Origin of the sequence: Arthrobacter sp. MAHUQ-56 (genome assembly GCF_019710585.1) — a bacterium.
Taxonomy (GTDB): Bacteria; Actinomycetota; Actinomycetes; order Actinomycetales; family Micrococcaceae; genus Arthrobacter.
The window spans coordinates 338,755-396,425 of the sequence record NZ_JAIFZQ010000008.1 but is presented as its reverse complement, the minus strand read 5'-3'; the positions used below and the strand labels follow the sequence as shown (position 1 = coordinate 396,425).

The 57,671-nt window shown below is 61.8% G+C and carries 52 protein-coding genes and 2 pseudogenes (2 of these 54 only partly in view); 36 read left to right on the top strand and 18 right to left on the bottom strand.

Annotated features, from left to right (window positions below):
- On the top strand, nt 1–1,335 hold the 3' portion of the coding sequence (locus K4G53_RS06000) for an AbgT family transporter (protein WP_221384569.1). 228 nt of this gene lie to the left of the window's left edge; the window shows 1,335 of its 1,563 coding nt (coding positions 229–1,563); its start codon lies off the left edge, out of view; it ends in the stop codon at nt 1,333–1,335.
- 71 nt (nt 1,336–1,406) lie between these two features.
- Nucleotides 1,407–2,705, top strand: a complete 1,299-nt coding sequence (locus K4G53_RS05995; protein ID WP_221384568.1) for an amidohydrolase family protein — start codon at nt 1,407–1,409, stop codon at nt 2,703–2,705.
- Nucleotides 2,706–2,945: 240 nt separating this feature from the next.
- On the opposite strand, the gene K4G53_RS05990 is transcribed toward K4G53_RS05995, so the two are convergent.
- Entirely contained in the window at nt 2,946–3,980 is a 1,035-nt protein-coding gene (locus K4G53_RS05990; protein WP_221384567.1) for an Lrp/AsnC family transcriptional regulator, read from the bottom strand.
- A 146-nt stretch (nt 3,981–4,126) separates the two neighbouring features.
- Here K4G53_RS05990 and K4G53_RS05985 point away from each other — a divergent pair, with 146 nt between their 5' ends.
- Nucleotides 4,127–5,341, top strand: a complete 1,215-nt coding sequence (locus K4G53_RS05985) for a M20 family metallopeptidase (RefSeq protein ID WP_374200991.1) — start codon at nt 4,127–4,129, stop codon at nt 5,339–5,341.
- Between the two features lie 90 nt (nt 5,342–5,431).
- The gene (locus K4G53_RS05980) at nt 5,432–6,742 is read left to right on the top strand and encodes an MFS transporter (protein WP_260323357.1); all 1,311 of its coding nucleotides are present in this window, start codon (nt 5,432–5,434) and stop codon (nt 6,740–6,742) included.
- A gap of 491 nt (nt 6,743–7,233) precedes the next feature.
- On the opposite strand, the gene K4G53_RS05975 is transcribed toward K4G53_RS05980, so the two are convergent.
- Nucleotides 7,234–7,968: a FadR/GntR family transcriptional regulator gene (locus tag K4G53_RS05975; RefSeq protein WP_221384565.1), complete on the bottom strand. Its 735-nt coding sequence runs from the start codon at nt 7,966–7,968 to the stop codon at nt 7,234–7,236.
- A 72-nt stretch (nt 7,969–8,040) separates the two neighbouring features.
- Nucleotides 8,041–9,783 (bottom strand): L-lactate permease, encoded by a 1,743-nt coding sequence (locus tag K4G53_RS05970; RefSeq protein ID WP_221384564.1) that lies wholly within the window; start codon nt 9,781–9,783, stop codon nt 8,041–8,043.
- Between the two features lie 187 nt (nt 9,784–9,970).
- On the opposite strand from K4G53_RS05970, the gene K4G53_RS05965 reads away from it, so the two are divergent.
- From K4G53_RS05965 to K4G53_RS21255, 5 genes are all read left to right on the top strand, one after another.
- Nucleotides 9,971–10,774, top strand: a complete 804-nt coding sequence (locus K4G53_RS05965; protein WP_221384563.1) for a (Fe-S)-binding protein — start codon at nt 9,971–9,973, stop codon at nt 10,772–10,774.
- Nucleotides 10,771–12,291, top strand: coding sequence for a LutB/LldF family L-lactate oxidation iron-sulfur protein (locus K4G53_RS05960; protein ID WP_221384562.1), 1,521 nt, complete (start codon nt 10,771–10,773; stop codon nt 12,289–12,291). The genes K4G53_RS05965 and K4G53_RS05960 overlap by 4 nt, the downstream gene beginning before the upstream one ends.
- Nucleotides 12,288–12,920 (top strand): LUD domain-containing protein, encoded by a 633-nt coding sequence (locus K4G53_RS05955; protein WP_221384561.1) that lies wholly within the window; start codon nt 12,288–12,290, stop codon nt 12,918–12,920. Before K4G53_RS05960 ends, K4G53_RS05955 begins: the two co-directional genes overlap by 4 nt.
- A gap of 100 nt (nt 12,921–13,020) precedes the next feature.
- The gene (locus K4G53_RS05950; protein WP_221384560.1) at nt 13,021–13,356 is read left to right on the top strand and encodes a hypothetical protein; all 336 of its coding nucleotides are present in this window, start codon (nt 13,021–13,023) and stop codon (nt 13,354–13,356) included.
- The gene (locus K4G53_RS21255; RefSeq protein WP_260323289.1) at nt 13,353–13,484 is read left to right on the top strand and encodes a hypothetical protein; all 132 of its coding nucleotides are present in this window, start codon (nt 13,353–13,355) and stop codon (nt 13,482–13,484) included. Before K4G53_RS05950 ends, K4G53_RS21255 begins: the two co-directional genes overlap by 4 nt.
- A 433-nt stretch (nt 13,485–13,917) precedes the next feature.
- Here K4G53_RS21255 and K4G53_RS05945 read toward each other — a convergent pair whose 3' ends face one another.
- Nucleotides 13,918–14,577: a TetR/AcrR family transcriptional regulator gene (locus K4G53_RS05945; protein WP_260323288.1), complete on the bottom strand. Its 660-nt coding sequence runs from the start codon at nt 14,575–14,577 to the stop codon at nt 13,918–13,920.
- A gap of 121 nt (nt 14,578–14,698) precedes the next feature.
- Between K4G53_RS05945 and K4G53_RS05940 the strand changes: the two genes are divergently transcribed.
- From K4G53_RS05940 to K4G53_RS05895, 10 genes and pseudogenes are all read left to right on the top strand, one after another.
- Nucleotides 14,699–16,039, top strand: coding sequence for an ABC transporter substrate-binding protein (locus K4G53_RS05940; protein ID WP_201435010.1), 1,341 nt, complete (start codon nt 14,699–14,701; stop codon nt 16,037–16,039).
- Complete coding sequence (locus K4G53_RS05935) at nt 16,036–16,989, top strand: carbohydrate ABC transporter permease (RefSeq protein WP_201435009.1); 954 nt, start codon at nt 16,036–16,038, stop codon at nt 16,987–16,989. Before K4G53_RS05940 ends, K4G53_RS05935 begins: the two co-directional genes overlap by 4 nt.
- A complete protein-coding gene (locus tag K4G53_RS05930; protein WP_201435008.1) occupies nt 16,986–17,894 on the top strand; it encodes a carbohydrate ABC transporter permease in 909 nt (302 codons plus the stop codon). Before K4G53_RS05935 ends, K4G53_RS05930 begins: the two co-directional genes overlap by 4 nt.
- Nucleotides 17,891–21,022 (top strand): glycoside hydrolase family 2 TIM barrel-domain containing protein, encoded by a 3,132-nt coding sequence (locus K4G53_RS05925; protein ID WP_221384558.1) that lies wholly within the window; start codon nt 17,891–17,893, stop codon nt 21,020–21,022. Before K4G53_RS05930 ends, K4G53_RS05925 begins: the two co-directional genes overlap by 4 nt.
- 11 nt (nt 21,023–21,033) lie before the next feature.
- Nucleotides 21,034–21,709: pseudogene (locus tag K4G53_RS05920) on the top strand (hypothetical protein).
- A pseudogene (gene galE, locus K4G53_RS05915) lies at nt 21,706–22,720 on the top strand (UDP-glucose 4-epimerase GalE). The pseudogenes K4G53_RS05920 and galE overlap by 4 nt, the downstream one beginning before the upstream one ends.
- Before the next feature lie 356 nt (nt 22,721–23,076).
- Nucleotides 23,077–24,102 carry an ATP-dependent 6-phosphofructokinase gene (locus K4G53_RS05910; protein ID WP_221384557.1) on the top strand — a complete coding sequence of 342 codons (1,026 nt, stop codon included), beginning with the start codon at nt 23,077–23,079 and terminating at the stop codon, nt 24,100–24,102.
- A gap of 69 nt (nt 24,103–24,171) precedes the next feature.
- A complete protein-coding gene (locus K4G53_RS05905; RefSeq protein ID WP_221384556.1) occupies nt 24,172–24,444 on the top strand; it encodes a hypothetical protein in 273 nt (90 codons plus the stop codon).
- Nucleotides 24,445–24,942: 498 nt separating this feature from the next.
- Nucleotides 24,943–25,335, top strand: coding sequence for a hypothetical protein (locus K4G53_RS05900; RefSeq protein WP_221384555.1), 393 nt, complete (start codon nt 24,943–24,945; stop codon nt 25,333–25,335).
- Between the two features lie 3 nt (nt 25,336–25,338).
- A complete protein-coding gene (locus tag K4G53_RS05895) occupies nt 25,339–26,046 on the top strand; it encodes an RES domain-containing protein (RefSeq protein ID WP_221384554.1) in 708 nt (235 codons plus the stop codon).
- A 142-nt stretch (nt 26,047–26,188) separates the two neighbouring features.
- Here the strand turns inward: K4G53_RS05895 and hemC are convergent, their stop codons facing one another.
- The 7 genes from hemC to K4G53_RS05860 form a co-directional block, all read right to left on the bottom strand.
- Nucleotides 26,189–27,133, bottom strand: coding sequence for a hydroxymethylbilane synthase (gene hemC, locus K4G53_RS05890; RefSeq protein WP_260323285.1), 945 nt, complete (start codon nt 27,131–27,133; stop codon nt 26,189–26,191).
- Between the two features lie 7 nt (nt 27,134–27,140).
- Nucleotides 27,141–27,866: a GntR family transcriptional regulator gene (locus tag K4G53_RS05885; RefSeq protein ID WP_260323283.1), complete on the bottom strand. Its 726-nt coding sequence runs from the start codon at nt 27,864–27,866 to the stop codon at nt 27,141–27,143.
- Nucleotides 27,867–28,108: 242 nt separating this feature from the next.
- The gene (locus tag K4G53_RS05880; protein WP_221384552.1) at nt 28,109–28,489 is read right to left on the bottom strand and encodes a RidA family protein; all 381 of its coding nucleotides are present in this window, start codon (nt 28,487–28,489) and stop codon (nt 28,109–28,111) included.
- The gene (locus K4G53_RS05875) at nt 28,482–29,519 is read right to left on the bottom strand and encodes an asparaginase (protein WP_221384551.1); all 1,038 of its coding nucleotides are present in this window, start codon (nt 29,517–29,519) and stop codon (nt 28,482–28,484) included. The genes K4G53_RS05880 and K4G53_RS05875 overlap by 8 nt, the downstream gene beginning before the upstream one ends.
- Nucleotides 29,520–29,545: 26 nt before the next feature.
- The gene (locus tag K4G53_RS05870; RefSeq protein WP_221384550.1) at nt 29,546–30,736 is read right to left on the bottom strand and encodes a Xaa-Pro peptidase family protein; all 1,191 of its coding nucleotides are present in this window, start codon (nt 30,734–30,736) and stop codon (nt 29,546–29,548) included.
- A gap of 62 nt (nt 30,737–30,798) precedes the next feature.
- Nucleotides 30,799–32,049: an FAD-binding oxidoreductase gene (locus tag K4G53_RS05865; RefSeq protein ID WP_221384549.1), complete on the bottom strand. Its 1,251-nt coding sequence runs from the start codon at nt 32,047–32,049 to the stop codon at nt 30,799–30,801.
- 44 nt (nt 32,050–32,093) lie between these two features.
- The gene (locus K4G53_RS05860; protein ID WP_221384548.1) at nt 32,094–32,873 is read right to left on the bottom strand and encodes a hypothetical protein; all 780 of its coding nucleotides are present in this window, start codon (nt 32,871–32,873) and stop codon (nt 32,094–32,096) included.
- A gap of 622 nt (nt 32,874–33,495) precedes the next feature.
- On the opposite strand from K4G53_RS05860, the gene K4G53_RS05855 reads away from it, so the two are divergent.
- The 5 genes from K4G53_RS05855 to K4G53_RS05835 all read left to right on the top strand — a co-directional run bounded on the left by K4G53_RS05855 (nt 33,496) and on the right by K4G53_RS05835 (nt 39,195).
- A complete protein-coding gene (locus tag K4G53_RS05855) occupies nt 33,496–34,830 on the top strand; it encodes an MFS transporter (protein ID WP_221384547.1) in 1,335 nt (444 codons plus the stop codon).
- A 408-nt stretch (nt 34,831–35,238) separates the two neighbouring features.
- A complete protein-coding gene (locus tag K4G53_RS05850) occupies nt 35,239–36,927 on the top strand; it encodes a thiamine pyrophosphate-dependent enzyme (RefSeq protein WP_221384546.1) in 1,689 nt (562 codons plus the stop codon).
- A gap of 87 nt (nt 36,928–37,014) precedes the next feature.
- Complete coding sequence (locus K4G53_RS05845) at nt 37,015–38,502, top strand: NAD-dependent succinate-semialdehyde dehydrogenase (RefSeq protein ID WP_221384545.1); 1,488 nt, start codon at nt 37,015–37,017, stop codon at nt 38,500–38,502.
- 155 nt (nt 38,503–38,657) lie between these two features.
- Nucleotides 38,658–38,861 carry a hypothetical protein gene (locus K4G53_RS05840; RefSeq protein WP_221384544.1) on the top strand — a complete coding sequence of 68 codons (204 nt, stop codon included), beginning with the start codon at nt 38,658–38,660 and terminating at the stop codon, nt 38,859–38,861.
- An 82-nt stretch (nt 38,862–38,943) separates the two neighbouring features.
- Complete coding sequence (locus tag K4G53_RS05835; RefSeq protein WP_221384543.1) at nt 38,944–39,195, top strand: hypothetical protein; 252 nt, start codon at nt 38,944–38,946, stop codon at nt 39,193–39,195.
- Between the two features lie 368 nt (nt 39,196–39,563).
- On the opposite strand, the gene K4G53_RS05830 is transcribed toward K4G53_RS05835, so the two are convergent.
- Nucleotides 39,564–39,887, bottom strand: a complete 324-nt coding sequence (locus K4G53_RS05830) for a hypothetical protein (RefSeq protein WP_221384542.1) — start codon at nt 39,885–39,887, stop codon at nt 39,564–39,566.
- A 619-nt stretch (nt 39,888–40,506) separates the two neighbouring features.
- Entirely contained in the window at nt 40,507–40,989 is a 483-nt protein-coding gene (locus tag K4G53_RS21250) for a hypothetical protein (RefSeq protein WP_260323280.1), read from the bottom strand.
- Nucleotides 40,990–41,692: 703 nt separating this feature from the next.
- Here K4G53_RS21250 and K4G53_RS05820 point away from each other — a divergent pair.
- From K4G53_RS05820 to K4G53_RS05810, 3 genes are all read left to right on the top strand, one after another.
- The gene (locus K4G53_RS05820; protein WP_221384541.1) at nt 41,693–42,277 is read left to right on the top strand and encodes a hypothetical protein; all 585 of its coding nucleotides are present in this window, start codon (nt 41,693–41,695) and stop codon (nt 42,275–42,277) included.
- 313 nt (nt 42,278–42,590) lie between these two features.
- The gene (locus K4G53_RS05815) at nt 42,591–43,244 is read left to right on the top strand and encodes a hypothetical protein (protein ID WP_221384540.1); all 654 of its coding nucleotides are present in this window, start codon (nt 42,591–42,593) and stop codon (nt 43,242–43,244) included.
- Nucleotides 43,238–43,774 carry a hypothetical protein gene (locus tag K4G53_RS05810; RefSeq protein WP_221384539.1) on the top strand — a complete coding sequence of 179 codons (537 nt, stop codon included), beginning with the start codon at nt 43,238–43,240 and terminating at the stop codon, nt 43,772–43,774. Before K4G53_RS05815 ends, K4G53_RS05810 begins: the two co-directional genes overlap by 7 nt.
- Before the next feature lie 92 nt (nt 43,775–43,866).
- On the opposite strand, the gene K4G53_RS05805 is transcribed toward K4G53_RS05810, so the two are convergent.
- Nucleotides 43,867–44,079 carry a hypothetical protein gene (locus tag K4G53_RS05805; RefSeq protein WP_221384802.1) on the bottom strand — a complete coding sequence of 71 codons (213 nt, stop codon included), beginning with the start codon at nt 44,077–44,079 and terminating at the stop codon, nt 43,867–43,869.
- Nucleotides 44,080–45,020: 941 nt separating this feature from the next.
- Here K4G53_RS05805 and K4G53_RS05800 point away from each other — a divergent pair.
- The 4 genes from K4G53_RS05800 (at nt 45,021) to K4G53_RS05785 (ending at nt 48,939) form a co-directional block, all read left to right on the top strand.
- A complete protein-coding gene (locus tag K4G53_RS05800; RefSeq protein WP_221384538.1) occupies nt 45,021–45,971 on the top strand; it encodes a hypothetical protein in 951 nt (316 codons plus the stop codon).
- 54 nt (nt 45,972–46,025) lie between these two features.
- Nucleotides 46,026–46,310: a hypothetical protein gene (locus K4G53_RS05795; RefSeq protein WP_221384537.1), complete on the top strand. Its 285-nt coding sequence runs from the start codon at nt 46,026–46,028 to the stop codon at nt 46,308–46,310.
- 550 nt (nt 46,311–46,860) lie between these two features.
- Nucleotides 46,861–47,094, top strand: coding sequence for an Lsr2 family protein (locus K4G53_RS05790; protein WP_221384536.1), 234 nt, complete (start codon nt 46,861–46,863; stop codon nt 47,092–47,094).
- Between the two features lie 1,191 nt (nt 47,095–48,285).
- Nucleotides 48,286–48,939 carry a hypothetical protein gene (locus K4G53_RS05785; protein ID WP_221384535.1) on the top strand — a complete coding sequence of 218 codons (654 nt, stop codon included), beginning with the start codon at nt 48,286–48,288 and terminating at the stop codon, nt 48,937–48,939.
- 308 nt (nt 48,940–49,247) lie between these two features.
- Here the strand turns inward: K4G53_RS05785 and K4G53_RS05780 are convergent, their stop codons facing one another.
- Together K4G53_RS05780 and K4G53_RS05775 are read right to left on the bottom strand one after the other, a co-directional pair.
- Entirely contained in the window at nt 49,248–49,679 is a 432-nt protein-coding gene (locus K4G53_RS05780) for an ester cyclase (protein ID WP_221384534.1), read from the bottom strand.
- A 473-nt stretch (nt 49,680–50,152) separates the two neighbouring features.
- Entirely contained in the window at nt 50,153–50,908 is a 756-nt protein-coding gene (locus tag K4G53_RS05775) for a response regulator transcription factor (protein ID WP_221384533.1), read from the bottom strand.
- A gap of 140 nt (nt 50,909–51,048) precedes the next feature.
- Here K4G53_RS05775 and K4G53_RS21440 point away from each other — a divergent pair, with 140 nt between their 5' ends.
- Both K4G53_RS21440 and K4G53_RS05765 read left to right on the top strand, forming a co-directional pair.
- Nucleotides 51,049–52,764: a cell wall metabolism sensor histidine kinase WalK gene (locus K4G53_RS21440; protein WP_221384532.1), complete on the top strand. Its 1,716-nt coding sequence runs from the start codon at nt 51,049–51,051 to the stop codon at nt 52,762–52,764.
- Nucleotides 52,765–53,177: 413 nt separating this feature from the next.
- Nucleotides 53,178–53,972 carry a response regulator transcription factor gene (locus K4G53_RS05765; RefSeq protein WP_221384531.1) on the top strand — a complete coding sequence of 265 codons (795 nt, stop codon included), beginning with the start codon at nt 53,178–53,180 and terminating at the stop codon, nt 53,970–53,972.
- On the opposite strand, the gene K4G53_RS05760 is transcribed toward K4G53_RS05765, so the two are convergent.
- Nucleotides 53,967–54,308, bottom strand: a complete 342-nt coding sequence (locus K4G53_RS05760) for an Hpt domain-containing protein (RefSeq protein WP_221384530.1) — start codon at nt 54,306–54,308, stop codon at nt 53,967–53,969. The two genes, K4G53_RS05765 and K4G53_RS05760, sit on opposite strands and share 6 nt — an antisense overlap.
- A 178-nt stretch (nt 54,309–54,486) precedes the next feature.
- Nucleotides 54,487–54,723 carry a hypothetical protein gene (locus tag K4G53_RS05755; RefSeq protein ID WP_221384529.1) on the bottom strand — a complete coding sequence of 79 codons (237 nt, stop codon included), beginning with the start codon at nt 54,721–54,723 and terminating at the stop codon, nt 54,487–54,489.
- 124 nt (nt 54,724–54,847) lie between these two features.
- On the opposite strand from K4G53_RS05755, the gene K4G53_RS05750 reads away from it, so the two are divergent.
- The 3 genes from K4G53_RS05750 to K4G53_RS05740 form a co-directional block, all read left to right on the top strand.
- Nucleotides 54,848–55,240 (top strand): hypothetical protein, encoded by a 393-nt coding sequence (locus K4G53_RS05750; protein WP_221384528.1) that lies wholly within the window; start codon nt 54,848–54,850, stop codon nt 55,238–55,240.
- Between the two features lie 68 nt (nt 55,241–55,308).
- Nucleotides 55,309–56,838, top strand: coding sequence for a DUF5305 family protein (locus K4G53_RS05745; RefSeq protein WP_221384527.1), 1,530 nt, complete (start codon nt 55,309–55,311; stop codon nt 56,836–56,838).
- A gap of 59 nt (nt 56,839–56,897) precedes the next feature.
- A protein-coding gene (locus K4G53_RS05740) for an EAL domain-containing protein (RefSeq protein ID WP_221384526.1) crosses the window boundary here: on the top strand, nt 56,898–57,671 show its 5' portion. It continues 606 nt past the right edge of the window; only the first 774 of its 1,380 coding nucleotides appear in the window; the start codon lies at nt 56,898–56,900; its stop codon lies beyond the right edge, outside the window.

Sequence of the window (57,671 nt, the reverse complement as noted above, 5' to 3'; positions counted from 1 at the left end):
GCCTGGCTGATGACCACAGCGGTCGATAACTTCATCTCCTTTCCCCCTCTCGGCGTAGTGGTCACCCTGCTGCTTGCCGTCGGCGTGGCAGAACGCACGGGCCTGCTGCTCACTCTCGTGAAATCGACGCTGGGCCGGGCACCGCGATGGGCCCTGCCGTACGTGATTGCGCTCGTGGCCTTGTGCGCACACATCATGTCTGACGCCTCGATCCTGGTAATTCCGCCGATCGCGGCGCTGGTGTTCAAAGCTGCAGGACGCAACCCGGTCGCCGGGCTGCTGGGATCCTACGCGATCGGCATTGCCGCGTTCAGCTGCACGCCCTTCGTCACGTCGACCGACGCCTTGCTGGCCGGCATCTCGAACGCTGCTGCCGTACCAGTGGCCGGGGCGGTTCTTCCCGTGACGGCGGTGTCCAACCTGGCACTGAACGTGGTGCTATCGGTCGTTCTGACAGTGGCCGGCGGCCTTGTCATCGACAAGATCCTTGAGCCACGCCTGAACCGGATGGGCGTCGGTACCGGCAAGGCAGCCGAACACGACAGAGATGCAGCGGCATCCGCAGCAGTCACCGCACCCGAACGCAGCGCCCTGCGCTGGGCCGGGCTGGCGCTGGTGCTCGTAGTCGCCGGCGTGCTGGCACTGACCCTGCCCGAAGGCTCACCGCTGCGCAACGAGCAAGGCGGGTTCCTGCCGAAATCCCCTCTGCTGAGTTCAGTCATCTTCCTCGTGTTCACCGTCCTGATCGTTCCCTCCATCGTGTACGGGGCCCGATTGCGCAAAATCACTGGGATCCAATCCGTAGTTGAGATGATGGGCCAGTCCGTCAAGGACGCCGTTTCCTTCATCGTGGTGGCCTTCGTCATGGCTCAGTTCCTGGCCCTGTTCACCTGGAGCGGTCTGGCCTCCTGGGTCGCGGTCAACGGCGCCCGAACTCTGCAGGACGTCAACTTCACCGGCTTCGGTGCCGTAATCGCATTCATTGTGGTGGTCTCGTTGCTGAACCTGCTCATCGCGTCGGGTTCCTCGCTGTGGACCCTCATCGCCGCAGTATTCATTCCGATGTTCGCCCTGGTCGGCTATGAAGCCGGGTTTATCCAGGCCGCCTTCCGCGTCGGAGACTCCGCCACCCAGGCCCTCACTCCACTAAACCCCTACCTCGTCATCATCCTCGCCTTCCTCCGAAAATATGAGCCCGACGCCGGCATCGGTTCGATAATCGGCCGGATGCTCCCCTTCACCATCGTGTTCTGGATCCTCTGGGTACTCGTTCTCAGCGCATTCTTCTTCACCGGCACCGGAACCGGGCCGGGCATGGGAATCCTGGTCCGCTGACCGAAACAAAAGACTGCGCCCCTGACGCCAAGAACACCAACCATAATGATGCGACGTAAGGCAGTACTGTGATGCACGAAGCACGACTTCCCCTGACCCCCTCACCCACCGGGGCCGTCCTGAGGCTCACGGGAGCCAGACTCATCGACGGCACCGGCGCAGCACCTGTCGATGACGCAGAAGTAATTATCGACGGTGACCGCATCCTCTATGCCGGCCCACGGCGTGACACCGACGACCATACTGAAGCAACGACCGTGGACCTCAAAGGAAAAACGCTCCTGCCGGGGTTCATCGATACTCACGTCCACCTGTCGCTATCGTTGGAAACGCCCCCGGCACAGCGCGCCGCACGGTTCGAGTCCGAACACGTCCTGGCCGCCGCAGGGATCATCCACGACACCCTCATGGCCGGCATCACCACAGCCAGGGACCTCGGCGGCCTCGACGCCGGCTACCGCAGAGCGATAGCCGGCGGCACCATCCTCGGCCCGCGACTTCATTTGGCGGTTGCTGTGCTCTCCCCCACCGGGGGACACGCCGACACGTGCATGCCCAACGGCGCAAGCAGCATGTCACTGACGGCCTTGATGACCGTAGATTCTGACGACGAAATGCGACGCGCCGTTCGGACGCTGATTCGCTCCGAGGCCGACGTCATCAAGATCTGCACCACAGGCGGCGTCTCCAGCCCTTCGGACACACCCCACGATCTTGGCGTTCCTGAACACCAGATCCGGCTGATAAGGAACGAGACCGCCCGCCGCAGCGGCCAGCCTGTCGCGGCACACGCCCAGGGTGCCGCCGGCATCCTCGAAGCACTGCGTGGAGGGGTTACGAGCATCGAACACGGATATGAGATCGATGCTGAAGCTATCGCGCTCCTGCAGGAGCAGGACGCTTTCCTGGTCCCGACCCTAAGCTCCGCCCTGCGCGTCCCGGACCCCGCGAAGGTCCCGGCCTACCTGTACGAGAAAAAAGTGCTGTGGTCCGGGATCGCCCGCGAACATCTCGGCGCGGCTCTCAAAGCAGGGGTGAAGGTCGCCATGGGCACAGACGCCGGCGTTTGTCCCCACGGCGAGAATTTGAAAGAGCTCGCGTACATGGTTGAACTGGGCCTGTCCCCCATGGATGCCATCGTCGCAGCCACCAAAAACGCGGCGGAACTGATGAGATTGGACGACCACCTTGGCACCCTGCAGGCCGGCAAGCTCGCCGACCTGGTCATAACAGAGATTGACCCGCTAACGGACATCAGCCTGCTCTCAGACCCGACCAACATCGGCGCCATCGTCCAAGGCGGACGATGCGTGAAGGACCTCAAAGGATGGCTCCCCATGCCCGCCGCCTCGACGTTCAACGCCTCCTGAAACTCAGGGAACCACCTCGACGGACTGGACAGGCCCTCATCGAAACACTTATAGACCAACTCCATGGATCGACGACAATCACCGCAGGGACCGGACACCGGGCTCCCACGAGGCGCACTTACTGCGCCCCTCGGCCGGTCACCGGACCGGCCCCGTTACTGGCCGCGGCGGTCTTTGCTGCGGCAAAAACGTCCCGCCACTAGTCGGGGCGGTGCTCCGTCTAATGGTGGGGCCGCGCCCTCAGTGGCGGCGGTGGTCGTGCAGCGGTGGTGCTGGGGGCAGGACCGGGGTGACAATTACTTCGCCGGTGGCGGTGGAATCCTCGTTCAGCATCCATCCCGTACGTTTGTGCGTTCTGACCCCGACGTCGGACTCGATGACTTGCACCGCAGGTGCAGCCTGTTGGAGGCCGGCTTCCACGTCGGCGATGGCACCCGGTGTGCGTAGCCAGAGATAGAACGTCAGATTGGCGTCTCCGGTTGTGGCGGCACAAAGCCTTAAGGTCCGGTAGGAGCGAAGATAACTTACTGCCGCCTCCAGCTGGGCGGGCGGTACGCGCACGTACCATTGGCACCCTATGGGGTAACCGGACCAGTCCTGGGCTAGTTCACAACGCAACGCCAGCAGGCCGGTCTCACATGCCTGGCGCAAGTGTCTTGCAACCGTGGTCGGATGGGTGCCCGTTTCGGCTGCGATCTCGACCGCGGAGGCTCGCCCGTCCCGTGCCAGCACGGTCATTAATTGCGGCAAAGTTGGAGGAGTTGCGCCGGGCGGACGTGTCACGCCGGGATGCAGGGCAGCTATGCGTCGTTGCTGCTCAGGGGACAGCACGTCCAGGCGCCAATTGTTTCCGGCCGAGTAGAGCCTGGTCGCGAGCGTCACTTGGCTGCGCATAATGTCGGGATCGGTGCGCACTATTGGCAGCACGCCCCTGGCCACCTGTTCCCAATTGCGGGTGAGGACGGTCAGCCGGAGGTCCCAGGCCCGGGCCGCTTCCTCCACGGTTCCGATCTCGGGGACAGCGCACAGGCGTTCGAGTACTTCCGCCCGGTGCCCGGAACGGCATTCGAGGCCGATGAAAGTGACACACCCCTGGCCGTCGGCGGTGCCGATATGACCGGTGATCCAGGCCTGTCCTTCCGCGCGGAGCCGTTCCCAGCGGGCGGCAAGGGTTGCCGGATGCCGGCGGAGCACGGATCCGAGCTGGGTCCACGTGGCGCGGGGAGCGAGCTGAAGAGCGTGAATCAGTTCGAGGTCATCAGGAGGAAGCTCCATGCAGGATCCTTCGGTTTTCAGATGGTCGGCTGCAATTTTCTCACGATATCGAGCGTGGGTCAGGGGAAGGCCGTCACACTCAAGGGATCCATTTTCCAGCGAAAGGGCCCGCCGTGGCACGTCCCGCTTCCTCCGCCGACCTGACCATCGCCCTGCGCGATGATGCTGCCGCCCTGGCCGGCGAGATTGCCGACCTTCGCCACCGCCTGCACCGCGAGCCGGAGGTCGGGCTGGACCTTCCGCGCAGCCAGGAAAAAATCCTCGCCGCCCTCGATGGGCTGGGCTATGAGATCACCACGGGCACGGACAGCACGTCTGTGACGGCCGTGCTGCGGGGAGCAGCGGGATCGAACGCCGGAGAATCGGTGCGTCCGGTGGTGTTGCTGCGTGGTGATATGGACGCCTTGCCGGTACAGGAGAAGACAGGTCTTGCGTATGCCTCCGAGGTTCCCGGCGCAATGCACGGCTGTGGCCACGACCTGCACACAGCGATGCTGGTGGGCGCGGCGAACCTGCTCGCGTCCCGGCGGGACCACCTCTCCGGCGACGTCGTCCTGATGTTCCAGCCCGGCGAAGAGGGCTTCGACGGCGCTGGAGTCATGATCCGCGAGGGCGTCCTGGATGCCGCCGGACACCGCCCGGACGCCGCCTACGCACTGCACGTCATGAGCGCCCTCGGCGACAGCGGGGCCTTCCTTTCCCGTCCGGGCCCGGTAATGAGCTCCTCGGACGGGCTGGTCGTGACCGTCCACGGGGCAGGCGGGCACGGCTCGGCACCGTTCGCTGCCAAAGACCCGGTCACGGTCGCCGCCGAAATGGTGCTGGCGCTGCAGTCCATGGTCACCCGCCAGTTCGACGTGTTCGACCCGGTCGTGATTTCCGTCGGCATGCTGCAGGCCGGCACCAAGCGCAATGTCATCCCTGACACGGCCCGCTTCGAAGCCACCATCCGTTCCTTCTCCGCCCAAGCCAAGACACGGCTAAAAACCTCAATTCCGCGGCTGCTGGGAGCCATCGCAGCAGGCCACGGGCTGGAGGTCTCTGTCGACTACATCGAGGAGTACCCGGTGACCCTCAACGACGGAGCCGAGTCCGCCTTCGCGCGACACACTGTCGACGAACTGTTCGGCTCCGAGCGCTACAGCGAGCTGGCCCACCCGCTGGCAGGTTCCGAGGACTTCTCCCGCGTCCTGGCCGAAGTGCCGGGCGCATTCCTGTTCCTCTCCGCCGTCCCCGACGGCACCGACGCCGCCACAGCGGCCTACAATCACTCACCGTTTGCCGTCTTCGACGACGCCGTACTTGCCGACGGAGCCGCACTTTACGCACGTCTTGCCCTCGATCGCCTCGCCTCCGCCTGAGCCTGGCTTACCTTCCCCGCCCCTTCCCAGGAGACTTCCATGTCCACTCCCCGCCCCAAGATGGCCACGCAGGCCGATGGGTCCACCCGCATGAGCCCGCCCCAGCGGTCCCGAATCCTCAAGACGCTGATTGGCACCGGCGCCGGGAACGCCGTCGAATGGTACGACTGGGCCATCTACGCCACGTTCGCCTCCTTCATTGCCTCCCAACTGTTCAGCAAGCAGGACACTTCAAGCGCCTTCCTCGCAACCCTCGCGATCTTCGCCGTCGGGTTTGTCGCACGCCCGCTCGGAGGTTTTATCTTCGGCTGGATCGGCGACAAGGTAGGCCGCAAGGCCTCACTGACGCTCTGCGTCGGTCTGGCCTCGCTCGGCTCCCTGGCGATCGGACTGACCCCCACCTACGACTCGATCGGCGCGGGCGCGTCGGTCATGCTGCTTATCGCACGGCTGATCCAGGGCCTCGCGCATGGCGGGGAGCTTCCGAGCGCCCAAACCTACCTCTCGGAAATGGCACCACCGTCCCGCCGCGGCTACTGGGCATCGCTGATCTACGCTTCGGGCACAGTCGGCATCCTGTTCGGGACCCTGCTGGGCGCAGTCCTCTCCACTGCCATGCCGGAATCGACCATGGCCGCCTACGGCTGGCGCATCCCCTTCCTCCTCGGCGCAGTCTTCGGGCTGGTCGCTCTGGTCATGCGAGCCCGCATGGAAGAGTCCGAACTCTTCGAATCCGGGACCGCCACCCATGACGCTGTCGTCCCCGGCAACCCCACCCCACCCCACAGCAGCCTGTTCACCGATCTGGCCCGGCACTGGCGCCAGGCCCTGCAGGTCATCGGCCTCACCGTCGGCCTGACCGTCGCCTACTATGTCTGGGGCGTCTCAACCCCGGCCTACGCCATCAACGTCCTGAAGATCGACGCAACGGAAGCCCTCTGGGCCGGCGTGGCAGCCAACCTGGTCTTCATCGTGGCCCTGCCCTTGTGGGGCCGGCTCTCAGACCGGATAGGCCGGAAACCGGTCCTCCTGATCAGCGGCATAGGCAGCGCGCTGACCTTCTTCCCCGCCACCTGGTTCGTCCAAAACTCGGCCATGCAACTGGGACTCGCCATGTCTGCCATGCTGGTCTTCATCGCCGCATCCGCCTCCATCATGCCAGCCGTCTACTCGGAACTCTTTCCCACTGCCGTCCGCACCATCGGAGTGGCAATCCCGTACGCACTCTGCGTGGCAGCCTTCGGCGGCACCGCCGCATACCTCCAGGCCGGGTTCAGCATCTGGTTCGGCCCCGGCGGCCCCACCGTTTTCGGGGTGTACACGATCGTCCTGCTGCTGATCGGCGCTGCCACAGCGCTCTCGCTACGCGAAAGCCGCGGCATCGACCTCAGCACCCGCTAGCCAGCGGCCCACACCATTGCCCCTGCCACGATGGCGAGGCGGCACTGCAAGGCATGTCTTAGGGAGGGGAAGGGTTTTCTGAGCTGCGAAACAGTGATTGGCCGGGACCGCCGCTCCCCCGTCCGCCGGGTAGGTTCCGCGCCGGACTCCCGCGGGATAAGTGACTTTCAGCCCCCGAGTGCCGAAGTGCTTGCCTGCCTGTCCACCGTTCAAGGTTCCGTCCGCAGGGGGCTTGCCCGGGGGGCTCCTATCCCCCAGCGCACACACATCGGCCTTCACCCATAAACCACGGACAGCCAAGGACGGGAGCCAGTACGTTGTCCTTGCCGGCGTGATGACTGCCGGCAGCAGGCCGGGCTACATAGGAAGATTTGGCAGAGCTGCAAAAAGACAAGCGCAGAAGGATGCGTCCCATCTGATGGCCCGCTTGCATGCCAGACCGTAACTGACCGGGCAGCTGCGCTTGGCTCGTGACTGCGTCAGCCTGGCCTCTAGGTGGCAGTGGTTTCCTGCGCCTTCTTGTGGAACCATTCGATGTGCTCTTGCAGCAGCCGGGCCGCCAGTTCTCCGTCGCGTGCCTGAACTGCGTCGAAGATGCCGTGGTGCTGGGTCCGGAGTGTGGAAATGACGTCAGGCCAGGCGTCCATGGCGTTCATCGCGCCTTTGACGTAGCCGACGATGGCACCGCTGAGGGATTCCATCATGGTGGCCACCACTGCGTTGCCGGCGAGGGAACTCAGCGCCACATGGAACCTCGCGTCCAGCTCATGGAACGTTTCAAGGTTTATGTCGGGTTGGTCCATGGCGTGCAGTAGTTGAGCGGCCTGCTCCAGGTCTTCCTCGCCACCGGCTCTGTTCGCGCCGGCCCGGGCTGTCCAGGTTTCGAGGAGGATGCGGGTCTCCACGATGTCTGCGACCGGAAGTGTGCTGCTGGCTACGTGCAGCCGCAGTGCGGACGAGAGTCCGGCGGATGGGTCGGAGACGACGATTGCACCAGAGGTGGGTCCCGATCCGACGGAGCTTCGCAGTATTCCCATGGCGTCGAGGACGCGGATTGCTTCGCGGACTGAGGCCCGGGAGATGCCGTAGTTTTCGGCCAGTGTTCGTTCGCCGGGGAGGCGGTCGCCGACCTTGATTTTGCCCGAGCGCAGGTCCGCTTCGATGTCTTTGAGGAGCGCGTCATGGGTGCGGCGGCGTGGGGTTGCTCCTGCTTCAACGGTTGGCACGGGCGGTTCCTTAATGCGCGGGGCGTGTGCGGGCCTACCGGCCCGCACACGCCGTACTGATTGGGCGGGACGCTAGGGCAGCATCCAGCCAAGGATTGGGGTGGACTGGAGGTAGGAGAGCGTGCAGAGCACCAGCAACAGCGCCACACTCCATCCCACTACTTTACGCAGGATCACCGACTCCTTGCCTTCAAGGTTGACCGCAGACGCGGCGATAGCGAGGTTTTGCGGGCTGATCAGTTTCCCGACGACGCCGCCGGAGGTGTTTCCGGCGACGAGGAGGTTCGGGTCGATGCCTGCTTTCAGGCCGGCGGTCTGCTGGAGTTTGGCGAAGAGCGCGTTGGCGGACGTGTCGGAGCCCGTGACGGCGGTGCCAATCCAGCCAAGAACCGGTGAGAGGAACGCGAAGAAGGTGCCAGTGCCGGCGAGCCAGGTGCCGATGGATACTGTCTGCCCGGAGAAGTTCATCACGTAGGCGAGTGCGAGGACGGTGATGATGGTCAGTCCGGCCCAGCGCATCCTGTAGATGGTGCGGCCGATCTCCTTCACCGCGTTAGCCACCGTGATGGGGTAGCGGCCGCCGTCGTTGTACTTCGAGTACACGAAGGCGACGATCAGGCCGGTGATTAGCAGCAGGGTTCCGGGGGTGGAGAGCCATTGGAAGGAGTAGATGGTGGAGGAGACGGGTTTGCCTTCGGCATTGACCAGAGCGTCGTGCAGGATCGGCCAGGGGATTCTGACGTCGGTCGAGGCGAGGAATGCGGGCACGTCCGCACCGAGTTTCCATAGCTTGGCGATGCCGAAGACGACGATCACGAGGAAGTACGGGAACAGGGCGAGCCACGTCCGGGTCGGGGTCAACCGGTCTGCAGCGGCCTCGCTGACGGCGACAGCCGTAGCCCGCCGGGAGCCGCCGCCGGCGGTGGTGGAGGCTGTGTTCTTCGAGGCTGCATCAAAGGCTGCTCCGAGACGCTCGCGTGCTGCGACGCTTCCCTTGGGCGTCCAGACGCGGAAGAACAGCACGGCCGCGCCGAGGCCTACGAGGGAGGCGACGATATCGGTGAGTTCGTAGGAGAAGAAGTTGGAGCACAGGAACTGTGCCGTGGCGAATGAAAAGCCAACCACCAGCGCTGCGGGCCAGCAGTCTTTCAGGCCCTTGCGGCCATCGAGGATGAAGAGCAGGATCAGCGGCACGATGGTGGCCAGTAGCGGAGCCTGACGTCCAACGACGGAGGCAATGTCCGTGGCATGCAGTCCGGTGAGGCCGGCCGCGGTGGTGATCGGGATGGCCATGGCGCCAAAGGCAACAGGTGCCGTGTTGGCCACCAGCACCGCGGCGGCAGCGCGCAGCGGCGGCAGTCCGAGCGCCAGCAGCATGGTGGCCGTGATAGCCACCGGCGCACCGAAACCGGCGAGGGCCTCCAGCAGCCCGCCGAAGCAGAAGGCAATCAGGACCGCCTGCAGGCGCACGTCGCCTTTACCGATTACATCGAAGACGCGGCGGAGGTCCTCAAAGCGCCCGCTGAGGACCGTGACCTGATAGAGCCAGACGGCCATGATGACGATCCACAAGACAGGGAAGGCGCCGAAAACCCCGCCCTGGGTAGCGGAGAGCAGCGCCAGCCCGGCCGGCATCTGGAACGCGAATATTCCGACCAGGAGGGCAGCCAGGAGCGCAAAGGCACCGGCGACATGGGCGCGGGTTTTGACGACGGCAAGCAGGATGAAGAACGTCAGCAGCGGCAGCAGGGCGACGATGGCCGACCACATGACGCTGTTGAGCACCGGGTCGGTGCTGGGGGTGAACTGATCCACGGAGTTCCTCCACATTGAGGGGGACGGCAGGGGGGGTATGGTCAGACCTTTGTGGTCGGACCAGTAGAGTGTAGCGTACATCTCCCCTGTTTGTGAGCCCCTTCACGCGCACCACGGTGGTTGCCAGTGGCGCCGGTCACGTGATCTACTATGGTCAGACCACAACCCCTTAGCCCGAAAGGCTGCCATGCGAATCGCTTTGTTCGCTACGTGCATCGTGGATGCGATGTACCCCGCCACAGCGCGGGCTACCGTGAAAATCCTGGAACGGCTGGGACACGAAGTTGTGTTCCCGTCCGGCCAGGCCTGCTGCGGGCAGATGCACGTCAACAGCGGCTACATCAAAGAAGCCGTCCCCGTTATCGCCAACCACGTGAATGCCTTCGATACCGAGGACTACGACGTCGCGGTTGCCCCGTCCGGTTCCTGCGTCGCCTCCGTGAAGCACCAGCACCCTATGGTCGCCCGCTCGTGCGGCGACAAGGACCTGGAAACACGTGCCACCGCCGTAGGCGCCAAAACTTACGAGCTCTCCGAATTGCTGGTGGACGTGCTCGGCGTGACCGATGCTGGCGCGCAGCTCGGTTCCTACTTCCCGCACCGCGTCACCTACCACCCGAGCTGCCACGGCATGCGCCTGCTCCGGCTCGGGGACCGGCAGGCGCGGTTGCTGGGCAGTGTCGCAGGGATCGACATGGCCGAACTTCCGGAAGCAGACCAATGCTGTGGCTTCGGCGGCACGTTCTCAATGAAGAACGCCGACGTCTCCTCCGCCATGCTCGAGGACAAGACGGCGAATATCGCGGCAACAGGGGCAAGCCTGTGCGCCGGAGGGGACGCCTCCTGCCTCATGCACATCGGCGGCGGCCTCTCCCGCCAGGGCAGCGACGTCACCACCCTGCACCTGGCCGAAATCCTCGCCAGCACCCTGGAAGAACCGGCCTCTGTCACCGGCGAAGTCCGCGTCACCACCGGAAAGGCAACACGATGAGCACCTACCTGGGCATGCCCTCACTCCCCGTTCATGGCACGGGCAACCTGCACGCCTCCGAATCCTTCCCCCAGGCCGCGCACCGCGAACTCGCCAACACCCAGCTCCGGGCCAACCTCGGCCACGCCACCCACACCATCCGAGACAAACGCATCCAAGTGGTCTCCGAACTGCCTGACTGGGAACAACTGCGCGACGCCGGCTCCGCCATCAAGGAATCCGTGATGGCCCGCCTGCCCGAGCTCCTCGAACAGTTCGAGAAAAACTTCACCGCCCGAGGCGGCGTGATCCACTGGGCCCGCGACGCCGATGAGGCCAACGGGATCGTCGCCGGTCTGATCCGGGAAACCGGGGAAACCGAAGCGGTGAAGATCAAATCCATGGCCACCCAGGAAATCGGCCTCAACGAATACCTTGAAGAACAGGGCATCGCCGCCTACGAAACCGACCTCGCCGAGCTGATCGTCCAGCTGGACCACGACAAGCCCAGCCACATCCTCGTCCCGGCGATCCATAAAAACCGCACCCAGGTCCGGGACATCTTCCTGCGCGAAATGGAGGGCGTCGACCGGGAGCTGACCGACGAACCGGCCCGCCTCGCCGCGGCAGCCCGGGCACACCTGCGCCGGAAATTCCTCACTGCCAAGGTCGCCGTCTCCGGCGCCAACTTCGCCCTGGCAGATTCCGGTACCCTCGCCGTGGTTGAATCCGAAGGCAACGGCCGGATGTGCCTGACCCTGCCCGAGACTCTGATCACGGTGATGGGTGTGGAGAAACTCCTGCCCACCTGGCAGGACCTTGAAGTGTTCATGCAGCTCCTCCCGCGGTCCTCCACCGGTGAGCGGATGAACCCCTATACCTCCCTCTGGACCGGCGTCACCGAAGGCGACGGGCCCCAGAACGTGCACCTGGTGCTGCTGGACAACGGCCGCAGCGCTGCCCTGGCCGATGAAATGGGCCGCTCGGCACTGCACTGCATCCGGTGCAGCGCCTGCATGAACGTCTGCCCCGTCTATGAACGCACCGGCGGCCACGCCTACGGGTCAACGTACCCTGGCCCGATCGGGGCGATCCTCTCACCCCTGATGACCGGCATCCAGGCCGAGGAGAACAACTCGCTGCCTTATGCGTCCTCGCTGTGCGGGGCCTGCTACGACGCCTGCCCGGTGAAGATCAACATTCCTGACATCCTGGTGCACCTGCGCAGCGTGGACGTGGACAGCAAACGCGGGAAAAAGAAGATCCCCACCCAGATGGACATCGGCATGAACGCTGCCTCCTGGGCGTTGTCCTCCGGCAAACGGCTGGGCATGCTTGAAAAAGGCCTGCCACTGGGACGCCTGGCGGCCGGCCCGGACAAGAAAATCACCAAACTGCCCGGCATCGCCGCCGGCTGGACGCAAAGCCGTGACATCCCGGCCCCGCCCAAGCAATCCTTCCGCGACTGGTGGAAGAAGGAACACCACGCCCCGGGCACCGCCCCCGCCGCAGCCCACGACCAGGAAGACCAGCCATGAGCGCCCGTGAAGAGATCCTTGAACGGATCCGCACCGCCCTGAAAGACGCCCCCGAGGTTCCCGTTATCCCCCGTGGGTACCGGGCCTCGTCCCAGCTGGACGAAGCCGAGCTGATCGAGCTGCTGGTGGACCGCCTGATCGATTACAAAGCCCGGGTCTGCATCGTGGACACCGAGGACGTCCCGATGAAAATTGCAGAACTCCTGGCCGAGGCCGGCAGCTACGTCGTGCCCGCCGGGCTGGACGCCGACTGGCTCACCGGACTTGAACTCCAACAGGACAGCCGGCGACGCCTGGACTCGATGACCGCGCCACTGAGCGTCGCCGAGCTCGACGGCATCGACGCCGTCGTGACCGGCAGCGCCGTGGCTGTCGCCGAAACGGGGACGATCATCCTGGACGGCAGCCCCAACCAGGGCCGCCGCGCGATTACCCTCGTCCCGGACCACCACATCTGTGTTGTGGAAGTCGCCGACATCGCCGGGATCCTGCCCGAAGCGCTGCGCCGGATCGACGGCACCAGACCGTTAACGATGGTCAGCGGCCCCAGCGCCACCAGCGACATCGAACTCGAACGCGTCGAGGGAGTCCACGGCCCCCGCACACTCGACGTCATCATCGCCCGCTAAGACCCGCGGACGACGGGGGCCCGGCCGCGATCCAGGCCGTGCCCCCGCAGTGCCGGCGCCCCACGCGTTCCCCACCGCCGCAGAAACGAAAGGCACCCCCATGACCGTCTTCCGCCATGACACCTGGAACACCCTCCTCGGCGCCGTCGTGGAAGTCCGAAAAAACGGGACCCCCATCCGCACAGGACTCGTCGAGGACGTCATGCCCGATTCCTCCGCCCTCTGGATCGCCGCCGACGGGCTGGCAGGCCGCATACTCATCGAAGTCGCTGAAGGATACGAGGTGTGGGTGGAACCAAAGCAACTAAAAGGTACCCGCGCCTACCGTATGACCTGGTCCGCGCTCCACCCCTGGCATAACCGGCACCGGCGTGAAGACCCCAGCCACGGACGGCTGCGCTACCACATCCGCACAGCAGCAACGGAAAGAGCATGACCAGCGGGGACCTCTGCCCTGTCTACTTCCTCTCCGACAGCACCGGCATCACCGCGGAAACCCGAGGACAACACCTTGCTGAGCAGATAGCATCACGCTCCACGCAGCGGCCGGCCAGTACCGACTGAGGCTGGTGCTGGTCCGTGATGGTGCAATCAGCTTCTGAGATTAAGTGCAGGCGGCTTCTGGAAGTGACATTAGGTCCGGAATCTCGTGTGAATAGGCAACACCCAACCTGACGTCGCCGCCGCCTGGCCAGCGACGATTCGCCCGTCGGCGAGTTCAGGACTGTTCCTAGGTACCTGTAGAGCTGCAAGAGGTATCACCCCAAAGACCGGCCCAAGAAATTTCCATAAGGCCCCGATTTTTGAACCATTTTATGATTCTCGGTGCACTGCACCCGGGTTTCCTGCCGCTCCTCATGTCAGGTTGGCTTCTGAGAGCATCATGGAGCGACTGTCAATGAAACCGAATTTCGCCCTATTCTGACGCCGAAGTTGATGGGCGCGGTGTGTAGCGGACGCTCCTAGGGTTTCTGTTCCATCGGGCACGACCCGATGGCTACGGACGGCTTTTTGCGTGGACCCTATCGGTGGCGCCAGATGACCATCCTGCGTTTTCCTCCGGCACAAGGATCAGATCGAGGTAGCCCTTGAGGATGCCGGGCACGTCCACGGTGTCAGGATTGAGGAGCCACTCGGTTTGAATTCCTTCCCATAGAGCCACGATGGTAGGTCCCGCGACATCAGGGTCGACGCCCGGCCTGAGCCGGCCAATGCTCGCCAGATACCGCAGTTCCCCGCTGTATTCCTTCCGGAGGCGGGCGAAGCGCTGGACGAAGTAGTTACGGGCGGGGTGGTCCTCAGTTGTGGCTTCCCCGGAGAGTACGGAGTAGAGCTCTACGAGGTGGGGAAGCCCTTCATTGTGCTCCGCCTGCCGCACGATGGTTTCGGCAAACCGCTCCCGTGTTCCCGGGGTGCTCGTAGATATCCGGTCACGGTACTCGAGCACCGCAACAAGCAGCTGGGCTTTGGTGGGGAAATGGTGCAGGAGTGTCGTCTGGCTAATCCCTGCCCGGTCCGCAACGTCCTGGATACTGCCGCCGTTGTAACCCCGTGACCCGAAGACCTCTACCGCAGCTTCAAGAATTTGCCGTTGACGCTCGGCGGTCTTGGCGTAGGGGCCGCGCGGTCCTGAGCGTGCGTTCGCCTTCTTAGTCATGGAATCCAGTCTAATTTCACGAAACCCGAGCATTCACTCGGGTTTCATGTTAGCCTTGTCACGTCGGGCCATCCGGCTCCGGTGCCGCGTCCGCGGCGCTGACCATAACGAAGTGGGACTCATGCCATCTTTGACACGACGACAACTCCTTTGCGGTGGGCTCGGCGCCTCCGCCCTCGCCCTTCTCACCGGATGCGCCACTCCGGGAACTGTTTCCGTCAATACCGCACCTGCAATTCCTGCCGCCAGTGCCGGTGAGAAAGTGACCCTCACGTACTGGTCCTGGCTCAAGAACGTCCAGAAGGTTGCTGACATCTGGAACGCCAGCCACCCGAACGTCCAGGTCGAGACCGTATGGATCCCCAGCGGCAACCGCGGCGGGTACTCCAAGCTTTACGCCGCGCTAGCGGCCGGCGGCGGCCCTGACCTAGCGCAGGTTGAAATGCGCACGGTCCCCGAGTTCATGCTCGTCAACGGGCTCGTGGATCTCTCGCGCTACGGTGCCCGTGACTATGCGAACCGTTACGACCCCGCACTGTGGAGCCAGGTGAGTTTCTCCGGGGGTGTCTACGGCATCCCCCAGGATTCGGGGCCAATGGCCACGTTCTACCGCCCGGACGTCTTGGCTAAGATAGGCGCCTCTGCCCCAGCGACGTGGGAGGAGTGGGCAGCCGTCGGGCAGGAGCTGCGCAGTGTCGACGCTTATATCGACTGTTTCTCCCTCGCGGACACCTCCTACTTCGTGTCTTTTGCCGCGCAGGCTGGTGCCCGCTGGCTGCGTCCAGCCGAGGATGGATGGGTCATCAACATGACTGACGATTCAACGCTGAAGGTCGCGCGGTTCTTTGACCGGGCCATCGATGACGGCATCGTTACTACCGCTTACGGCCCCTTTACTCCCGGCTGGTACGCGGCGGCCTCGAGCGGGGAGCTCGCCTCGCTAACGAGCGGCAGCTGGGCCGATGCGCTCGTACAGAGCGTCAGCGGCGGAGCTGGAAAGTGGCGTGTGGCGCCCATGCCCATCTGGGACTCAACGGGATATGGGTCGAGTTACCTTGGCGGGTCTACCGCGGCTGTCCTGGCTAACAGCAAACACCCCCGCGAGGCCCTTGAGTTCGCTGTCTGGATGACGTCCACTCAGGCCGGCATCGACGCCGAGATCGCCAACAGTGGCATCGGATGGTCGCCCGTGCCGGGCATGATCGGTGCCACGCGTGAGAAGCCATCCGACTTTTTCGGGGGGCAAAACTACAACCAGAACGTCATCGTGCCAGCGAGTAAGTCGCAGAACATGGACTGGTCTTGGTGGCCCGTCACCACGCAGTCCTTCAACATTTTGAGCGACGGGTTTCGTCGTAAGGCATCGGGCACGAGCTTCGTCGACACCGTAGTGGCTGCCGAGCAACAGATCATGACCGCCTTCAGGAACAAGGGCCTGACGATTAGGAAGGAGCAGGCATGAGCACCGCGGCAGAAACAGCACATCCGGCAGTACCTAGGCGGGAGGGCCGTGACCGGGCAAGGCAACAGCGTCGTGCCGTCACCAGCGCACCCTGGATCCTGCTCGCACCCTTCCTGGCACTCTTCGCCCTCACGTTCATCTTCCCGATCATCGCTGCGGTCGGTTCAAGCTTCACAAAAGTGACCCGCAGTGGCCTCTTCGGCGAAATGGGCGTCCACTCCGGGTTTGCGGGTTTCGAAAACTATGCCCGCGCACTCGGAGACGGAAGCTTTGTCGCCTCGATCGGCCGGGTGCTGCTCTTCGGCATGGTCCAGGTCCCTGTCATGATCGCCCTTTGTACGGTTCTTGCGCTCCTGCTGGAGTCAGCCTCGGCTAAGTGGCCCGGTTTCTTCCGCGCCGCGTATTTCATGCCTTACGGCGTGCCGGGTGTCATCGCGACCATCCTCTGGTCGTTTCTTTACGTCCCGGGCCTGAGCCCGCTGGTGGACGCGGCCGGGTCTGTGGGCCTCACCGTGAACTTCCTTGGCCCGGATACCGTGCTGTGGTCCATCGCCAACATCGTTACGTGGAGCTACACGGGCTACAACATGCTGATCGTCATAGCCCAGCTCAAGGCAATTCCCAGTGAGGTTTATGAAGCTGCGCGCGTGGACGGTGCCGGACCTCTCCGGGTCGCGTGGACAATCCAGCTGCCGCTCATCCGGCCCGCCCTCGTGCTCACCACGGTGTTTTCCATCATCGGCACGCTTCAACTGTTCGCCGAGGCCCAAGTCCTCCAGACTGTTGCGCCGGCCGTCAATAGCCAGTACACCCCGAACCTGTCCGCCTACACTACTGCCTTTGCGTACAACGACTACAACGTCGCCGCCGCCCAGGCCGTGCTCATCGCCCTCGCGGCTTTCATCCTCTCCTTCACCTTCCTCCGGTTCACGAACAGGAAGTCCTCATGACTGCTGCCACCCCCACCCTTAGCCAGCCGCAGAACATCACCGAGAAGCCGCCTGTGACCCGTCGCCGGCGCCCCGGCTCCACAACCATTCTCGTCACCGGGCTGCTTGTCGTCGCAGCGCTCTATTTCCTGGTCCCGGTCTACTGGGTGGTGGTCGCCGCGACAAAGACCAGCGGTGACCTCTTCGCCACCAACGGGTTCCTGTTCGCCCCGCACTTTGTATTGTGGGACAACCTGGCGAACGTCCTCGCCTACGGGGACGGCATCTTCGTGCGCTGGTTCCTCAACTCAATTCTGTATGCAGGAGTGGGCGCACTCGCCGCGACGTACTTCGCCGCCGCAGGCGGTTACGCCCTGGCCAAATACAACTTCCGGGGCAACAGTTTCATCTTCGGGCTCATCCTCGGCGGCGTTCTCGTCCCCGGCACCGCCACGGCCCTGCCCCTGTTTCTGTTCTTCAGCCAGCTCGGTATCGCCAACACGTACTGGAGCGTCCTGCTACCTTCCCTCGTTTCGCCGTTCGGCCTGTTTCTGTGCCGGGTCTACGCGCAGGCAACCGTGGATCCGGCATTGTTGGAGGCTGCCCGCATCGATGGTGCGGGCGAGCTGCGTATCTTCCATTCCGTGGGACTGCGCGTTCTCACTCCCGCCCTCGTGACGGTGTTCTTGTTCCAGCTTGTGGGCATCTGGAATAACTACTTCCTGCCGCTCGTGATGCTCTCCGACTCGAAACTGTTCCCCATCACAGTCGGTCTGAATAACTGGCTTAGCCAGGCCGACCGACTCCCCGAGTTCTACCAGCTGACCACCGGCGGCGTACTGCTGTCTGTCATCCCGCTGGCCATCGCCATGATCGTCCTTCAGCGTTTCTGGCGTGGAGGCCTCACAGAAGGAGCCGTCAAATGATCCCGCACCCAGCGGAGGCAACAGCCTCCACCGCTTACGTCACCGACCCGGGCCCGGGAGAAGGACGGCGGGTACCGGCCCGTTCCTGGCTTCACACCGACGCCCCGTCCCTGTCCCTCGACGGGCAATGGCGATTCCGGCTCCTCAACGGAGTCCCCGGAACGCCCGGCGGCCGGGGGGTCTTGCCCCGGGGGGAAGCCGCAGACGCGATGGCCGCCGCAGAGTACGACGACACTACGTGGGAGTCGCTCACCGTGCCCTCCCACTGGGTGCTTCAGGGCGACGGATCGTACGGCCGCCCGATCTACACCAACGTGCAGTTCCCCTTCCCCATCGACCCGCCGTTCGTCCCCGACGAGAACCCCACCGGAGACTACCGCCGCACGTTCGAACTGCCCGCCGACTGGAAGACCAACGACTCAGCCGGCGGCGGCCGCATCGTCCTGCGCTTCGACGGCGTCGAATCCCGGTACAAGGTATGGGTCAACGGCACAGAAATCGGGTGGGGCGCCGGCAGTCGCCTCGCCCAGGAGTTCGACGTCACCGACGCCGTCAGCGTTGGCACCAATACGATCGCAGTCCGCGTCCATCAATGGTCCGCTTCCAGCTACCTCGAAGACCAAGACCAGTGGTGGCTCCCTGGAATTTTCCGGTCAGTGACCCTCCTGTCCCGCCCGGCCGGCGGCATCGAGGACATCTGGCTCAGGACCGGCTACAACGACGGGGCCGGGATTATAGAACCGGAAGTTAAGGCGACGCCGTCCTCATACCCTGTTCGCCTCCGCGTACCCGAGCTCGGCATCGACGTCGAGTGGGCTAACCCCGCCGATGTTGCACCCGTGGCAGTTTCTGCCGTCGAACCCTGGACCGCCGAAACCCCACGGCTCTACGACACGACGGTGGCGAGCAAGACCGAAACTGTGTCACTGCGGATCGGCTTCCGCACCGTAGAAATCGTTGGAGACCAGTTCCTGGTCAACGGACGCAAGGTCGTGTTCCACGGTGTCAATCGCCACGAGACCCACCCCACGCTCGGCCGCGTCTTCGATGAAGACTTCGCCCGCGAGGACCTCGCGCTCATGAAGCGCTCCAACGTCAATGCCATCCGTACCAGCCACTACCCACCCCACCCAAGGCTGCTCGAACTCGCAGACGAGGTGGGCTTCTGGGTCATCCTCGAGTGCGACCTCGAGACTCACGGGTTCGAGCGGCACGGCTGGGCCCGGAACCCGAGTGACGAGCCACTGTGGCGCGAGGCATTCCTTGACAGGATCGAACGGACCGTGGAGAGGGACAAGAACCGCCCCTCAATCGTCATGTGGTCCCTCGGCAACGAGTCCGGCACAGGGCAGAACCTCGCCGCCATGTCGGCATGGGTGCACGCACGGGATGCGGGCAGGCCCGTCCACTACGAAAATGACTACGCTGGCGCGTACACCGACGTGTACTCCCGCATGTACGCGACCCTGCCCGAGGTGGAGACGATTGGGCGCGACGGCGACACCACGCCGCTGCTGGGCTGTTCCCCTGCCGAGGGGGCACGGCAGCGGAGCAAGCCGTTTGTTCTGTGCGAGTACGTCCACGCGATGGGCAATGGGCCCGGGAACATATCGCTGTATGAGGACCTGGTTACGAAATACCCGCGGCTGCACGGCGGGTTCGTGTGGGAGTGGCGCGACCACGGTATCGCCGCCCGTACCGCGGATGGCACCGAATACTTCGCCTACGGCGGCGACTTCGGCGAGGAAATCCATGACGGCAACTTCGTCCTCGACGGCCTCATCCTCTCCGACTCGACCCCCTCTCCGGGACTGTATGAATTCAAGGCCGCCGTGGCGCCAGTGGGACTTACCTTTGAAGGGCTCGAGCCGGGCGGCAAGCCCCTGGTCCGGGTGGCAAACCTGCGACACAGCGCTGATCTGGGAGACCTGGTCTTCCGCTGGCGCCTTGAAGATAACGGCGAACCAGTCGCCTCCGGTGAGCTCACCGTCGATGGGCTCGACGGCGGTCCTCTCGCCCCTGGCGCTTCGGCCTCAGTGCCCCTGCCAGTGTCCGCGGAAGGATGCACAGGAGAGGTATGGGTGACCGTCGAGGCCGTCCTCGCGCAGGATGCCGGGTGGGCGCCTTCCGGGCACGAAGTCGCCTCGGCGCAGGGCCGCCTCGCGTTATCCGCGACGCGCCCGCTGCCGTTCGCTGCCGGGCTCCCGGGCCGAGCTTGGCGGCAAGGGGAAAGCGCTGGGCTCCTGGAGCTCGGACCGGCAGTCTTCGATCAAGGGCGACTCGTTACACTCGCGGGCCTCCCTGTCGATGGGCCCCGCCTTGAACTGTTCCGGGCTCCCACGGACAATGACCGCGGCGAATCCCGGGGTGGATACATCGACACCGACCCCTGGGCACCAGACGCAGACGGAATCCCCGGCGTAGGAGCTCCCGGGCCGTCGTCGGCAGCACGCTGGTACAAAGCCGGACTGGACCGGCTGCACGGGCGCGTTGAGGCAGTCGAAGTGCTCGGTGAACGGGCCCTCCGTGTGCGCACCCGGTACGCCGCGGCGGACCAGGTCCGCACCGTCACCGTCGAGGAGCAATGGATCCTCGATTCCGAAGGTCTGTGGCTGCGGGTGGACATTCTTCCGTCCTCCGATTGGGGCGGCGTGTGGCCCCGCGTCGGGGTCCGGTTCGGGCTACCCACTCACGTGGACGCAGCGTCATGGTTCGGGCTGGGCCCACACGAGTCCTACCCGGACAGCCTCGAAGCTGCACATGTAGGACGGTACGCCGCCGGGATCGATCAGCTCGCCGTGCCATACGCGCGGCCGCAGGAGACCGGTCACCGCGGGGGCCTTCGTTCGCTCAGCCTGCTCCGGGGCTCAGAACCGTGGGTACGGTTCGACGCGTTCCCGGATGCACGGGGCCGCCTGCCGGGCTTCACCTTGAGCCGCTACACGGCCCAGGAGCTGGCCGCAGCTGGACACCCGCACGAGCTGCCTCTTGCCACGCGCTCATGGCTATACCTCGATGCGGCTCAGCACGGGCTCGGCACCCGCTCGTGTGGCCCGGATGTTTGGCCCGAGTCAGCGTTGGCGCCGGAGGCACGAACGCTCACTTTCCGCCTGGGGGCCCCTAAATGACCAGCCTCGTAATGCCCAGGACGAGCACCGATACCGTCCCGATCTCGGATCGACAGACCACGCTGCGCTACGGCCCCTACACCGCCGAAATAGCCAGCGTAGGTGCAACGTTGCGCTCCTTGCGCCACAACGGCAGAGACCTGATTCTCCCCTTTTCGGAACATCAGGTCCGCCCCGCCTACCGAGGTGCAGTCTTGGCCCCTGGCCCAACAGCGTGATCGCAGGTCGGTATGAATTCGAAGGCGTGGAATACCAGCTCGGTATCAACGAACCGAGCCGGGGCCATGCGCTCCATGGGTTGCTGGCCTGGCAAGAGTAAGCGACGTTTCCGATGATCGACGCTACGACTTTGTGTCCCCCCGACCTATCGGTTCCACAACACTAGACCATGCCTTTACCAACCTTGTACGTGACGATGAGGGCTACTCAACTGCACGCCTGACGACATGGGACGGGTCGGGAACTTCGATGACATGGGGCCGGGACTGTCCCTGGGTTCAGATACACACAGCCGACCTTCCAGATGTGGAATCCAGCAGAGCCGGCCTGGCGGTAGAACCAATGACCTGTCCGCCTAATGCCTTCAACACCAGGACAGACCTCATAGTCCTCCTCCCGGGGCAAAGTCATACCGCGAGCTGGAACATCGAAGCGATACCTGCAAACCCAACCCACACTCGCTCATGAAAATCTTGGTTACAGGCGGCACAGGCTATATCGCTTCCCACACTGTTTTGTCCCTGCAGGAAGCCGGCCACGACGTGGTCGTCATCGACAACCTGGTCAACTCCAGCGAGGAGTCACTGCGTCGCGTGGCTGAACTCAGCGGCAAGACCGCGGAGTTCCACCACGTTGACCTGGTCGACGAAGCCGCCGTCGAGGATGTCTTCGCCGGCGCCGGCATCGATGCGGTCATCCATTTTGCCGGGCTCAAAGCCGTGGGCGAGTCGGTGCAGGAGCCGCTGAAGTACTACTACAACAACCTGGTGGGCACGTTGAACCTGATCCGCGCCATGGACCGGCATGACGTCCGCTCCATCGTGTTCAGCTCCTCTGCCACCGTCTACGGCGAACACAACGCCATCCCCTACGTGGAAACGATGGAGATCGGCGCCAACAACCCCTATGGACGCACCAAGGAACAGATCGAGGACATCCTCTCCGACCTCGGAACCGCCCACTCCCGCTGGCACATCGCACTGCTGCGCTACTTCAACCCGGTGGGCGCACACCCCTCCGGACGGATTGGCGAGGACCCGCAGGGTATCCCCAACAACCTGGTCCCGTTCATCGCCCAGGTGGCCGTGGGCCGCCGAGAGAAGCTCATGGTCTTCTGTGGCGACTACGACACCCCCGACGGCACCTGCCTGCGCGACTACATCCACGTGGTGGACCTCGCCGAAGGACACGTCGCGACGCTGAACTACCGGCGTCTTCCGCTGGAACCTCGGCTCCGGCAAGGGCTCTTCCGTCCTGGAGGTCCTGCGCTCGTTCGAAAAGGCGGTGGGTAGGCCCATCCCCTACGAGATCACCGGCCGCCGCGCGGGAGACCTGCCCGCATTCTGGGCCGACTCCAACTCCGCTCTGGCTGACCTGAACTGGTCCACCACCAAGACCGTGGACCAGATGTGTGAAGACCACTGGCGGTGGCAGAAAAACAACCCCCAAGGCTTTATATCCCGCCGAAATGAACTGTAGGAGCAGTGGATAAATGCAGACAGAGAACTCCACCTGCACGGACTTCCACGAGCACGAACGCACCCAACACGATTCCATCACCGTTCATGTGCACACACGAACCCGTTTGGATGCAGCCGTCGAGGCCGTCGTCCAAAAACTCGCTGTTTGCGCGAGATATCGGAGGCAGGGAATTCGGGTGACCCGGACGGCTCCGGGGACTGTCATCGTAAGCCTCGACCCCGATGTTCCCTACGGCATGAGCTACGAACAAACTACCTGGTAATACGAGAAGGCGATAAGTCGAATCAGCCTTATGGCTGTATCGGGCTTTTCTGATGAACCCCCTTCCAACACGGCAACTCTAGGAATTACGCATGAAAATTGGAATCTTCACCAGCGGTGGCGACTGCCCCGGATTGAACGCGGTCATCCGCGGCGCCGTGCTGAAAGGCATCGCCATCCACGGCCACGAGTTCGTCGGCTTCCTCGACGGATGGCGCGGCGTGGTGGAGGGCGACATCATCGACATCCCCCGCACCATGGTCCGCGGCATCGCCAAGCAGGGCGGCACCATCCTGGGCACCTCGCGCACCAACCCGTTCGACAACGGCGGCGGCCCCGAGGTCATCAAGGCCCACATGGACCGCCTGGGCATCGACGCGATGATCGCGATCGGCGGTGAAGGTACCCTGGCCGCGGCCAAGCGCCTCACTGACGTCGGCCTGAAAATCGTCGGTGTTCCGAAGACCGTGGATAACGACCTCGACGCCACTGACTACACCTTTGGTTTCGACACCGCCGTGCAGATCGCTACCGAGGCCATCGACCGGCTGCGGACCACCGGCGAGTCCCACCACCGGTGCATGATCGCCGAAGTGATGGGCCGCCACGTGGGCTGGATCGCGCTGCACGCCGGAATGGCCGCCGGCGCCCACGCCATCCTCATCCCCGAACAAAAAGTCAGCATCAACCAGATCACCCAATGGGTAAAGGAAGCCCACCACCGTGGCCGCGCACCCCTGGTGGTCGTCGCAGAAGGCTTCATTCCCGAACATATGGACGGGGCTTATTCCGAGCGTGGCCTGGACACCTTCGGCCGTCCCCACCTGGGCGGCATCGCCGAGCAGCTCGCACCTGAGCTGGAAGCCCGGACTGGCATTGAAACCCGCGCCACCATCCTGGGCCATATCCAGCGCGGCGGCGTCCCCTCCGCCTTCGACCGGGTTCTGGCCACCCGCCTCGGGATGGCGGCCATCGACTCCGTCGTTGAAGGCTACTGGGGCACCATGGTGGCCCTAAAGGGAACGGACATCCAGCACGTCAACTTCCATGAAGCTCTGGGTCAGCTCAAGACCGTCCCGCAGAAGCGTTACGACGAAGCGGCCGTCCTGTTCGGCTAACACTCAAAAGACAAACACTATTCGCGAACGCTATGCTCCCCGTCACAAAGCTGCTCAGCGTCTGCTGCAATGAAGCTCGAGGACGACATGCAAACAAGCACGACGCCGAATCAAGACCAAACAAACACCCCCTCTTTCGCACCGTGGCAGCCTGTTGACGACTGGACTGTGCTGACCAACCAGGACGTCGAAGTTCACACTCACGGCAGCGTGACCGACCGCGGGCGGGTCGAAGCTGTCATGGCCGACGGATCTCTACTGTGGCTGATGCAGGACGGAGCCCACAGCCGGCGCGTTGTAGAACAACAACCAGGAACGTACATTCGCCGTATCTGGAACTGACAGCGATCGTGTCGGGGGGAAACTAGATCTGAGCACTCAAGCTTCGACGACCAGCGGCTCCCACCCATGGCGTCCGGATGGTGTAGCTCCGAGGCCGTCTCGTCATTGAAGAGCACACCCCAACTTGACGTCGGGGTGCGCTGGCAAGGGAAGACTCGCCCCGTCTGTGGCGCTCCGGTCTGGTTCTCGGGCACCCTGCCAGGCATCAAGAGGTGAATCGTCGGCCTTTTCGCCAGGCGAGTTCCATCCTGCCCCCATTCTTGGGACTATTTCGATGATTCTCGGACCAGTGCACCTCAGTTTCCGGCCCCTCTGACTGTCAGTGTTGGATCTAAGAACATCATGAGCCACCGTCAATAAAACGAAATCTCGTACTATCCTGACGCCACCACTCGAAGCGGCGGAAGGACCAGCTCTCCATTTTCTGCGTTCCAACCTGTGATTCGAGGTGTGATTGGACCGTTGAAACATACTGCTGTTCCATGACACCATGAAAGCATGACAGCCGTTGCAGGAGCCCGTGGAGGGCTGAAAGCGCACCAGGATTCCATTCGGCTTTCCGAGCCTGAACTGGTCCGGGACCTGCGGGACATCCTGGGGGCGAAGCTCGTTGCCTATATCGGCTCGGTCAAGGAAACCCGAGCCGTGCGTCAGTGGGCCGACGGTGAGCGGAAACCGTCAGCCGAGGTCATGACCCGGCTGCGTCATGCCTACCACGTCGCAGCTCTGCTGGCTGAGCGGGACTCCCGCTCCGTGGTTCAAGCGTGGTTCCAGGGAATGAACCCCCAACTGGACGACGTGCCGCCAGCGCGACTACTGCGCGACGGGCAAGTCGATGACGCAGCACAGGCGGTCCTTGCCGCTGCCAGGGCATTCGCGGCAGCAGGCTGACGGGTGGTAGACGATCGACAACTGGCAACAACCACTGCTGACACCCGGGTATGGCGCATTGGTTTCCGCCCGGATCCTTGGGCGTGGAGTGGCTGGGAGTGGGCAACCGATGGCAGGTTCCCCGGCCGCTGGGATGACCTGCACGGAAACTTCCGGACCGTCTACGCCGGCTCCAGCCTGAGGGCATGCCTGCTCGAGGTGCTCGCCGCCTTCCGCCGTGACGCGAGGCTGGCAACGGAGTTGGACGAGATCGTCGAGGATGACGAAGATGCGGTGCTGCACCCGACACTGGTATCCGGGCAGGTGCCCCGGGAATGGCTTGACGCCCGTGCAGCGACATCAGCCGAACTTACCGGTACCTACTGCGCCGTGACGGACTCCCGGTCCATCGCTGTCCTCCATCCGCAGTTCATCGGGCTGGCTCTCGGCCTTGGACTTTTAGATCTGGACGCCGCAGCCCTAAAAGATGCCCGGCCGCGCCGGTTGACCCAGGCAATCGCCGCTTGGATCTACGAGACAACAGAACTCGACGGGGTTACCTTCGCGTCCCGCCATGGCGACGACCTGAGGCTCTGGGCAATCTTCGAACGGCCGGGCGACCCTTACATCAGCCCGAAGCTAACGCACGCCAAGCCCGCGGAACTGCACCACGACAGCGATGCGATCAAGAACGCCTTCCGGATGCTCGGCCTGACTTGGAGGAATGAATAGTCCGCTCCCCCGCCGCTCCTCGCCGCCCTAGCTTGACGGAATATCCGTTATCGGCTCTTTGCAAGGAGCAAGGGAGCAACGAGGTCGGGGCGCGCCGATGATGCTCTTCCGTTGCACATTTCAGTTCAAATTGGCTGAACACTCAGGGGTGGTCAATTAGAAGCTTTGCACCCAGAGCCAGCAGATCGTTCCCTACTTTGGTGCCAAGGGCGGGAGCTTGATCAGGTTGAGCGGACGACTGGCTTTCAATTGATGTTGCGCCGTCGCTTGAGAACACGCGCCCGGTCAATTTGAGCTGGCCGTCAGGTGTGGTGTGGCAGAATCCTGCGATTGGAGAGTTGCAGTGTCCTTGAAGGCCGAAAAGCATTGCTCGTTCTGCCTCGACTTCCCGGCGTGTTTGTGGGTGATCGAGTTTTGCCAGTAGTTCCTGGAGCGGGTCATCGCGCCGGCATTGAACGACGAGTGCACCCGCGCCCACAGGAGGAAGTACTTCGTCGGTACTGAAGTAGCTCGAAGTCCTGTCAAGGATGCCTAGTCGGTGTAGTCCAGCAGCCGCCACAATGATCGCGTCAGGGCTTTCAGCATCGTCGCTGGCAAGGCGTTGTAGCCGGGTTCCAAGGGTGCCCCGTAGAGGTGAGATGTCCAGGTCAGTACGTATGCCTAGAAGTTGAGCGCGGCGGCGGACAGATGAGGTTCCGATCCGCGCGTTGGGCGGTAGGTCGTTCAACGATGGCCCGAGCTTTGACGTTGTTACTAAGACGTCTCGAACATCATCCCGCTTGAGGAAAGCTGCGGACATTAGTGTTTCAGGAAGCATCTCGTCGCCCGGGATGTCTTTGACGCAATGAACCGCTACGTCTACGTGGTTATCCATCAGCATCTGGTCGATCTGGCGGGTGAAGAGCCCTTTTCCTCCGATGGTGGAAAGGTCCCCGAGCCAAAGGTCTGCCGTCGTCTTCACGGGAGTGAAAGTCACCGTCAAACTGGGGTCAAGGCTGAGGATTTGCGAGCGGACGAGCTCGGCCTGAGCCATCGCCATCGGAGAGCTACGCGTCCCAATAACTACTTGGCCTGGTTGTCGGGTCATGCCGGTGTTATCCCGCCTCGGCTATCGATTCCCGTTCATGCTCGGAAGCATCGGAGGGAATGAGACGTTTTTCAAGGCGTTGGAGGGCACTGGCAAGTGATTGGTCAATGAGCTCGGAAGCTGCGTCAGCGTCCCTGCTTTTCGCGGCGTCGACAATGGCTTGTTGTGAGGTCCAGAGAGATGAATCATCGTTGGCGATAGCTTCTGCTGCGCCCATCACCTTGTAGGGCCGGCATTGCAGCCACAAGGTATCTATGACGTTCGTGAGAACGGGGTTACCGCCAGCGTTGTACAGTGTGCGATGAATTACTTCGTCCTCATCCAGTGCGTCCGAGACCCTTTCCTCAGCGACTGCCAGGAGCATCCGGTCGCAGGCTGCCTGCATCTTTACGAGATCCTGGTCGGTAACCCTTGCGGCGCCTCGCTGCGCGGCCTGCACTTCCAGTAAAGTGCGGACCTGGTAGATGTGGATTAGTTCGCTTACGCTGAATTTTCGGACCACTGCCCCTTTATGCGGGATGCGCGTGGCCAGTCCGGCTTCCTCCAGGCGGCGGATCGCTTCCCGGACCGGCATGACACTGGTTCCCACCATGGCCGCGACATCGCGAACCCGTAGAGGGAAGCCGCCGGCCAGGTCTCCGGTGAGGATCCTGCTGCGCAGGACGTCGAAGACTTGGTCTGCCACCAAAGTGGGGGTGACGATGAGATCCGCTTGGGCCATGGTCTGCTCCATCCGCTATATCCAGGAGTGAACGCTGGCGGTGTAAGAGGTTACCCGCTAGCAGTATGCGCAACGTCTGCGATTTGGGTCTGCCAAATCACCCTACCGCTCTCCGTCTAGACGGCTAATGATATCCAAGCGACGGTTTGATCACAAATCACGTTTGCCGTGGAAGAACCCCTTTCGGACCGATCTTCCGGCCCGCCGAAAGGGGTATCTGGATCCAACCTGGGCGATCTTTTTTCGTTCTTCCGTTAACCAGCTGCAGGAGCGACGGCGACTGCTTCAAGTTCGATGCGTTTCGTACCTCTGAACCTGCTGACTTCGACGGTAGTTCGTGTCGGCAGGCCGGCGTGTGTGAGCTTGTCGGTGTAGATCCTGTTGTACTCGGCGAAGTCGTCCAGTGATGCCAGATACACCGTGACCTTCAAGAGGTCGCCCAGCCCCGCTCCTGCGAGCTTGAGAGTCTGTTCGAGGTTTTCCAAGGTCTGCTTGACCTGGTCACCGAAGGCTTCCGGGGTTGTTCCGTCTGCCGAGGTGGGGATCTGGCCGCTGGTAAAGATGAGGCCGCCGCCGATTGCCACGTCAGCGTATGGTTGGCTGTTTTCGCTGTTGTGGTTGACAAGGTTACGCATAGTTTGACTCCGGGTTCAGGTGATGGGCGGGACGCGAGAGATATCTTCCATGTGCTGCAAAAGCGTCCGCAATCTCGGTGTGGGTCGCGCCGCTGCGGATCAGGAGCGTGAGGAGGATACGGGCCTTGAGGCCTGGAAGTGAGCCTGCTGGTATGAGGCCGTGGTTGATGAGGTCGACTTCTGCCCCTGGTGAGCTGTAGGTGCTTTGGAGTACGGAGCCCGATCCGGTTCGAGAGGCGTAAACAACAGGAATCGATTGTGCTGCTTTTGCCAGGGCTTCGGAGAAGCCGCCACTGACGTGACCGCCACCCATCCCATCAACTACGAGCCCCTTGTAGCCCAGGGACAGGATGGAGTCGACAATCGTCGGGGTGTCATCCATGACGGCGGTGATGAAGGCAACGTTTCCGGCGCCTGTGGCATCGTGGATCGGTGCTTGCCGAGAATGGATTGGTTTTAGGGCGAAGACGGGGCGGTTTTCGGCGATCCAACCGATTGGTCCAACCCCAGGGGACTGGAACGCAGCCGAGTTCGACGTATGGCTTTTACGGACCCATTGGGCTGCATGAATTTCATCATTCATCACCACGACGGTGCCAATGTCCCGCAGTTCCGGGCTGACAGCCACCTGCAGGGCTGCTTGGAGGTTTGCCGGACCGTCTGATTTGGACTGGCTGGGGTTGTGGAGGGCGCCGGTGATGACGATGGGATGTTTGATGCCGAGGAGGAGGTCCAGGGCGAAGGCTGACTCGTCAATGGTGTCGGTGCCTTGTGTGAGTACGACCCCTTGTGAGCCGGCGTCGAATTGTTTACGGACTTCGGCCGCTAGGTCCACGAGTTCAGCAAAGGTGATTTCCGACGAGTCCCGTGTGCTCCAGGTAAAGGGCTGGATGTCCACATCGGAAGCCGTTCCGAGGGAGAGGACAAGGTCCGCGGCTCCCAGCGTTGGGACGACTCCGTCGCCGGCGATTGCCGGTGTGCATGAGATTGTCCCGCCCAGGGATATGACGGTAACGGTGGGTTTTTTCATGGTTCGGTCTCTTTCCTCCGCGCTGTTTAGGGGCAGGAGAACGTTTCGCGGGCTGTGGAGGTAAGCACTTCGTGCCCTGACTCCGTTACGACGACTGTTTCGCTGAGCGCGGCGCCGCCGGCGCCGAGAAGCATGTGGAACACCATGCCGGGTGCGAGGACATAGTCGGATTGCGCGTCGATATCGAGGCTGAAATCTCCGGAGGTCGGATGGAATTGAAGACCGAGCCCGTACCCGACCCGTCGGTCGTATCGTTCTTCGAGGCCGGCGTTGAGGATCGGAAGGCGGCAGGCGCTGGCGATCTCGGAGGCGTGAACTCCCGGGCCCATCCGGCTGATCGCATCGTCCTGGGCTGTCCGGAGAATGTCGGTTGCGCGTAGAACGGAGCTGCTTACTGGGCCGACGACGGCGGAGCGCATCAGTTTTGCCCAGTATTGCTTGTAGATTCCGCCCAGTTCGAGCCGGACGTTGTCGCCTGCGGCAAGAATGCGGTCGGTCTGCTGTCCGTGCAGCTGTTCGGTCCTCCAGCCTGAACAGATGGTGCCGCCCATCCCGCCCATGAAACCGTCGTGCCCGGAGCGTGCCTGGGCGGCCGCAATTTCGGCAGCGATTTCGAGCTCCGAGACGCCTTCGTGGACGGCCCTCAGGCCAGCGTCCACGGCTGCGGTCACAATGCGGCCGGCGGTACGAAGGTAGTCCATTTCGCGGGCTGATTTGATCTGACGCAGTTCTTCGACGATCTGCAGGGAGCGTGTGAAGCGGACGCGGGGAAGCGCCGCGCGGATGCTCTCGAAGCGTCCCAGCGAAAGGTAATGCGAGTCGTATTCGACGCCGATGACGGCTTCAGCGCCGACTGTCTCTTCGACCGCTTCCTTCAGGAACAAAATGGGGTCTTGCCCATCTAAGTACAGGTGCCTGTCCTCCACCCATGACAGTTCTTCTGCCACGGGGTTCTCCAGCCCCCGCATGACCAGGTGCGGGTCGCCCTGCTGGGGTACGAGGAGGGCGTGGTAGGCGAAGAATCCGTCGTGCCATACTCCGCTCAGCCAGGCAAGATTTTCGGGTTGATGGATGAGTAGCGCATCGAGTCCCGCCTGTACCATCCGGTCCTGAACCTTGTGGAGACGCTCGCGGTACTCCTCAATCGTGAAGTGCGGCTGATGGGGAATGAGCGGTGTCGTTTTCAGGTCTTGCTCAACGTTGAGATCGGTTTTCATTGGTGTTCCTTTCATCCCTGTTGCCAGGCAAGATTTCTAAGTCTTAAGTGTTGGGCTTCGGTTCAGACGAGGCGGAGCTGAGGCCTGTCCAGAGCGCAGGCACGGATGTGCGCCGGGATGGGTTCGTTGCCCACGATGCCGGCAATCGCATCACCGGTGACTGGCCCCAACGTCATACCGAGGGTGCCGTGCCCGGTCGCGACCAGGAGTCCGGGCTTGTCAGGGACTGCGCCGATGTAGGGGACGCTGTCCGGTGTGCACGGACGCAAGCCGCTCCACACTTGGGTAGCGGTGGGCTGCAAATTAGCCAGGGCCGGGAAGTAGTGGGATGCGTGCCGGAGCACGCTCTTCATCCGGCCCAAGGAGGAAGAACTGGTGTGGCCGGCGAAGTCGAACGTCCCCGAAAATCTTGTGCCGGTCTCAAAGGGTGTGCATGCCACCCTGACATCGGCGAGCTTGACCGGGCGGTTCAGTACGGGACCGTCTGTGACAGTTATGCTGCAGCCCCGTCCTGGTTCAAGGGCAAGTTTGACTCCGGTCGTTCGAAGAATGCGGGCGGAGGCAGCACCTGCCGCTACGACAACCTGATCAGCCTTCTGGGTACCGTTTTCGGTTTCGATGGACCATCCGCCCGTCGTCCTTTCCAGCTTGCGGACTGCGCAGTTTTCCAGGATTTTGGCGCCCGCGGCACGCAGCCAGCTAACCAGGCCGGCCGTGAATGATTCGGGCCGCACGCTCTTTTCATCGACCAGGTGCACGCCGCCCACCATTCCAGGGGCGAGATCAGGCTCCATGGTGCTGAGGGTTTCCGGTGTGATGTTGACGGCCCGGCCCGCGTACCCGGCCTGCTGGATCTGTGCATGTGAGGCGAGGAATCCCTCCATGCTTGCCTGGGTGCGGAAGGGCAAAAGCAAGCCGTCGTTGTGGACTTCGACTTTGACGTCCAGAAGCAGCTTGTCGAAAAGCTCGATGGTCTGGTCGTTAAGGGAAACCAGGGCTTGACGTGCGGCTGCGGAGTTCGCCTGTGAACTGTTCCGGTAGAAGAGGGCTACCCACTTGAGGAAGTCGATGCTGGGGAGTGTCTGGAATCTTATGGCGCTGTCGGGGTGGAGCATCGCCTTGATGGCGTCGCTCATTGCACCGGGAGCGTTGAAAGGCTGGGAGAGCGCGGGGACCATCCAGCCGGCGTTTCCCTCGGAGGCTCCTGCGCCGCAGGTTCCGCTGTCGATTACCGTGACTTCATGCCCTGCCTTGCTCAGGCTGTAGGCAGAACACAGGCCGATGATGCCGCCTCCGATGACGGTGATGTTCATGTTTTCGTTCCTGTCTTAGAGGGTCAGCTATGTGGGCGGGAGACTTAGAAGTCCCGGAGCAGGGTGCCGTAGCCTTCGACGCTGTCGGTGACGCCGGCTGTGCGGAGGCAGTCCCACATCATGGCCTGGTTGCTGGTAATGACTGGCTTGTTGAGCCGTGCCTCCAAAGTGTCGATGATTTCCACCGAGCGCAGCGCTCCGCAGCTGATAAACACCGCGTCGCTGTCTTCGCGATCTACAGAGGCAGCGAAGTCTGCCAAGTAGGCAGGTGTTACCCGGGCCATGTCCTCATCATTTTCGATGTTGAGCCCTTCAATGTTGAGGACCTCGAATCCCCGCTCCTCGAGATACTCACGCTCGATGACATTCACTTCATCCAGATAAGGGGTTGCGATCGTGATGCGCTTGGCGTTGATGGCGCGCAAAGCATTGATGACTCCCGTGATAAGAGACGTGGGCTTTGCATCCGGGGCGCCGCGACGCAACTGGGCGAACACGTTGTCCTCACCGATGACTACGCTTCCCGACGTACAGGCGTAGCAAGCCACGTCCAGCGTGACATCAGGGAGGATCGTGGCGGCAGCATCACCAATACCGGATTCCATGGCAAGCAATGTCTCAACGCTGACCCGGTTGGCCATGGGTGCCCGAGCGAAGTGCACTCCAACCCCCGGGGGTGCCAGACGAAACATATCGCTTTCAATCGTTTGCTCCATAGCCAGAAGAACAAAACCGATACGGGCTTTGGCATGCCGGCCCTCATCAAACTCGATGACTCGGTCCTGTGAAGACACTGCAGGGTGGGTGATGGAAGGTTGGTTCATGATGTCCTCTCGGAGATCCCTGCTTCAGGGCAATGACGCGAATAGTTGAAAGACCTTGGGTAAAGGTGATGCCCCTGCCAAGCGACAGCGACAGACAGCAGGAGAAAAGATTTCCGGCTGTGCCCCGCCACCGACGGCAGGCGGGCGGACCTGGTGACCGACTCAGTATGTGATTAGTGATCACATATGTCAAGGACGGGACCTTGAGCCGAGAAGGGTCCATAGGCACCGCCTCCGGCGCTCACATCACTTGGGGGTCCTTGGCCCTTGGAAAGCCCCTGTAACAAGACTTTTACATTGAAAATGCCGCCAGCTCTTGACGGCTGCAGGTGCGGTGGGCCACACTCGGATCAATGATTTGTGATCACACCCACAAGTGATGACAAAAGGTTTGCTTCGGTTCTGGACTCACGTACCCCGGGAGTTCCGTCTCGCAAGTTGTATTCCTGCACAGGCTGAAGAGCCTCTGCCTACGGCAAATTGGCAGTCGTTGCCGCACATGACAACCGGGAAACCTTCCGGCAATATCTTTTCAACATCCTCAAATCAAGGTGGCTTCCCGTTCCTCGTTCGAGCCCGCTTCGCCGCTTGACCTTGATTTCCTGCAGAAAGAACACGAGTGATGCTCTCAAGTACACCTCAAACAACTGCCCCGGCGCAGGCTGCGGCAAAGAAGCCGCTCTTTGCAGCCTCGGTGGGCACCTTCATTGAATACTTCGATTACGCCTCGTACTCGTACCTGGCAACCACTATCGCCGTCGTCTTCTTTCCCCCAGGCAACCCCGCGGTTGCGCTCGTGCAGACCTTCGCTCTGTTCGCTCTCTCCTTCGCGATGCGTCCCATCGGCGCCCTGTTCTGGGGGCACTACGGAGACAAAATCGGCCGGAAACGCACCCTTGCCATCACCATCATCGGGATTGGTATTGCAACCACGTGCATCGGCCTGCTGCCCGGCTACGCCACCATCGGCTTCTGGGCACCTGTGCTCCTTGTGATCCTGCGGCTTTTCCAGAGCTTCTGCACAGCCGGAGAATATTCCGGTGCCGCCGTCATGCTCGCCGAATACGCGCCGGCCGATAAGCGGGCACGCTACATCAGCGCCGTACCCATCGGATGCGCTATCGGATTCCTTGCAGCATCAACGGTGGCAACCTTCCTCAACGGGCAGTTTGGGCCAGACGCCATGGCTGAATGGGGCTGGCGTATCCCGTTCCTCCTCGCGGCACCCATGACGCTGATCGGCATTTACCTCCGAACCCGCATCCATGAAACCCCTGTCTTCCTAAAAGCCCAGGAAAAGGGAGAGCTCACGAAACTGCCCGGTCTCGTAGTTTTTCGCAAACACTGGAAGCCACTCCTTCGCACCCTGGCGGTCATGGGAATCAACGCCACAGGCTACTATCTCGTCCTCGGCTACATGCAGACCTACCTCGAAGTCGAAGTAGGCCTCTCCGCCTTCGAAGCCAGCAGCATCATGACAACCTCACTGCTGATCTACCTCCCCTTCCTGTACGCCGGCGCGTACCTCGCCGACCGGTTCGGCCGCAAGACCGTCCTCATGGCCAGCGCACTGATCTTCCTGACCTTGAGCTACCCAATCTTCCTGCTCCTGGGAACCGGCGGCGGATTCGCCGCAGCAATGGCCCTGCAGATCCTGCTGGTGGCGACGTTCTCCCTCAACGACTCCACTTTCGCCACCTACTTCACCGAAGCTTTCCCGGCCAACGTCCGCTTCAGCGGCTTCGCAATCCCGTTCAACTTTGGTGTAGCTCTTTTCGGTGGCACGGGCCCCCTCATTGCGGCTTGGCTGATTGCCGAAACCGGCAACAACACCATGCCAGCGTTCGTAATGATGGCCGTTGCGCTGATGGGCGTCATCGCACTGTTCTTCACCAAAGAAACCAAACCGACCAAAGCTGAAGCGGCCGCAATGAACGCCGCTGCCGCCAAGGTCTGATCGCCCTAACAAACGTTGGCGGGAGCAGCTTGGTACCCCAGGTACTACGCTGCTCCCGCCACCGCAACGTGCAGCGCCCGGCCGCGCTTCAGCCAGATGAGAAGCGTGGCCCAGAGCAATGGCACAGGCAGGCAATTTTCTTGCACAGTCACGCGCCGGCTGACCAGCAGCACTCCCGAGAGCCACGGGCGGTAGTCGAATCCGTAGAGCCTAGGCGCCCTGAATCCCTGCGGAAACCTGGCACCGGATCAGCCGTGCAAGCCTCCACAAGTCCCCCGAAAAACGTACACAAGGAATCAAAATGAAGTTATCCGGCAACGCAGATTGTCAGCCCGTTAGCAACGTTCCACGGACGGGCCGCAATGAGGATGCTGCAACCGGAAACCTGAAGTCACTGGCAGGCCGACGATGACCCAGACAGACCTAGCATCGTCACAGCCGGCCCCCCTTTTCGAAGGAGCCGCCGCATTCAAGTCCGCCGGGCATGTAATCGTAGACACGCTCGTCGCGCATGGGATTAAGCGGGCGCACGTCGTCCCAGGGGAAAGCTTTCTGGACGTCCTGGACGGGCTCCACGACTCCCCCATTGAAACGATCGTCTGCCGCCATGAGGGTGGTGCCACCTACATGGCCGAAGCCGACGGCAAGATGAACCAGACGCCCGGCATCGCAATGGTAACCCGCGGCCCCGGGGCAGCAAACGCCCACGTCGGGCTGCACACCGCATGGCAGGACTCAACCCCTATGGTCCTCTTCGTAGGACTGATCCCCTTCGCACACCGGGACCGCGAAGCATTCCAGGAATTCGACATCAAAGCCTGGTTCGACACCGGTGCCAAGCGCGTGATGGTCCTGGACCACGCCGAACGTGCCTCCGAAATCGTCGCCGAAGCCCTGTTTGCGGCCATGAACGGTCGTCCCGGCCCCGTCGTCATCGGCCTGCCCGAGGACGTCATCCGCCAGCAGATTCCCTCCGAGCTCCATCCCCCGATCCCCGTGGCGACTGGTGGCATGACCACAGTGGATTCCGATGCCCTGGCCACCGCATTGGCCAACTCTAATAAGCCGCTCTTCGTCACCGGCGGGAACGACTGGACCCAGGAAGGCGCTGACCAGTTCACAGCATGGCTGGAAAAGCACCACATCCCTGCTGCCGCCGAATGGCGGACCCAGGGTACCGTGCCCTTCGACTCCCCCTCCTACGTCGGCCCTATCGGGTATGGACGCCCCCGTCCCACCTATGACCTGCTCGAAGAAACGGACCTGCTGATCTTTGTCGGCACCGTCCCGGGCGATGTCATCACCGACGGGTTCCTGTGCCGCCAGGACTGGTCCAAGAAAAACTTCCTCGTCACCATCGACCCGTCCCTCCGCGGCAGGTCAGGGCCGGTGTCCTACCAAATCGTCGCCAAACCCGACGTGTTCATCCGCGATCTCGCCAAGATCGAGCTCCCCGTCAAAGCCGAATGGAAAGCTTGGACGGCACGGATGCGCGGCGAACAGGAAACCTTTGCCGCCCTCCCCCTTGCGACGCCGACGAACGGTCCTGCCCGGATGGACACCCTGATGGCGAACCTTGTGCCGACCCTCCCCGCGGACGCCATGATCACCCTTGGAGCCGGGGAACACACCAACTGGGCACACCGCTACTTCCCCACACAGAAGTACGCGTCCATGATCAGCGCCCGCAACGGCTCCATGGGCTACTCCGTGCCCTCCGCCATTGCAGCGTCCCTGGAATACCCCGGCCGGCGCATCGTCACCATCGCCGGGGACGGTGAGTTCCTCATGAACGGCCAGGAACTGGCCACCGCAGCCCAGTACGGCGCCACGCCCCTGGTCATCGTGATGGACAACCAGGAATACGGCACCATCCGCACCCACCAGGAACGCCACTACCCCGACCGGGTCTCCGGAACGCAGCTGAAGAACCCGGAGTTCGCGCTCATGGCCCAAGCCTTCGGCGGCTTCGGCGTAAAAGTCGAGCGGGACGCCGACGTCCCTGTCGCCGTCGCGGCGGCGCTCAGAGCCATCGACGAAGACCATGTCTTCGCACTTATCCACCTCGTAGTCGAGCAGCGAGTCAAGGCCTACTAAGCCAGCCGCGGCAGAATTTGATCCGCCGCACAGCACCACAACTTCCGCATCCACGCACGGCCAACCTGCTCAATGAACGGAAAAACCATGCCTGTTTCTGTCCCCGCACTTACCGAACTCGAACTGCTCGATTCTGTCCCAAAGGGCCTCCTGATTGGCGGGCGGTGGCGGGACGCGTCTGACGGCGGCACGTTCGACGTCCACGACCCCGCCACCGGTGAAGTGCTTGCCACCCTCGCCTCAGCCACGAGCGAGGACGCCGTCGCCGCGCTGGACGCCGCCGATGCTGTGCAGGCATCCTGGGCCCGGACAGCCCCTCGGGCGCGCGCGGAGATCCTCCGCCGTGCCTTTGACCTGGTCACCGAACGTGCCGAGGATTTTGCTCTGCTGATGACCCTGGAGATGGGCAAGCCCCTGGCCGAGGCCCGTGGCGAGGTCACGTACGGGGCGGAGTTCCTGCGCTGGTTCTCCGAGGAAACCGTCCGGGATTACGGCCGCTACCTCACCACGCCTGAGGGCAAGAACAAGATCCTTGTGCAGCACAAACCGGTCGGGCCGTGCCTGCTGATCACGCCGTGGAACTTCCCGCTCGCGATGGCCACCCGAAAAGTCGCACCCGCCGTTGCGGCAGGCTGCACAATGGTCCTCAAGCCCGCGAAGCTGACTCCGTTGACGGCGCAGTATTTCGCGCAGACCATGCTCGACGCCGGCCTGCCCCCCGGTGTCCTCAACGTCGTGTCCTCAGCATCGGCGTCCGGGATTTCCGGTCCGCTACTCAAGGACTCGCGGCTGCGGAAGATCTCGTTCACCGGCTCCACTTCAGTGGGCAAACGCCTGATGGCCGACGCCGCGCAGAACGTGCTGCGGACCTCGATGGAGCTCGGTGGGAACGCCCCGTTCATCGTGTTTGAAGACGCCGATCTGGACAAGGCCGTTGAAGGGGCGATGGCGGCGAAGATGCGGAACATGGGTGAGGCCTGCACTGCCGCCAACCGTTTCCTCGTCCATGAGTCCGTCGCGCAGGAGTTCACGGCCAAGTTCGCAACCGCGATGGGCGCGCTCACCACCGGCCGCGGCACCGACCCGGAAACCAAGGTCGGCCCGCTGATTGATGGCGGGGCCCGGGACGACGTGCACGCTTTGGTGAGCGCCGCCGTCGACGCCGGAGCCACGGCCGTCACCGGCGGGGCGCCCGTCGATGGTCCGGGCTACTTTTACCAGCCCACCGTCCTTGGCAACGTCCCCAACGACGCCGCGATCCTGGGCCAGGAAATCTTCGGCCCCGTCGCCCCCGTCACCACCTTCAGCACCGAAGAACAAGCCATCAAACTCGCCAACGCCTCCGAATACGGCCTCGCCTCGTACCTCTACAGCCGCGACTTCAACCGGCTCCTGCGGGTGGCAGAGCAGATCGAATTCGGCATGGTCGGATTCAACGCCGGCGTCATCTCCAACGCCGCAGCACCCTTTGGCGGCGTCAAGCAGTCGGGCCTCGGACGAGAAGGCGGAACAGAAGGCATCGCCGAATACACCGCCACCCAATACATCGGCATCGCAGACCCTTACACGAAGTAGGAGATTGCCCTTCCTGCGTAGGCAGGACGAACAGACCACCAGGGCCTCCCATCCTCGCAACCGGGAGGCCCTGGTTCCAAAGGCCAAGCGCGAACTTAGGCGCCCGTGACTTCCAGATCCGTAAGCCCTCATTTTTATGGACTAAGGGGAACATCATGTCGACAGCCATCTCCGGAACCATCGTCAAGGTCGAGGATCCTGGATCCAGGGACCAACAACTTGAGCGGACCTGTGCACTGCTCCGGAAGCAAGCAACCGACTGTGGCATTCTCGTTACCAGGATCGACCACTTCACTTTCGAGATAGCGCTCAGCCCGAGCGTCGCGTTCGGCTTCACCCATGAACTTGATCTGCTCTGAGTTTCCAGCAGATATCTGAGCCCCATGGATGCCCGGTAAGGCAAAGGTGCGTGATGACCGGCAAACCACGAAAGGACGGAACGTGTCAGAGCCACGAGAATACGACCTTGCGAAAGACAAGCGTTGCGAGGAGGAAGCGAAACACCCCATTTCGATATGGACGAGCCTCGCCCCCGGCGACGTTGTGGCATTTCAAGGGACTGACACTCAGGACTATGTCGGAACCGTCGAAACCAAGACAAGTGACGGCCTGATTATCTGGATAAGGGACGAGCTCAACGGGAGAAAGCTGTTCCACTTCCGGGAATGTCAATCCGTTCGTGTGCTCAAATGACGATGGCTCCACGAAGGGTGCTTGCCAGCAGGGTCGTCCTATTCAGCACACCCCAACCCGACGTCCAACGGTCTGACCAGGGAGGATTTAGCCTCTCAGCGGTGCTGCGACCGGGCCTCAGACATCCGCTTGGCCACATGCGCCACAGGGCCACCATCGCGCCCGCCAGACCTCGCCAGCTTCATTTTTCTCGTAAGTATTTCGGCCGCTTGGGCTTCCTCACTTCTCTGTGAGTGTCAGGGTGAGATTTGAGAGCATCATGAGTCATCGTCAACAAAACGAAACTTCCCTCTATTCTGACGCCAGGGTGCCGTCCCCCGGCCGCCGTGAGTCGACGGATCTAGGGTAGACCGGAGAACTGTTCGACTTCAGAGGCTAATCTCGATCAACAGCGGACCTTGACCGGCCCGGCGAATGACCGTCAACATTTGGAGCCGGATTAGCCATTCATCATGGACCGCTTCGTCCAGGATTGGTGCCCGGGGAAGAAGCTTCCAGAGCTCCAGGAACTGAACGATGCTCATGGCAATGACAGCTTCCGTTTCAGCTTCTTCGTTATGGAGATAGGGGCGGTCAGGAAAGACACTCGAAATGATGCCGCGTACCAAGGCGCCAGGAGCCCCGTGGGCCTGCTCGGACCATGTGGAGAATAAGGTCCTGTAGTTGATTAACCGGAGTTCGCTTGAAGACATTGCGCATAGTTCCCGGATGGTTTTCCCGCTCCACGACTGAGCCCATTTCTCTTTTCCGGTTTTGTCGAGCCCCTTGAATTGGGCGTAGTTGGGATTGTCCAGAGCGGACTTCGCTGTACGAGTTGGGCCAAAGGTATGTGCCGTCCGCGGCCCTCCGCTATCTCCAGCTCAGCAAGACGGGCCCGCGCCTCCTGGAGAGAACCGAACTGGACGAATCTGATGGCGGCCAGTTCCCGATCCTGAAACGTATTCAGATACTCCATGTTGACTAGCAGTTCAAAGAGCTGCCGAACTGGAGCGTTGGCGGTCTCCCAGTGGCCAGCTGTCACCAGCACGTGAACTGCGTGAAGGATCGAGATAGCCCGCTCAAATACGGCGCGATCGAATCTTCCCAATTTTGATGGAGGATTGTGTTGCAAGCTTGCCGTTCTTGCGCAATCGATAATTTCACTCTGCAACTGAAGGAGCTTTTCAGAAGCACTCATCGAATGCCTGGCAACTCTGTTGACCCCGCTTGGCGTCTTGGAGTGCTTCTTCTTACGTCGCGCCACTAGGCACCCCTCCTTAGTACCTGCAGTGCTACGGCCGGAATTTGTCCGCACCGGACTCCCTCAGCACCCTACGTTCTTGCCAGCTGCTGCTCCAATACCGCAATGGCAGCCGGTAGTGCGTCCTCGTCGAAGCCTTCTGTTCTGAGTTCGAAACGGTGCAAGAAGTGGTTCTCTCCTCCGGCTGTTTTTCCGTCGCGGTGACGGTTTACTTCTTCGACGTTGAGCAAGCCGAAAAGCTCCAAGGTTTTGCGGGCACGGGAGTAAGGGTCCCGGCCGATGCCGTAGTGAAGGAGCCTGGTTTCGCCCGGGACGCTGACGGAAGGCCCGGGGAGGCTACCTTTGCGGCAAGCAACCATAAGGAGCAGGGCAATTTCTGAGTCTTCCAGCAAGTGAACCCAGGAATTCAGAATGAACCCCGAGGGCAAGGTGGTGACAGGGTCCTTTCGCCCGGGGACTTTGTAGAGCAGCTGCTCACCATCTGCTCCATTCTCATCCAGGAGTTCGTAGTTCTCGTAAGAGCCTCGCTTGCCTGTCGACTTTGGAAACCGCATGAGACCTGCCGTTTCCAGCGCTTTAAAGCTCTCTCTGACGGACTTCGCTCTTTTGTCTTTGGCTTCCAGTACCGATTCCCCGCTGCCGGCTCTGATGGCGTTGGTTGCGACGAGATCAGTCCATCCCGGTCGTCCCGTGCTTCCTGCAACGGGTAGCCACTCCGGATGCCCGCCGACCGATTTCGTCAGTTGGGCAATAGCCAGAGCAGTCAGATAGAGCCGCAGAGTGGAACCGCGGCTTGATGAGATGCGAGTGCAAGGCGGACGGAGCTCGCGGGGCGGGACACGCCGGTCCGAAAACTCTCCAGCAGGAGCTTCTTCCCGGAATGTGAATCCGTCACGAACACGAAACCCTAGCCGCTGTAACGATCCTTTTCCTTGTAGTGCTCGGGTCGTCTTTGCCGCACGCTCAACGGAGTGCCCGTAGTTACCGGTGAGTCTGCAGAGTCTCGCCTCGTACCCCTGTCGGTCCTTGGGCGTGGGGATGCGGGAGAAGTCCAGACTGATGGTTCCGATTTTTAGCGCCTTTCTACGCTTAAGGCTGAACGTCTTAAGCCGCAAGTAAGCACTTCTGACATCTCTTTATGGCGTCTATCTGACTGGCGGCTTTAGCCGTCCAATCAGTGTAGTGGATACGGGACGTGAAGGCCCATACAGTTCTACGTGTCCCCATTCGTTGCCCTATTCAGATATGCACCCGCTTATGCCTTCAGAACTTTGCGCCTACCTCGATGAGTCCTCCGTCCTGCGCTCGGCAGATTCGCAGGAGTACCTTGTGTGCGCTGCTGTCATTCCTGATGATTCCGCTGAGGAACTCCGCGGTCAGTTGCTGTCCTTGCGCCTCAAGGGACAGATCAAGCTTCACTGGACTGACGAGAGTGAGACTCGCCGCAGAAAGATCGTTGCGGCCGTGAGTGAACTGACGCCAATGACGGCAGTTGTCACGCATATAAGCCAAAGGCAAAACAAGACCGAACGCTTCCGACGGAAGTGCCTTGAAACGCTCTACTACGAGCTGGCTTCGATGGGGGTACGGAATGTTGTGTGCGAGGCGCGGACGTCGGCTCAGAATCAAAAGGATGTCGCGCACATCGTGGCGCTTAGAGGTCAGAAGGTGGTCGATCGCGAATTCACCATCAGCCACTGCCGCGGTGGCGACGACCCACTGCTTTGGATCCCGGACATCTTCCTCGGGGCGATCAACGCAAAGCACCAGGGGGAAGATTCTTACTACGAGACACTCAGAGACCTTTTGATACTCGAGCGCAGAACCCCGGAATCGGATTAAACGCGAAAGGCCCTAGATCCAGTCGTCCGGCTGGGGTTCAAGGGCCTTCTTCCCGATCCATCGCAATGGTGGGCAGTTATTACGATAACGGAGATGTAATCCATCAGGCAAGGTGGACCCCTCTGCTTGATGCATTGCGTCGACTAACGCGGGGCAAGCCGGCTGATCGACAGATGCAAAAGATGTCATCGCCAGCCCGTGCCCTAAGGGAGATCCCCCCGTCCAAGGTATGACAAGGCGTCCGCCGAGCCACTGCTATCCCAAATGTCAGTGTCTTGCCCTACCCTTTGGAAAACTCTCGAAAGGGGCTGCAGTGGCATCACTAGAGGATGAGGTCCTCAAACATCAGTACATCTACGTTCCGTGGGTGGAAGACAAGCCCGTTTACCAGCACAGCCCTCAATTGGCGCTGTACCTTAAAATGAGGCATCAGGCCCGGCTGACGGTCGTATCTCCCCAGAAGTCGAATATTCCGGACGTCCTCAAGAAGGAGCCGTCCGTTACGGAGCGCAGCGGCAGCGTAGTGGATGGTGGAGTGGTCTTCGCCTATTGCCCTACATACACAGTGATGAGCAAGGTTGCTCGTCTGGAAAAAAGCATCGTCATAGTCGTCGAGTGGCCAACGGAGTCGTATGAAGGGTGGGCCCGGCTTGTTGGTGCGTTCAACGTGGTGACGGGAACTGTGATGTCAACCAGCCTTACCAATGCTGGACGCAAGGAACTCGAGGGCATTCTGTTCGAGGGCTATAAGGGCTGGCACGACAACATCGCCGAACGGATGACCATCAGCCATCTTCGGAAGCTCTCAGCGCTCGGTGAGTACGAGCGGGACGTGGTCCTTGCTTATGTTCGTCGGCAGAAGAGCGAGGACAGCGTGAAACGCTTCACCAAGATCCTTGATCTTTTCGACCAGGAGGAAAAGCTGAACGCAGGCTCTCCGACGAAGGGTGGGAACGCCGTATGTTAACTGTCCTGGCTAACCCGGCGGTAGCCAACGTGGTTCAGATTTTCCTAGCGGTCGTGACCGTCGGCGGTCTGTGGGTTGCTCTGCTCAATGGCAAAAAAGACCGGGCAACCGCAATGTCGCTGGCAGCGGCTGACCGCCGCGCTGCTGATGAGCGTGCGGAAAGTGACCGCCGTGAAGCCAATGCTGCCGTCGAGGATGAGCGGATATTTCTTCGTGAGCAGGCTCAGCTTCAGATGCAGCTCGATCACGCGTTGAAGATTGTCCAGACCGCTGAAAACTACCCACGAGGTGACTTCAACACGATAAAGCACTGGGGCCTATCGATCAGGGCGTCGGTAATCGTCCTCGGCAAGGACTTGGTCCCCCAGGCATGGTCAGTTTTCATTGACCGTGAGAACCGGTGGGAAGACATGCAGGATGAGGTGCTGCAGGAGGTCAACGATTTGGCCATCCAAACAGCCCGCACCCTTAACTGCCCTTCGTGCTACCACGTCCACCGCAACACATTAGGTGGTCGCCGAACTGGCTAGGAGTGGAGTCCGGCCTAAGGCCGCAGCGATTAGAGGACCGCTGCTTCCTGCCGCTCTGCTGCCCGGAAACAGCGCAAGGTAGCTGGAGCAGGTCAAGGGCAACCCGGGCGCGACCGCGAAAATCGATTTTTGGAAGCCGCGCGTATCTGCAGATTCACCAGCAAAATCTTCATGCAATCGAGACGTGTTGCATCAATCGTCGTTTGGCAGTTGTCGCTGATCAGTCCCATTCCGGCGTATTCGCGTACGGCTGCGATGCCCTCAACTGCGTCGGCCTTGGTGTCGAAGGGCTTGGACACAGCCATGACGTCAGTGATGCAGAGTTACTTCAGGTAATAGAGGCGCGTAAGGCGTGGTCGCGTGTCGATGGCGGACAAACCAGCCTCCTCTGCTAGCTGCGCAAGAATTTTCCGTCCAGGCACGCGCACGTCCACGTGGTCACCATTTCGGATCGCAGCCGGCAGGAAGACTGCCCTGCCTTCGTTCCTCATCGCCGTCACGTAAGGCTGCCAAGCTGGAGCTAGCTCTGCCGGCAGGTAACCAATCCGTTGGCCCTCGAAGTCAAGGGCAACAGCTGAAACGTCCCAGGGATTTCGCGGTTCCGGGATCATTTCGAGCTCCAAAGGAGAGCTGTCCTTCATCAAGGACCATGGCGGAGTGTGAAATGGGACTCCACTCACAGACCTACTCCTCGCGCCCTTGCAGCGGAGTACGCGGCGCTCCCGGTACACATGAAGCTCGTTCGGCCGCTCGTAAAAGCCGTCGTCCCACATCTGTCTCTTGATTCCCGTTCTGCCTGAAAGGCCGTCTCGGCGATTTGCGGTTGCCCCCGTAATGTTTCCGAATGTATTGGGCAATGCGCAATCAGGAAGTCGGATCTCGAGGCTTGGAACTGGTCGGCCAGGGTTGTCCCCTCCCACACCAGTCAGGAGGCTGACGTGTTTGTGGAGCAGATCGACTACCTTGGGACCCTAGGTTTGCGTTTTTGGAGCGCCCTTTCCGCCGCGGCCAGAGAGTGGCCATTGGCTTCGAGAGTGCTTTCCATAGTTCTGCCTTTTCCCTGGAGTCCAGGGTCATGCTGTCCTGCGCCCCCTGATGGCGCGCCACCGGAGCAGGTGGCTGGTGGAGTGTTCTAGGATCTATCGGCTGACAGTGGCTTGCCGTTATCCATCAGCTCACGCCACGCGAACTGCTCCCGAATAGTCCACGGTCTGTCACTGCCTGTAGGGTCCTATAGGCTCGCCAAATGACCTTCCTCGCAGACGAACAGTTCCACTCGGAGTACCAAGGAATCGTGGGTCAGTGCGGCCATTTGGTTGGAGAAGCGAGTGAGCTCTTCGAAGAGTATTTTAACAGCCAAGGTCAGCAGAAGTGCTCCGCGCCGGCGTGCGGGGCCCCCTTGAACCTATGGTCGGCCGTCAGGGGCTGCTTCCTATCTGCCGGCGCCGCTTTCCAGCTGCTGGCGCCCTTCGGAGGCCGAACGCTGATTAAGGCCATCCGGATCCAGCCTGGTCGCTTTTACAACGTGAACCTTGATGAATTGGGCGTAGCACCTGATGACATCGTCCGAGGCGTCAATCTCACTGGCGTCGTCAAGGAGATCGGTCCGACGGTGCTCCCAGCCCTCATGCTCGGAAACCAACTCAAGTTACCTGTGCATCTTCCTCATCGGCTCACCCTTTTCGGCGTCGATAAGAATGGAGAAGCCCCCGTCACTGATGAGGGCCTGTTCCAGATGCACGTCCAATTTGTCCCCAAGCAAGAGTCCGCGCACCGTCAATTGCTTTTAGACGGAGCCATTGCCCTGGGCGAGGGGGACTTGCGTCGCGGCGTCATCGACGCGCATACGGCGGCAGACATAGCCCTTGACGCGTTTGCCACGCAGACACTCCAACAGATGACGCCCTTCGGGGAGCCCCGGCTCGGCTTTTTGGAGAAAGTGGGTGTCCTAATGCTCACCCGTGCGGGCGCCGGTCATCCTCCGGTACCAGGATATCTACTCGACACGCTCCAGGTGCTGAACCGACAACGGAACCAGTCAGTGCATCCTTCCCGCAGCAAGAAACCGCTCACATCGGAGGTGGCAGCAGATTGTCTTGCAGCTTCCATCTTTCTCGTCCACTTAGTTGACGCCTCCGGTGATGGGACACTTGCACGTCCGGGAACGACACCCTCTAGACGCTCCTCCGTCACATAGGCACGGTCCCCATTCTGACGGTAATCTTCGACTAATCATCTGATTGGGGGAACCATGCAGCTCAAACCTGCCGCCGGGCTCTTCGTTGGCGGCGTCACCATGTGCATTTGCGGACCGATCCTCGGAACCGGGGCCGGGTTTTTCGCAAACATGGCACTCTTCAGGGGTGACCAGCAGATGGCCATGGTGTTCTGGATCGTGGCCGCCCTCGGGGTACTGCTCGCGCTGATCGGATTCTTCGTGCTCGTCGCCGCCGCTCACCGCGCCCTGATAAAGATCGACGCGCTTCCAACGGGCGCCACAGCACAGCACCGACAGCACTGGCCTTCTGACCGCTAGGCACAGCGGGCGGACTTGAGGTCAGCTCGCAAGCTATAAGTGTGTATTCGACAGGATCACGGTGCGAGCACAGGGGGTCCGTTCCTCGATACTGAGATCTGACAGGCCCGATGCGATGGCCACGAGTAGAGATTGGAATGCGTGAGCGCACCAACGTCCCAGAATCTGGGACGCGCAACTCGGGCGACTAACTCTGCGTGTTAGCTTTACAAAATCTTCATTATCGGCCTTTTTAGCGCCGAGGGAGGGGCCGAAAATGGAGCGCTGACCCTCCCGCCAGCCAGGTTGGGCCAGACCGGCAACCCTGATGCCGCCCAAGTTACCGCCGGCCCCCGAATACCCGCGCGTCCTGGTTAAGCAAGCGATGCTGTGGGAAGTCAGGCTTGTGCCATGCGGTGCAGAAAGCGGCAATGGCTTGAACGAGGGACCAGGTCCTAATGCAGCGAAGACCCGGGCAACAACGTGCCGCAACTAGCGAAAACCACTCCTGACCTGCGGAATCAATGAGACGACGGAAGGTTTCGGTCTGCATCGCTGATAAGGTCTGCCAGTGGTAACCAGAATAATAAGCATCCTTGAAGACGACCTGGATGGCAGTGAGGCAGCAGAAACCGTTAGGTTCAGCCTCGATGGCCGCTCCTATGAAATCGACCTCAACAGTGCGCACGCCCGTCAGTTTCGCGCAAGCCTCCTGCGCTATATTCGGGCGGGCCGGAAGGTAAGTTCCAAGGGCCGACGACCACTGATCACCGGAGGCCGGATAAGGCAGGGTCTTCAGGAATAAGAGGAAAGCATTTCCCGCAGGTTTTCCCTGAGGTGGGTCTGATCACGATCGTCCTGCAACCTGGCGTGCACGAACCATTGCCTGGCGTGACACCTCTGCCAGCTGCGTTCGGTCAGCTGTCCGGTAAAGATCGTGTGCCCACTCAAACTCCTCAGCGGCGTCACGATATCTGGCCTCGTCAAAGAGCCGACGACCAATTTGGTGCCGTACCAGGGCTTCGCGGGAGACCGTGCTGGCCAGACGCAAGGCTTCCTCATGCAGCTTCGCGGCTTTATGCCACCTGTACTGCCGCTGATAAGCATGTGCGAGAACGAGAAGGGGCCTGAACCTGTCACGGCAGTGAGCGAGCAGCAGCCTTCCTTCCGCAACGGCTTCCTGTTCGCGTCCAAGTATTGAGAGGAGCCAAACACGCTCAAGTTCCGGGCAGCCGTCGAGTCGGCTCTCGGCCCTGGAATGGTCAAGGACAACATCACGAAGGGTCGCAGGATCTACTCGCCAGATCTCCGCTTCCTCACCCAATAAGCCACACACCCCATTTCAAAGAAAGCAACCAGAAAGCCCCCGGCACATGTCAGCCCAGCGTTGTCGTCGACCGCTACAGATCGAGAAGAAGTAACTGGCCTGGGCCGCCACGAATCAGCGTTGTTGGCCGATGCACCCTGAAGGGTATCAGGGAGCGAACGGCCAGACATGAGTGGCAGTTGGATGGCCGAAAGAAGATTTTGGTCCATGGACACGTCTGATTGAATCCTCGAAGTACTAGGGGGTGCTGTCTAATGGGGTCAAGATCGATAACTAAATGCTCGCCCTGTCTCCACGTGAGTGTGGTCAAAGCATTGGACTCGCGGAAGTAGGCCAAGTGCGTACCATCCTTGAATACGATATAAGCACGTCGGATAACTCTGATCCTGCACTTGTGGCGCTTGCCTTGCTGAATGACTCCGGGTGGGTCGTCGAGGACCTTGGACTGTCAGGGCGACAACTGGCAGAAATGGCAGTAAGTATCATCGCTCGTGCTGAGAGGGAGAGCCGCGAGCTTCCTCTTAGCCCAGATAGCCAACTCATCCACAATGAAATTGATCGTTGCTTCGCTTCTGAGGTAAGCAGTAGCGCTGACCCGCCGCTGTGCTGCAGTCCAGGTTTGATGTAGGGACACACGAACGCCTCTGCCTCGAACAGGCACTGCTCATCTTGACTCAGATAGACCGTAATAAGCGGCGGGAGTTGTTCAAACAGGACATGACGGTAGTGGTCGGTCCGCGGTTCACGGTATACGGGATCATCTTCAAGGCAGCCTCAAACGGCCGCTCAACTCATTTTGACGCTCGCCTGCGATCGAACGACATCGACCGCCTTCAAGAGGCAACTGCGTCTTTCGTGTCCGCGATGCTGCCAGGTAAGCGGGCCGGTGCGACCCGTAGGTTTTATAGTTCCGGGGCCGCGATTGGGCGTGAAAGACGGGCTGCGGCTGTAATTGACACCGATTTTCGAGGCCCGGAAATTCGTTCAGTCGTCAACGAGCCCCTGTTCGAAGGCGAGGTTATCCCGATCAAGAGCCGCGCCTCTTTGGTGCGGCACGCTATTACCGATGGCTCCAGCCGCATACTGGCTGTTCTAAGCGTTCTCTTTATTGGGATTTCATTGATTCTCTTTATGTTCTTCCCGCATGACAGCTGGTGGAACTGGTCCGAGCAGCTCACGGGACGTCTCGCCACCGGCGCCTTCGGCGCTCTTTTGGTGGACAGCGCTATAGATTACGCGGCTTTGCGCAAATCTGTGATGAGCGGAACGGGCCCAATAGTGCACGGGGCATTGATCCGATGGAAACGAAGCCGTCAGCACTAGATTAGAGGATCGGGCGGGGCCCTTTCAGGAAAGCGTGCCCCGCCCCGGCACTTTGGGCGAGACTTGCTGCTCACCGCGACCTGCCGGGGGCATCCGTGGATTCTGCGTCTGGCCAGTGTTTCACGGCAAGAGATCCGCTTATCCCAGCGCGGTAATGGATTCGCAACAGCTGAGCTGTCAATTACATGAAATGTTCCATTCGATGCAGATATAAATTCCGTGTACGGTTTGGATCGGAAAGCCCACTGTTCCCCCAAGCGGTGGGCTTTCTTTGTACATTCCCGAATGCAGGGGAATCAGCGCCAGGACTACATTCCGGGCAGAAGTCCGAGCTGCCCCATCATCGAGGCGACGTCCGGATGAGCCCGGAAGGAGACGATCTTTCCGTCCCTGATGGAGGCGAAGTAGGTTCCGGTGCCGGTCACTGATTTGCCTGTGGCAGGTATCTCCTGGTCCCCCATGCGCAGCGGCCCGGTGTTGGTGCCGGTGAACTCCACTTCCGCCGCCACTTCGTCGTCGCTGACCACCCGCCTGGTGGACTTGATGTGCATGTCGGGAAATGCCGAGAACCATGCGTCCATGTAGGACTGGACCTGGTCCCGCGAGTGGAAGGGCTCCGGGGCCATCACATCCGAAAACGTAAATTCGTCGGCCAGCAGGCTGGCGAATCCGGCCGTGTCGTGCTGGTCCCAGGCCGCCATTCCGCGGTCGTCAATCTGCTCTACTTCTACGCGTGACATCACACATCTCCTCCTTCAAATTGTCCTGACGGCGACGATGCTAGACCTGTCCTCGCTCCAGTCAATGGGTCGTTAGACCCGTGATTTCGGGGCGAGATGCGGGCAGGGCCTCCCGGGGAGTTTAAGTGGCTGGCACCACCGGATGAAGGAAAGTCAGAGCGCTTATTGACGACGGGTTCAGATGCGTTGCGGGTGGTGATTCACCGTTTGAGGGGCAGCAATGTCGCCGGGAACCACCGGTTTTTAGCTTCAGGGACGGCAGCGGAGGACCGCTTTCCTTTTGCCGGAAAGCGGTCCTCCAATGTCGGGCGCTGGCGCGGTCCAGGGAAATCACTCATGCTCCCCGCTGCCATCGATTCCCAAGTCCAGTGTTTGTCGCTGGAACATGGAATGACGTTAACGCCCGGTACTTCCAGTATGTGGATGACAGGACGCTTCTGTGAAGGGTTGCGCCAACCGGAATGCGTTTGTCGCTACACCATGAGGGAGTAGCCTCCTGGTTCGGCTTTGAGCCAGCGTGGAGGCCTTTCGGTGTCTCCGAGCTTTTCCCTGAGACCCATGACCAGAAAATCGATGGCCCGTTCTTCCCTGCGGCTGATCGGTTCCCCGGTCTCGTAGTGAGCCGCGCGCAGTTTCTGGGCGAGGTCGGCATTGCTGCGGTGCACCCAGGTGCTCTCCATCAGGGTGTGCAGCAGGTCAAACTCAGGGGTGCTCAGTTCAAGGTCGGTGCCGTCAACCTGTACTTTCCGGGTCCGCGTATTGAGGAGGATTCCGTTGTGCTCCAGGACCTCTTTCGACCGCCGTCCTGCCTTCCCGGTGTTCGCGAGCTGGCCGGCGGACGATTCAGTGCCCTCCTGCCATCGGGGTCTGCGCAGCAGCGCGTTGATGCGTGAGCGTAGTTCGCGCGGGCGGAACGGTTTGATGATGTAGTCGTCGGCGCCGTTGTCCAGCCCGGCCATGGCATCGGCCTCTTCGTCGCGGCCTGTCAGCATGATGATGTAACTATCGCTGAACAACCGGATGCGCCGGGCTGCTTCGAACCCGTCCATGTCACCCATTTCGATGTCCACGGTGACCACCATCGGATCGTGCTGGCGGACCAGCGCGACGCCGGTTTCGCCGTCCTGGGCAGCATGAGTGACGAAGCCGGCGTGTTTGAAAACCACGGCGATGAGATCGCGAACGTGTTCTTCGTCTTCAATGATGACAGCGACGCGTGAGCGTTCCATATGAGACCCCCTGTATTCCTCTCCCCTTCAAGGCACTGTTCCCACAAATATTCGTGAATAAACTGGTCAGCGAGTACTAAGTGCGGTTTTTCCGGGCAGTCCCAAGAAGCCGCACTGTTCAGTCGAAGCTGGGGGAAACAGTGCAGACATCCACTCCTGTCCGCGATAGAACGCACAACCACAATGTCGGGGAGGATTTCGCTGAACAATTCAAGAAGAAGTTCTTCAGCGATGTGACGCAGCGGCGGGGAATGCTGGTCAGCCAGCTGCCGCTCACTTTTTCCTTGCTGATCGTCGCGGTCATCCTCGCTTTCGTTAGCCCGGATACCCTTGCCGATCCAGCATTTGAGTTCGCGCTCCTGTTAGGGCTGGTCCTGACCGCGTTGTGTGTGCTGGTTCCATGGAACCGGTTGCCGGTGCATAGTTTCGTTGTGGTCCCGCTGCTCGATTTCCTGGCAGTTGCGTTCGCCCGCGAGGCAGCCATTGAATCAGTCACCAGCCTCGGGCTGTTACTGGTGTTTCCCGTGATCTGGCTTGCTGCTCGCCTCGGCAGGCTGGGTGTCGTTCTCAGCTCGCTCGCGACGGCGTTGGTAGTGGGCTTGCCAATGTTTGCCGGGCCCTCAATTAGCATCTCTGATGCTGCACGCCCGTTCCTGCTTCCGGCGATCATGACCGTGATTGCCGGTGCGATCCACGTCCTGGTCCACAGCGTCGCCACGCGCGATGCAAAGCTGAAGCTCATGGACGCCGAACTCCGGATGGCCTATCAGGAAAGCCTTGAGCGGCAACGGCTCCTGGATACGATGCTGGATATTGTCGGTGTCGGGGTCCACGCCGTGGACGCGGACGGCAAAGACATCATCATGAACCAGCAACACCGCCGGAACCGGTCACTCGCTTCCCCCACCGGTGACCCTGCGTCCACGGAACAGGACCTGAACATGATCGCAAGCGACGGGACCACGCCGGTCCCGGCCGAGCATCGACCCGTCGCCCGCGCGGTCCTTGGCCAGTCATTCTCTGACTACCTCGTACGGCTGGGTGGACCGGAAAACCAGCGCGTTCTCTCCTCAACCGCGCGGGCGATGACGGACAAGGACGGCAAATTTGCAGGGTCGGTCTTGGCTTTTAGCGACGTCACGGAATATGTGAACGCGCTGGCGATTAAGGACGACTTCGTCGCCAACATCTCGCACGAGTTCCGCACCCCCTTGATGGCTATTCTCGGCTACCTGGACATCGTCCTCGACGACCCTGACACCGGCACGGAGCAGCATGAGGCATTCCTGCGCATAGCCCAAAGCAATGCCGAGAAACTCCTCAATCTCGTCGCGGACCTGCTTTCCGCATCCTCAGATTCCATGGGCGTCCACCCTCAAAGAATGGACCTCAAGGACCTGATAGGAATGTGCGTCGCTTCGGCGCAACCCCGGGCAGAAAGCCGCGGAGTGGAAATCATCAACGAAGCGACCGCCGCACTGTGGCTGGTGGCAGACCCCGGAAGGATCACACAGGTCCTGGACAACCTCATCTCAAATGCCATCAAATACTCCCGGCCTGGCGCAACAGTGACCGTCCGCGCCTGGGACACGCCCGACACTGTTCACCTCTCGGTGACTGACACTGGAATCGGCATCAGCGAAGAGGACCTGCCCAAGATCTTCACGCGGTACTTCCGCTCCAACGACGTCCGAGAATCGGCAATACCCGGCGTCGGTTTAGGGCTGGGGATCGTGAAACGTATAGTCGAAAACCACGGCGGCTCAATTTCTGCCAGCAGCAAGCCTGAGCTGGGCAGCACCTTCACCGTGACCCTTCCCAGGAATGCGCAACCTGAAAGGCAGAAGCAGCCGTAATAGCTTGAAAAGGTCCCGCTAGTGAAGGTCGAGGCGGGATGGGCCGGCATTAACAACCGGATCCTTCTGGTCCCGGCGCAAATACTCCTTTTTGGAAGCCGCAAATGCAATTCCTGCCAGCCTTGGCTGTACCCAGGCTTAGCTTCGATGCAGGTTCGGTTACCGCCTCAGCACCGCGCGACAAAAAAATCTTTCGCTCCACGTGTGCACCATTGGAGGGCAGGAAGAAAGATTGCAGCCCGGGACATCGGGGGATTGTTCCGGGCTACGTCGCGACTTTACTCCAGCGGTTGGCGGCGGTACAAATCCGGCATTTGAAATGCAGATCTCCGCGCGGCGCTGTACCGTGGAAAGAAGGGGGAATAGCCGCAGGCGCTGGGCCTGTGCGGTTTCGGGGATCCCCTGGAGGGACCATGGGTGATCTTGGCATTGCTGTAATCGTTGAAGACGATCTGGACGTGCGGAATCTTCTTGAGGGTGTGCTCGGCCAGGCCGGGTTCATTGTCCACGCCGCCAGCGACGGTCGCACTGGAGTGCAACTGGTACGGGACCGGAAACCTGATGTCGTGACGCTGGACGTGGGGCTGCCGGATATTGACGGTTTCGAGGTCCTGCGCCGCCTCCGTGGTTTCAGCGACGCCTACGTGGTGATGCTGACGGGCAGAACCGACGAGCCCGACGTACTGCATGCCCTGCAATCCGGAGCGGACGACTACATCACCAAGCCATTCCGGCCCCGCGAGATGCGGGCCCGTATCGGCGCGATGCTCCGAAGGCCCCGTCCCGGCCAGGACAACCCCGCGCCAGCACTGCCCCAGAGCTCCCAGAGCGGCCCGTCCACCGCGGAGGCCGCCCCGGCCGAGGGCCCGTTCCGGCACAACGGGCTGACGCTGGATGCCAGGAGCCGCACCGTGGAGGTGGACGGTGAGCCCTTGATACTGACGCGCAGTGAATTCGACCTTCTGCATGCCCTGTGCCGGGCTGGCGGCGCGGTCCTCTCCAGGCCGCAACTCGTCCGGGCCGTCCGCGACGACCACTACCTGCCGACCACCTACATCAGCGACTCTGATGAGCGGGCAGTGGAGGTCCATATCGGCAACCTCCGCCGGAAATTACAGGACGAGGCAGGAGCTCCCCGCTGGCTTCAGACAGTCCGGGGGGTCGGATACCGGTTGATGCCCAGCAATCCCCGGAAGCCAGGCCTATAACCGCCCCAGCGGACGCTCCGTTTTATACCCGCGCTGCATCCCCGGCCGGAAAGCCTGGCCAAGTTCCTGAATGGTCAATTGTCCGCACCCGGCGATCGCAGCCAGGACGTCTCCTCCCCTGACAAGCGTCCCATGCCTGATCTGCTCTTCGAGGACGGCTGCGACCGCTGCCAGCCGCCGGGCGCCAACCATGGCTGATGACACCTTAACGCTGATGGCCGCATCGATCGCGTCATCAGTGGCATCTTCGTCCGCCAACGCATCGGCAAGGCGGCTCAGCCGGTCGTCCCACATGTTGACGTAGTCCCTGACAAAAGCGCGGGCGAGCGGCCCCATGACCTGGTCCTCCAGATCCCGGAGAACCGATACATCCAGTAACGGCAGCTCCCCACCCCGTTCATTGGTGACCGGGCAGGGCTCACTGCCTGGGGAAGGAAACGTTGAACGGAACATGCCTTAACGCTATGTCCCCCTCGGGCTCCCGGGGCAGCCACTGGGCAGATCTTGCCCAAAACTACAGGTTTCCTTGCGCCGCCAAGGCCGGGAACAGTACAAGTTCGCCCCATCCCTCCCCCTTACCAGCCGAGGCTGCCAACGAGACCAGCGTTAGCACGGCTTCTGCAGGAAACTCCCAGCAGAACGCATCTTTTCCATGATTCGCAAGCTCATCTAAGCATTCCCGCAGGTTAATCCAAACTATGGTCAAACCGGTTTTCGGGGCTGTTACGTTCTTTCTGTCGAACCAATCCACCCCTGGCAGTTCACTTCGACAGGGCCCGGGTTGCATTGCTCACAGGGCACTTCCAGATGCATCTGTGACCTGCCGTGGTCTGCTCAGAGGCCCCGGTTTTTCCTACACCGAAAGAGAAATCCCCATGCGTAAGTCTGCAAAGATCATCACTGCCCTCTCCGTCGCCGGCCTGGCCGTCGTTGCCGGTTCCGCTTTCACCGGTGCCGGCCTCAGCACTGCCGGTCAGGCCGCCGCAGACCAGTTCGTCGGCGGTACCGTCAGCCAGAACGTCACCGGCGCTACCCTGACCAGCATCAACTACGGCTTCACCGACACCACGAACAAGACCGTCAACCAGGTCACCCTGACCTTCGCCGATGCCAACGCCGACGGCAAGACCCCGACCATCACCCTTGCCGGCACGGGAACGGCCGCATCGTTCACCTGCACCGCGGTCGACGTCGACCACATTTCGATCTGCACCACCGCCGGTGCCGGTCAGACCGACGTGACCAGCGCCTCCGTCACCGTCAGCTAGTCAAACACCACCGGTGCGGCCGGCCCCGGATGAGCCGGCCGCACCATCTGTCCTTGCAGGGGTACTTCATGGCACACCGGCCCGCCCGCGGTCTAAGGAACGTCCTGCTGGCCTTGGCCGCTTTCGCGCTCGGCACGGCAGGCTTTGTTCTCATCAGCGGACAGGCAGCGGTCGTCATCACCCACGGGGTCAGCATGAATCCGGTCTACTACCAGGGGGACCTTGTCGTTGTTGCGAAGGAGTCCTCCTACGGGCTCGGGGACATCGCCGCGTACAAGATCCCGGGCAAGGACGAGGTTGCACTGCACCGCATCATCGGTGGCGACCCCGCCGCGTACGTCTTCAAGGGCGACAACAACGAATCCGTCGATCCCACCAGGCCCGGAGCCGCCCAGCTGGTGGGAAGGGCGGTCTTCCACCTCCCCCAGGGCGGTCGGTGGTTGGAGGCCCTCACCAGCCCGGCATCCCTGGGGCTGCTGGCATTTGTCCTGCTGGCCACCGGCGGCGCCAGGGCCAGGCGCCGCCGCCATAGAAGGAGAACCGTGTCCCGACACATCAGCACCCGACCCGCCCGGACCACCAAACTGTGGCCCCTTCCTCCCGCACTGCGGGTCTCTGCCGTGCTCGCTGCGGTCCTGGCCGGCATCGGTATTGTCCTGGCGGTTCCCGCGTGGGCCGGCCCTGTGGAGGAGGCCTCGACGTCTACGGTGAAAAGCGGTACCCGGATGGATTTCTCCTACACCGCCGCGGTAGGGCAAAGTGCTGCGTACGACGGGACGACCGCCCACTCGCCCGACCCGGTCTTCCGCAAGCTCGCCGACAGCGTCGATGCCCGCTTCACCTATCACGGCGACCCCGGAACGATCAGCGTCACCGCCGAACTCTCCACCGCCGGCGGGTGGCACTCGAGCATCCCCCTCGGTGAGCCTGCAACATTTGCCGGTACCGACTACACCCACGATGTTCGTCTGGATCTCAAGGCCTATGAAGCCAAAGCGCAAGCCGCTTCAACTGTCACCGGGCTTCCCGCAACCCCTGTCACGCTTACCCTGAAACCGGCCGTTACCACCACTACCGGGGCGCAGTTCCGTCCCGAGCTCAAGCTCACCTTGACGCCCCTGCAGCTTTCCCTCGCCGGCGGCCCCGAGGCCCTCTCCGTCAACGACACGAAGAGCCGGCAGCAAACGACACTGGTCCCGCGCACCCTCAGCGCCGCCGGCCTCACCGTCGCTGCCGGAACCGCCCGGGTGGTAGCCACCGTGTTGATCCTGGCTGCCCTGGCCATCGCCCTCATCATCACCGGTTTTGCCCATCGCAGCGTGCCGGTCGATGAAGCCGCAGCAATCCGCCGACGGTACGCTTCCCAACTGGTCAAGGTGCACCCCATGCCCGCGCCGCAAGGCCGGCCGGTCATCGATGTCACCACCTTCCCGACCCTGGCCAAACTGGCTGAACGCTACGGCCTGCTGATCCTGCACTGGAACCGCAGCGGTGTGGAGACCTTCATCGTGCAGGACGAAAACATCACCTACCGTTACCGGCCGTCCACCCCTGACGCCCGTCCGGCCACCACGGATATGGCCGGCTCCCACTCATGAGCGGCTACACTGACGTCAACGACCCACGGCAGCACAGCGGCAGCACAAAGGAACGGGCCATGGCAGTTTCGCGGATAAAGAAGCTTCCGCTGCTTTCCGGCAGCCGCCTGCTTGCGTGCATCCTTACCGTCCAAGTGGCCCTCACCGCGGCCACCCTTGCACGCCTGGAAACCAGTGCTGACCCGGGGCACGGTGCTGCCCTTGTCGTTTACGCGTCCGGTGCAGTTCTCCTGGTGGCCTTCTGGACAGGGGTATGGGCGACCCACTCACAACGGCGGAAACAGCCGACCGCCTCCACCCTGTCCCACCTGACGGAAGCCGTCCTTGACCACAGCCGGGTATGGGTCTGGGCGCTGGACGGCAACGGCCGCTTCACATACTCAAGCCCCGCCAGCGCTGCACTCGTCGGATACGACCCGTTGGAGTTGATCGGCCGGCATATCAGCCTCGTCCTGCCTGAGGTCGCCGCCTGGGGAGGCCTGCCGTGCACCCTGGTAGCGACGCATCGCGGCAAGACCTGGGCCGATGCCGTCCTCACCTACCGCCACCGCAGCGGCGCGGACGTCGTGCTGGCAGCGTCCGGCAGAAACCGGCCGGACCGACACCCGCGCGGCCTGGCCATGGAGGGCATCAGCCGACCCGGTCCGTACTCGCAGCACGCCGACACGGCAGCCACGGGCCCCGGCCCGCAGATCGAGAACCGGATCAACGACATCCTCCGCAACGGATTGATTCTCACCGCCTTTCAGCCGATCCGCGACCTTTCCTCAGGCTCCATCACCGGCGTCGAGGCCCTTACCCGCTTCCCCAGCGACGACGGAAGAAGCCCCGAA

Bases quoted from the DNA above. Each gene is read 5' to 3' on its own strand.
- K4G53_RS05995 (WP_221384568.1), top strand. From the start codon at position 1,407: ATGCACGAAGCACGACTTCCCCTGACCCCCTCACCCACCGGGGCCGTC.
- K4G53_RS05990 (WP_221384567.1), bottom strand. From the start codon at position 3,980: ATGGAGCTTCCTCCTGATGACCTCGAACTGATTCACGCTCTTCAGCTC.
- K4G53_RS05980 (WP_260323357.1), top strand. From the start codon at position 5,432: ATGAGCCCGCCCCAGCGGTCCCGAATCCTCAAGACGCTGATTGGCACC.
- K4G53_RS05965 (WP_221384563.1), top strand. From the start codon at position 9,971: ATGCGAATCGCTTTGTTCGCTACGTGCATCGTGGATGCGATGTACCCC.
- K4G53_RS05960 (WP_221384562.1), top strand. From the start codon at position 10,771: ATGAGCACCTACCTGGGCATGCCCTCACTCCCCGTTCATGGCACGGGC.
- K4G53_RS05955 (WP_221384561.1), top strand. From the start codon at position 12,288: ATGAGCGCCCGTGAAGAGATCCTTGAACGGATCCGCACCGCCCTGAAA.
- K4G53_RS05950 (WP_221384560.1), top strand. From the start codon at position 13,021: ATGACCGTCTTCCGCCATGACACCTGGAACACCCTCCTCGGCGCCGTC.
- K4G53_RS21255 (WP_260323289.1), top strand. From the start codon at position 13,353: ATGACCAGCGGGGACCTCTGCCCTGTCTACTTCCTCTCCGACAGCACC.
- K4G53_RS05945 (WP_260323288.1), bottom strand. From the start codon at position 14,577: ATGACTAAGAAGGCGAACGCACGCTCAGGACCGCGCGGCCCCTACGCC.
- K4G53_RS05940 (WP_201435010.1), top strand. From the start codon at position 14,699: ATGCCATCTTTGACACGACGACAACTCCTTTGCGGTGGGCTCGGCGCC.
- K4G53_RS05935 (WP_201435009.1), top strand. From the start codon at position 16,036: ATGAGCACCGCGGCAGAAACAGCACATCCGGCAGTACCTAGGCGGGAG.
- K4G53_RS05930 (WP_201435008.1), top strand. From the start codon at position 16,986: ATGACTGCTGCCACCCCCACCCTTAGCCAGCCGCAGAACATCACCGAG.
- K4G53_RS05925 (WP_221384558.1), top strand. From the start codon at position 17,891: ATGATCCCGCACCCAGCGGAGGCAACAGCCTCCACCGCTTACGTCACC.
- K4G53_RS05910 (WP_221384557.1), top strand. From the start codon at position 23,077: ATGAAAATTGGAATCTTCACCAGCGGTGGCGACTGCCCCGGATTGAAC.
- K4G53_RS05905 (WP_221384556.1), top strand. From the start codon at position 24,172: ATGAAGCTCGAGGACGACATGCAAACAAGCACGACGCCGAATCAAGAC.
- K4G53_RS05900 (WP_221384555.1), top strand. From the start codon at position 24,943: ATGACAGCCGTTGCAGGAGCCCGTGGAGGGCTGAAAGCGCACCAGGAT.
- hemC (WP_260323285.1), bottom strand. From the start codon at position 27,133: ATGACCCGACAACCAGGCCAAGTAGTTATTGGGACGCGTAGCTCTCCG.
- K4G53_RS05885 (WP_260323283.1), bottom strand. From the start codon at position 27,866: ATGGAGCAGACCATGGCCCAAGCGGATCTCATCGTCACCCCCACTTTG.
- K4G53_RS05880 (WP_221384552.1), bottom strand. From the start codon at position 28,489: ATGCGTAACCTTGTCAACCACAACAGCGAAAACAGCCAACCATACGCT.
- K4G53_RS05875 (WP_221384551.1), bottom strand. From the start codon at position 29,519: ATGAAAAAACCCACCGTTACCGTCATATCCCTGGGCGGGACAATCTCA.
- K4G53_RS05870 (WP_221384550.1), bottom strand. From the start codon at position 30,736: ATGAAAACCGATCTCAACGTTGAGCAAGACCTGAAAACGACACCGCTC.
- K4G53_RS05865 (WP_221384549.1), bottom strand. From the start codon at position 32,049: ATGAACATCACCGTCATCGGAGGCGGCATCATCGGCCTGTGTTCTGCC.
- K4G53_RS05860 (WP_221384548.1), bottom strand. From the start codon at position 32,873: ATGAACCAACCTTCCATCACCCACCCTGCAGTGTCTTCACAGGACCGA.
- K4G53_RS05855 (WP_221384547.1), top strand. From the start codon at position 33,496: ATGCTCTCAAGTACACCTCAAACAACTGCCCCGGCGCAGGCTGCGGCA.
- K4G53_RS05850 (WP_221384546.1), top strand. From the start codon at position 35,239: ATGACCCAGACAGACCTAGCATCGTCACAGCCGGCCCCCCTTTTCGAA.
- K4G53_RS05845 (WP_221384545.1), top strand. From the start codon at position 37,015: ATGCCTGTTTCTGTCCCCGCACTTACCGAACTCGAACTGCTCGATTCT.
- K4G53_RS05840 (WP_221384544.1), top strand. From the start codon at position 38,658: ATGTCGACAGCCATCTCCGGAACCATCGTCAAGGTCGAGGATCCTGGA.
- K4G53_RS05830 (WP_221384542.1), bottom strand. From the start codon at position 39,887: ATGTCTTCAAGCGAACTCCGGTTAATCAACTACAGGACCTTATTCTCC.
- K4G53_RS21250 (WP_260323280.1), bottom strand. From the start codon at position 40,989: ATGCGGTTTCCAAAGTCGACAGGCAAGCGAGGCTCTTACGAGAACTAC.
- K4G53_RS05820 (WP_221384541.1), top strand. From the start codon at position 41,693: ATGCCTTCAGAACTTTGCGCCTACCTCGATGAGTCCTCCGTCCTGCGC.
- K4G53_RS05810 (WP_221384539.1), top strand. From the start codon at position 43,238: ATGTTAACTGTCCTGGCTAACCCGGCGGTAGCCAACGTGGTTCAGATT.
- K4G53_RS05805 (WP_221384802.1), bottom strand. From the start codon at position 44,079: ATGGCTGTGTCCAAGCCCTTCGACACCAAGGCCGACGCAGTTGAGGGC.
- K4G53_RS05800 (WP_221384538.1), top strand. From the start codon at position 45,021: ATGACCTTCCTCGCAGACGAACAGTTCCACTCGGAGTACCAAGGAATC.
- K4G53_RS05795 (WP_221384537.1), top strand. From the start codon at position 46,026: ATGCAGCTCAAACCTGCCGCCGGGCTCTTCGTTGGCGGCGTCACCATG.
- K4G53_RS05780 (WP_221384534.1), bottom strand. From the start codon at position 49,679: ATGTCACGCGTAGAAGTAGAGCAGATTGACGACCGCGGAATGGCGGCC.
- K4G53_RS05775 (WP_221384533.1), bottom strand. From the start codon at position 50,908: ATGGAACGCTCACGCGTCGCTGTCATCATTGAAGACGAAGAACACGTT.
- K4G53_RS05765 (WP_221384531.1), top strand. From the start codon at position 53,178: ATGGGTGATCTTGGCATTGCTGTAATCGTTGAAGACGATCTGGACGTG.
- K4G53_RS05760 (WP_221384530.1), bottom strand. From the start codon at position 54,308: ATGGGGCCGCTCGCCCGCGCTTTTGTCAGGGACTACGTCAACATGTGG.
- K4G53_RS05750 (WP_221384528.1), top strand. From the start codon at position 54,848: ATGCGTAAGTCTGCAAAGATCATCACTGCCCTCTCCGTCGCCGGCCTG.
- K4G53_RS05745 (WP_221384527.1), top strand. From the start codon at position 55,309: ATGGCACACCGGCCCGCCCGCGGTCTAAGGAACGTCCTGCTGGCCTTG.